Origin of the sequence: Ferranicluibacter rubi, assembly GCF_011603255.1 — a bacterium.
GTDB classification, from domain to species: domain Bacteria; phylum Pseudomonadota; class Alphaproteobacteria; order Rhizobiales; family Rhizobiaceae; genus Ferranicluibacter; species Ferranicluibacter rubi.
Window position 1 is genome coordinate 171841 of record NZ_JAANCM010000003.1, and the last position, 55460, is coordinate 227300.

Annotated in this window: 55 protein-coding genes and 7 pseudogenes (2 of these 62 only partly in view); 40 read left to right on the forward strand and 22 right to left on the reverse strand. The window is 62.8% G+C overall.

All coding sequences use genetic code 11. The features are described from left to right. The 3 genes in view from G8E10_RS07405 to G8E10_RS07415 are tightly spaced (at most 3 nt apart) and all read right to left on the reverse strand, a layout consistent with a single transcriptional unit that may run on beyond the window. Positions 1 to 143, reverse strand: partial view of an ABC transporter ATP-binding protein gene (locus G8E10_RS07405; protein WP_110802362.1) — the beginning only. The gene continues 859 nt to the left of window position 1, outside the view; only the first 143 of its 1002 coding nucleotides appear in the window; it begins with the start codon at positions 141 to 143; the stop codon falls past the left edge of the window. 3 nt (positions 144 to 146) lie between these two features. Beyond that, a complete protein-coding gene (locus G8E10_RS07410; protein ID WP_110802361.1) occupies positions 147 to 1151 on the reverse strand; it encodes an ABC transporter permease in 1005 nt (334 codons plus the stop codon). Next, the gene (locus G8E10_RS07415; protein WP_110802358.1) at positions 1151 to 2137 is read right to left on the reverse strand and encodes an ABC transporter permease; all 987 of its coding nucleotides are present in this window, start codon (positions 2135 to 2137) and stop codon (positions 1151 to 1153) included. Before G8E10_RS07415 ends, G8E10_RS07410 begins: the two co-directional genes overlap by 1 nt. Positions 2138 to 2451: 314 nt before the next feature. Between G8E10_RS07415 and G8E10_RS07420 the strand changes: the two genes are divergently transcribed. The 8 genes from G8E10_RS07420 (at position 2452) to G8E10_RS07455 (ending at position 9621) form a co-directional block, all read left to right on the forward strand. Beyond that, positions 2452 to 3492 carry an ABC transporter substrate-binding protein gene (locus G8E10_RS07420; RefSeq protein WP_110802356.1) on the forward strand — a complete coding sequence of 347 codons (1041 nt, stop codon included), beginning with the start codon at positions 2452 to 2454 and terminating at the stop codon, positions 3490 to 3492. A gap of 12 nt (positions 3493 to 3504) precedes the next feature. Further along, entirely contained in the window at positions 3505 to 4734 is a 1230-nt protein-coding gene (locus G8E10_RS07425; protein ID WP_110802355.1) for an acyl-CoA dehydrogenase family protein, read from the forward strand. Positions 4735 to 4777: 43 nt separating this feature from the next. Then, the gene (locus G8E10_RS07430) at positions 4778 to 5812 is read left to right on the forward strand and encodes an ABC transporter substrate-binding protein (RefSeq protein ID WP_110802353.1); all 1035 of its coding nucleotides are present in this window, start codon (positions 4778 to 4780) and stop codon (positions 5810 to 5812) included. After that, the gene (locus G8E10_RS07435) at positions 5809 to 6690 is read left to right on the forward strand and encodes an NmrA family NAD(P)-binding protein (RefSeq protein WP_110802351.1); all 882 of its coding nucleotides are present in this window, start codon (positions 5809 to 5811) and stop codon (positions 6688 to 6690) included. Before G8E10_RS07430 ends, G8E10_RS07435 begins: the two co-directional genes overlap by 4 nt. 35 nt (positions 6691 to 6725) lie before the next feature. Further along, complete coding sequence (locus G8E10_RS07440; RefSeq protein WP_110802349.1) at positions 6726 to 7376, forward strand: NAD(P)-dependent oxidoreductase; 651 nt, start codon at positions 6726 to 6728, stop codon at positions 7374 to 7376. A gap of 48 nt (positions 7377 to 7424) precedes the next feature. Further along, the gene (locus tag G8E10_RS07445; RefSeq protein ID WP_110802347.1) at positions 7425 to 8777 is read left to right on the forward strand and encodes an NtaA/DmoA family FMN-dependent monooxygenase; all 1353 of its coding nucleotides are present in this window, start codon (positions 7425 to 7427) and stop codon (positions 8775 to 8777) included. 194 nt (positions 8778 to 8971) lie between these two features. Next, positions 8972 to 9268, forward strand: a complete 297-nt coding sequence (locus G8E10_RS07450; protein WP_110802345.1) for a nucleotidyltransferase family protein — start codon at positions 8972 to 8974, stop codon at positions 9266 to 9268. Positions 9269 to 9282: 14 nt separating this feature from the next. Continuing rightward, complete coding sequence (locus G8E10_RS07455; RefSeq protein WP_281517462.1) at positions 9283 to 9621, forward strand: HepT-like ribonuclease domain-containing protein; 339 nt, start codon at positions 9283 to 9285, stop codon at positions 9619 to 9621. 188 nt (positions 9622 to 9809) lie between these two features. Here the strand turns inward: G8E10_RS07455 and G8E10_RS07460 are convergent, their stop codons facing one another. Next, a complete protein-coding gene (locus G8E10_RS07460) occupies positions 9810 to 10124 on the reverse strand; it encodes a hypothetical protein (RefSeq protein ID WP_110802341.1) in 315 nt (104 codons plus the stop codon). A gap of 430 nt (positions 10125 to 10554) precedes the next feature. On the opposite strand from G8E10_RS07460, the gene G8E10_RS07465 reads away from it, so the two are divergent. The 15 genes and pseudogenes from G8E10_RS07465 (at position 10555) to G8E10_RS07540 (ending at position 22982) form a co-directional block, all read left to right on the forward strand. Continuing rightward, positions 10555 to 10872 carry a PepSY domain-containing protein gene (locus G8E10_RS07465; RefSeq protein ID WP_110802338.1) on the forward strand — a complete coding sequence of 106 codons (318 nt, stop codon included), beginning with the start codon at positions 10555 to 10557 and terminating at the stop codon, positions 10870 to 10872. Positions 10873 to 10902: 30 nt separating this feature from the next. Next, positions 10903 to 11514, forward strand: a complete 612-nt coding sequence (locus G8E10_RS07470) for a general stress protein (RefSeq protein ID WP_110802549.1) — start codon at positions 10903 to 10905, stop codon at positions 11512 to 11514. A 236-nt stretch (positions 11515 to 11750) separates the two neighbouring features. Continuing rightward, a complete protein-coding gene (locus G8E10_RS07475; RefSeq protein WP_165910627.1) occupies positions 11751 to 11894 on the forward strand; it encodes a hypothetical protein in 144 nt (47 codons plus the stop codon). A gap of 264 nt (positions 11895 to 12158) precedes the next feature. Continuing rightward, positions 12159 to 12632: pseudogene (locus G8E10_RS07485) on the forward strand (oligopeptide/dipeptide ABC transporter ATP-binding protein); the annotation flags it as partial. Positions 12633 to 12656: 24 nt separating this feature from the next. Further along, positions 12657 to 13856, forward strand: coding sequence for an amidohydrolase family protein (locus tag G8E10_RS07490; protein ID WP_110802336.1), 1200 nt, complete (start codon positions 12657 to 12659; stop codon positions 13854 to 13856). A gap of 182 nt (positions 13857 to 14038) precedes the next feature. Further along, positions 14039 to 14539, forward strand: a complete 501-nt coding sequence (locus G8E10_RS07495) for an RNA polymerase sigma factor (RefSeq protein ID WP_110802335.1) — start codon at positions 14039 to 14041, stop codon at positions 14537 to 14539. 156 nt (positions 14540 to 14695) lie between these two features. Next, entirely contained in the window at positions 14696 to 15697 is a 1002-nt protein-coding gene (locus G8E10_RS07500; RefSeq protein ID WP_110802333.1) for a FecR family protein, read from the forward strand. Between the two features lie 139 nt (positions 15698 to 15836). Beyond that, a complete protein-coding gene (locus G8E10_RS07505) occupies positions 15837 to 18131 on the forward strand; it encodes a TonB-dependent receptor (protein WP_110802331.1) in 2295 nt (764 codons plus the stop codon). A 66-nt stretch (positions 18132 to 18197) separates the two neighbouring features. Next, positions 18198 to 18488 carry a DUF2218 domain-containing protein gene (locus G8E10_RS07510; protein ID WP_110802330.1) on the forward strand — a complete coding sequence of 97 codons (291 nt, stop codon included), beginning with the start codon at positions 18198 to 18200 and terminating at the stop codon, positions 18486 to 18488. 25 nt (positions 18489 to 18513) lie between these two features. After that, positions 18514 to 19431: a siderophore ABC transporter substrate-binding protein gene (locus G8E10_RS07515; protein ID WP_110802547.1), complete on the forward strand. Its 918-nt coding sequence runs from the start codon at positions 18514 to 18516 to the stop codon at positions 19429 to 19431. Next, positions 19428 to 20405 (forward strand): ABC transporter permease, encoded by a 978-nt coding sequence (locus G8E10_RS07520; RefSeq protein WP_110802328.1) that lies wholly within the window; start codon positions 19428 to 19430, stop codon positions 20403 to 20405. The genes G8E10_RS07515 and G8E10_RS07520 overlap by 4 nt, the downstream gene beginning before the upstream one ends. Then, a complete protein-coding gene (locus G8E10_RS07525; RefSeq protein ID WP_110802326.1) occupies positions 20398 to 21339 on the forward strand; it encodes an iron chelate uptake ABC transporter family permease subunit in 942 nt (313 codons plus the stop codon). The genes G8E10_RS07520 and G8E10_RS07525 overlap by 8 nt, the downstream gene beginning before the upstream one ends. Further along, on the forward strand, positions 21336 to 22094 hold the full coding sequence (locus tag G8E10_RS07530) for an iron ABC transporter ATP-binding protein (protein ID WP_110802324.1): 759 nt from the start codon (positions 21336 to 21338) through the stop codon (positions 22092 to 22094). The genes G8E10_RS07525 and G8E10_RS07530 overlap by 4 nt, the downstream gene beginning before the upstream one ends. 89 nt (positions 22095 to 22183) lie before the next feature. Further along, a complete protein-coding gene (locus tag G8E10_RS07535; protein WP_110802322.1) occupies positions 22184 to 22504 on the forward strand; it encodes a hypothetical protein in 321 nt (106 codons plus the stop codon). Positions 22505 to 22601: 97 nt separating this feature from the next. Further along, complete coding sequence (locus tag G8E10_RS07540) at positions 22602 to 22982, forward strand: DUF6180 family protein (RefSeq protein ID WP_110802320.1); 381 nt, start codon at positions 22602 to 22604, stop codon at positions 22980 to 22982. A 2-nt stretch (positions 22983 to 22984) separates the two neighbouring features. Here G8E10_RS07540 and G8E10_RS07545 read toward each other — a convergent pair whose 3' ends face one another. Then, a complete protein-coding gene (locus G8E10_RS07545; protein ID WP_110802545.1) occupies positions 22985 to 24151 on the reverse strand; it encodes an MFS transporter in 1167 nt (388 codons plus the stop codon). A gap of 66 nt (positions 24152 to 24217) precedes the next feature. Next, positions 24218 to 24565: a helix-turn-helix transcriptional regulator gene (locus tag G8E10_RS07550; protein WP_110802318.1), complete on the reverse strand. Its 348-nt coding sequence runs from the start codon at positions 24563 to 24565 to the stop codon at positions 24218 to 24220. A gap of 76 nt (positions 24566 to 24641) precedes the next feature. Here G8E10_RS07550 and G8E10_RS07555 point away from each other — a divergent pair, with 76 nt between their 5' ends. Beyond that, positions 24642 to 25838 (forward strand): MFS transporter, encoded by a 1197-nt coding sequence (locus G8E10_RS07555; protein ID WP_167128146.1) that lies wholly within the window; start codon positions 24642 to 24644, stop codon positions 25836 to 25838. A gap of 135 nt (positions 25839 to 25973) precedes the next feature. Further along, the gene (locus G8E10_RS07560) at positions 25974 to 26840 is read left to right on the forward strand and encodes a DMT family transporter (RefSeq protein WP_110802314.1); all 867 of its coding nucleotides are present in this window, start codon (positions 25974 to 25976) and stop codon (positions 26838 to 26840) included. Positions 26841 to 26854: 14 nt separating this feature from the next. On the opposite strand, the gene G8E10_RS07565 is transcribed toward G8E10_RS07560, so the two are convergent. Next, positions 26855 to 27448: a TetR/AcrR family transcriptional regulator gene (locus G8E10_RS07565; protein WP_110802312.1), complete on the reverse strand. Its 594-nt coding sequence runs from the start codon at positions 27446 to 27448 to the stop codon at positions 26855 to 26857. 137 nt (positions 27449 to 27585) lie between these two features. Here G8E10_RS07565 and G8E10_RS07570 point away from each other — a divergent pair, with 137 nt between their 5' ends. Beyond that, positions 27586 to 27975, forward strand: coding sequence for a RidA family protein (locus G8E10_RS07570; RefSeq protein WP_110802310.1), 390 nt, complete (start codon positions 27586 to 27588; stop codon positions 27973 to 27975). A 17-nt stretch (positions 27976 to 27992) separates the two neighbouring features. Here G8E10_RS07570 and G8E10_RS07575 read toward each other — a convergent pair whose 3' ends face one another. After that, positions 27993 to 28889: a LysR family transcriptional regulator gene (locus G8E10_RS07575; protein ID WP_110802308.1), complete on the reverse strand. Its 897-nt coding sequence runs from the start codon at positions 28887 to 28889 to the stop codon at positions 27993 to 27995. Positions 28890 to 29017: 128 nt separating this feature from the next. Here G8E10_RS07575 and G8E10_RS07580 point away from each other — a divergent pair, with 128 nt between their 5' ends. After that, entirely contained in the window at positions 29018 to 29890 is an 873-nt protein-coding gene (locus G8E10_RS07580; protein WP_110802543.1) for an aldo/keto reductase family oxidoreductase, read from the forward strand. A gap of 100 nt (positions 29891 to 29990) precedes the next feature. Here G8E10_RS07580 and G8E10_RS07585 read toward each other — a convergent pair whose 3' ends face one another. From G8E10_RS07585 to G8E10_RS07600, 4 genes are all read right to left on the reverse strand, one after another. After that, positions 29991 to 31091, reverse strand: a complete 1101-nt coding sequence (locus G8E10_RS07585; protein ID WP_422038917.1) for a quaternary amine ABC transporter ATP-binding protein — start codon at positions 31089 to 31091, stop codon at positions 29991 to 29993. After that, entirely contained in the window at positions 31084 to 31971 is an 888-nt protein-coding gene (locus G8E10_RS07590; protein ID WP_110802306.1) for an ABC transporter permease, read from the reverse strand. Before G8E10_RS07590 ends, G8E10_RS07585 begins: the two co-directional genes overlap by 8 nt. A gap of 132 nt (positions 31972 to 32103) precedes the next feature. Beyond that, positions 32104 to 33105: an ABC transporter substrate-binding protein gene (locus tag G8E10_RS07595; RefSeq protein WP_110802304.1), complete on the reverse strand. Its 1002-nt coding sequence runs from the start codon at positions 33103 to 33105 to the stop codon at positions 32104 to 32106. 353 nt (positions 33106 to 33458) lie between these two features. After that, positions 33459 to 34088, reverse strand: a complete 630-nt coding sequence (locus tag G8E10_RS07600; protein ID WP_110802302.1) for a TetR/AcrR family transcriptional regulator — start codon at positions 34086 to 34088, stop codon at positions 33459 to 33461. Positions 34089 to 34213: 125 nt separating this feature from the next. Here G8E10_RS07600 and G8E10_RS07605 point away from each other — a divergent pair, with 125 nt between their 5' ends. The 6 genes from G8E10_RS07605 (at position 34214) to G8E10_RS07630 (ending at position 40953) form a co-directional block, all read left to right on the forward strand. Further along, positions 34214 to 36265 carry an NADH:flavin oxidoreductase gene (locus G8E10_RS07605; RefSeq protein WP_110802300.1) on the forward strand — a complete coding sequence of 684 codons (2052 nt, stop codon included), beginning with the start codon at positions 34214 to 34216 and terminating at the stop codon, positions 36263 to 36265. Positions 36266 to 36434: 169 nt separating this feature from the next. Beyond that, the gene (locus tag G8E10_RS07610; RefSeq protein ID WP_110802539.1) at positions 36435 to 36635 is read left to right on the forward strand and encodes a hypothetical protein; all 201 of its coding nucleotides are present in this window, start codon (positions 36435 to 36437) and stop codon (positions 36633 to 36635) included. Between the two features lie 470 nt (positions 36636 to 37105). Beyond that, positions 37106 to 37921 carry an oxidoreductase gene (locus G8E10_RS07615; protein ID WP_110802298.1) on the forward strand — a complete coding sequence of 272 codons (816 nt, stop codon included), beginning with the start codon at positions 37106 to 37108 and terminating at the stop codon, positions 37919 to 37921. 155 nt (positions 37922 to 38076) lie between these two features. Further along, the gene (gene acuI / locus G8E10_RS07620; protein WP_110802296.1) at positions 38077 to 39063 is read left to right on the forward strand and encodes an acrylyl-CoA reductase (NADPH); all 987 of its coding nucleotides are present in this window, start codon (positions 38077 to 38079) and stop codon (positions 39061 to 39063) included. 172 nt (positions 39064 to 39235) lie between these two features. Then, positions 39236 to 39823, forward strand: coding sequence for a TetR/AcrR family transcriptional regulator (locus tag G8E10_RS07625; RefSeq protein ID WP_110802294.1), 588 nt, complete (start codon positions 39236 to 39238; stop codon positions 39821 to 39823). Positions 39824 to 39951: 128 nt separating this feature from the next. Continuing rightward, positions 39952 to 40953: an NADP-dependent oxidoreductase gene (locus tag G8E10_RS07630; RefSeq protein ID WP_110802292.1), complete on the forward strand. Its 1002-nt coding sequence runs from the start codon at positions 39952 to 39954 to the stop codon at positions 40951 to 40953. 194 nt (positions 40954 to 41147) lie between these two features. Here G8E10_RS07630 and G8E10_RS07635 read toward each other — a convergent pair. From G8E10_RS07635 to istA, 3 genes and pseudogenes are all read right to left on the reverse strand, one after another. Beyond that, positions 41148 to 41600: pseudogene (locus tag G8E10_RS07635) on the reverse strand (zinc-binding dehydrogenase); the annotation flags it as partial. A gap of 170 nt (positions 41601 to 41770) precedes the next feature. Further along, positions 41771 to 42529: an IS21-like element helper ATPase IstB gene (gene istB / locus G8E10_RS07640; RefSeq protein WP_110802288.1), complete on the reverse strand. Its 759-nt coding sequence runs from the start codon at positions 42527 to 42529 to the stop codon at positions 41771 to 41773. Next, positions 42526 to 44022: pseudogene (gene istA / locus G8E10_RS07645) on the reverse strand (IS21 family transposase). The gene istB and the pseudogene istA overlap by 4 nt, the downstream one beginning before the upstream one ends. A gap of 131 nt (positions 44023 to 44153) precedes the next feature. Between istA and G8E10_RS07650 the strand changes: the two are divergent. Continuing rightward, a pseudogene (locus tag G8E10_RS07650) lies at positions 44154 to 44401 on the forward strand (hypothetical protein). A 12-nt stretch (positions 44402 to 44413) separates the two neighbouring features. Here G8E10_RS07650 and traA read toward each other — a convergent pair. After that, positions 44414 to 47917 carry a Ti-type conjugative transfer relaxase TraA gene (traA, locus tag G8E10_RS07655; protein WP_167128149.1) on the reverse strand — a complete coding sequence of 1168 codons (3504 nt, stop codon included), beginning with the start codon at positions 47915 to 47917 and terminating at the stop codon, positions 44414 to 44416. Between the two features lie 208 nt (positions 47918 to 48125). Between traA and G8E10_RS07660 the strand changes: the two genes are divergently transcribed. From G8E10_RS07660 to G8E10_RS07670, 3 genes are read left to right on the forward strand one after another with little or no spacing between them, the layout of a single operon-like run. Continuing rightward, positions 48126 to 48497, forward strand: coding sequence for a mobilization protein (locus tag G8E10_RS07660; protein ID WP_245507307.1), 372 nt, complete (start codon positions 48126 to 48128; stop codon positions 48495 to 48497). Continuing rightward, entirely contained in the window at positions 48494 to 50167 is a 1674-nt protein-coding gene (locus tag G8E10_RS07665; RefSeq protein ID WP_167128152.1) for a type IV secretory system conjugative DNA transfer family protein, read from the forward strand. The genes G8E10_RS07660 and G8E10_RS07665 overlap by 4 nt, the downstream gene beginning before the upstream one ends. A 17-nt stretch (positions 50168 to 50184) precedes the next feature. Further along, positions 50185 to 50511 carry a hypothetical protein gene (locus G8E10_RS07670; protein ID WP_245420143.1) on the forward strand — a complete coding sequence of 109 codons (327 nt, stop codon included), beginning with the start codon at positions 50185 to 50187 and terminating at the stop codon, positions 50509 to 50511. Positions 50512 to 50664: 153 nt separating this feature from the next. Here G8E10_RS07670 and G8E10_RS07675 read toward each other — a convergent pair whose 3' ends face one another. Then, the gene (locus G8E10_RS07675) at positions 50665 to 50895 is read right to left on the reverse strand and encodes a helix-turn-helix domain-containing protein (protein WP_110734712.1); all 231 of its coding nucleotides are present in this window, start codon (positions 50893 to 50895) and stop codon (positions 50665 to 50667) included. Between the two features lie 148 nt (positions 50896 to 51043). Between G8E10_RS07675 and G8E10_RS07680 the strand changes: the two genes are divergently transcribed. Then, complete coding sequence (locus tag G8E10_RS07680; RefSeq protein ID WP_110801711.1) at positions 51044 to 51736, forward strand: hypothetical protein; 693 nt, start codon at positions 51044 to 51046, stop codon at positions 51734 to 51736. A 320-nt stretch (positions 51737 to 52056) separates the two neighbouring features. Here G8E10_RS07680 and G8E10_RS07685 read toward each other — a convergent pair whose 3' ends face one another. The 4 genes and pseudogenes from G8E10_RS07685 to G8E10_RS07700 all read right to left on the reverse strand — a co-directional run. Continuing rightward, positions 52057 to 52362: a helix-turn-helix domain-containing protein gene (locus G8E10_RS07685; protein WP_110801710.1), complete on the reverse strand. Its 306-nt coding sequence runs from the start codon at positions 52360 to 52362 to the stop codon at positions 52057 to 52059. Further along, the gene (locus tag G8E10_RS07690) at positions 52359 to 52697 is read right to left on the reverse strand and encodes a type II toxin-antitoxin system RelE/ParE family toxin (protein WP_110801709.1); all 339 of its coding nucleotides are present in this window, start codon (positions 52695 to 52697) and stop codon (positions 52359 to 52361) included. Before G8E10_RS07690 ends, G8E10_RS07685 begins: the two co-directional genes overlap by 4 nt. 60 nt (positions 52698 to 52757) lie before the next feature. Continuing rightward, positions 52758 to 53168: pseudogene (gene repC, locus G8E10_RS07695) on the reverse strand (plasmid replication protein RepC); the annotation flags it as partial. Between the two features lie 2 nt (positions 53169 to 53170). Then, a pseudogene (locus G8E10_RS07700) lies at positions 53171 to 53911 on the reverse strand (MDR family oxidoreductase); the annotation flags it as partial. A gap of 361 nt (positions 53912 to 54272) precedes the next feature. Between G8E10_RS07700 and G8E10_RS25865 the strand changes: the two are divergent. Together G8E10_RS25865 and G8E10_RS07710 are read left to right on the forward strand one after the other, a co-directional pair. Next, entirely contained in the window at positions 54273 to 54398 is a 126-nt protein-coding gene (locus tag G8E10_RS25865; RefSeq protein ID WP_280953142.1) for a hypothetical protein, read from the forward strand. A gap of 197 nt (positions 54399 to 54595) precedes the next feature. Further along, a pseudogene (locus G8E10_RS07710) lies at positions 54596 to 54709 on the forward strand (DinB family protein); the annotation flags it as partial. 235 nt (positions 54710 to 54944) lie between these two features. Here the strand turns inward: G8E10_RS07710 and G8E10_RS07715 are convergent. Next, a protein-coding gene (locus G8E10_RS07715; protein ID WP_110801706.1) for a winged helix-turn-helix domain-containing protein crosses the window boundary here: on the reverse strand, positions 54945 to 55460 show its final stretch. The gene runs 2049 nt beyond the window's last position; only the last 516 of its 2565 coding nucleotides appear in the window; its start codon lies off the right edge, out of view; its stop codon occupies positions 54945 to 54947.

Sequence of the window (55460 nt, forward strand, 5' to 3'; positions counted from 1 at the left end):
AGGGCCGTCAGCGATTTCCCGGAGCCGGATTCCCCGACGATCGCCAGGGTCTCGCTGTGTCCGATCTCGAAGGACAGGTTGCGCACGGGTTCGGCGCGGGTAAAGCGGATGGTGAGGTTATCAACCTGAAGCAAAGAGGTCATCGCTCAGCGATCCTGCGAGAAGCGGGGATTGAGGGCATCGTTCAACCCGTCGCCGATGAGATTGAGAGCGAGCACGGTGAAGACGATGGCGAGCCCCGGCAAAGCGGTCAGATACCAGGCGGTTCGCACGAGCTCGCGGCCGGTGCCGATCATCGAACCCCAGCTGACGACGTTGGGATCGCCCAGGCCCATGAAGGACAGAGCAGACTCCATCAGAATGGCTGTCGCCACCATGACCGACGACGTGACGATGATAGGCGGCAGCGCATTCGGCAGGATCTCGTGGAAGATGATGCGGCCATGGCCGTAGCCGAGGCTGCGGGCCGCCACGACGAAATCCTTCTCTCGGATCGCGCGGAACTCGGCCCGCGTCAGCCGCGCCACCGTCGGCCAGGAAATGATGGCGATCGCCAGCGTCACGGTCGTTGCAGAGGGCTGGGCGATCGCGACCAAGACGACGAGCAGCACGAAACTCGGCAATGTCTGGAAGATCTCGATCAGCCGCACGAGGACATCATCGACCCAGCCGCCGAAGTAGCCTGCCGTTGCTCCGACCAGCACGCCGAATGTCAGGCCGAGCACCGTCGCGAACAGACCGACGAACAGCGAGATGCGCGCGCCGTGCAGGATGCCGGCCAGCACGTCCCGGCCGAGCCCGTCCGTCCCGAGGGGATAGGCCGGGTCCTGTCCCGGCCAGAGAAACGGACGGGCGACCATGGACAGGGGGTCTTCGGGATAGAGGATCGGCGCGGCGAGAGCGACGAGGATGACGAAGGCGAGAAAACCGGCCCCGAACAGAGCGTTCGGGTTCGTCAGGAACACCGTCAGCGCCCGCCGGCCATTCGTGATTGCGACCGTCGCACTCTGCTGGGAGCGAGCGTCCGGCGCCTTCATGTTGGACCATGCCGGGCCGTCGGCCGCAGCGCCGGTTGCCGCAGCCTCCTGCGCGGCTGCGGCCTGCCGCTCGGCGGCACGATCGCGTATGTTTACGGCATCGGCGATGGACATCAGCGTGCTCCGATACGAGGGTCGACCCAGGCGTGGAGGAGATCCACGGCGGCGTTGGCGGCGATCACGAGAAGCGAGGAGAGAAGCAGGATGCCGAGCAGGACGGTGAAGTCGCGCGCCATGACGGCTTCGAAGGCGAGCCGGCCGAGGCCCGGCCAGCTGTAGACGGTTTCCACCACCACCGCGCCGCCCAGCATGCCGCCGACATGCATGCCGGCCATGGTCGTGATGGGAATCAGCGCGTTGCGCAGGATGTGACGGGACGTCACGCGAAACGGCGTCAGGCCTTTTGCATAGGCGGTGCGAACGAAATCCTGGTTCTTCACCTCGAGCATCGAAGCCCGCGTCAGCCGCGCGTAGATCGCCACGTAGAACAAGGCGAGCGAGGTTGCCGGCAGCACCATGTAGCGCGCCGTGTCGAGCAGTGCCGGAAGACCGGTCAATCGAGACCCGATCGTGCCGGCGCCGCCGCTCGGCAGCCAGCCGAGCTTGACCGAGAAGAGGACGATCAGCATCAGGCCGATCCAGAAGCTGGGGATGGAATAGAACAGCAGCGAGACGATCGACAGCAGGCGGTCCGGGATACGGCCCGCGAACGCCGCCATCAGCGCGCCGAGGACGATGCCGAGCAGGATGGCGATCGCCAGCGCCGAGACCATCAGCGTCAGCGTACCGGGAAGCCGCTGGCCGATCAGCTCGGCGACCGGCATGCCGTAGCGCGGCGAAAATCCTAAGCTGAAATGCGCCAGATTGTTGAGATAGTCCCCGAGCTGCACGAGAACGGGATTGTCGAGGCCGAAGCGTGAGCGGAGCGCCGCGACGCTTTCCGTCGTCGCCGACCCCGCCTCGCCGGCCATCACATCGGCCGCATCGCCGGGTGCAAGCTGGAGCAGGAAGAAGTTCAGGACGATGATTCCGAGCAGCGTCGGGATCGCGTGCAGCAGCGTGCGTCGCAATGTTCGCACGGTTCTCAGCAGCGCTGCCATCGTCCTCCACCTTTCAGGTTCGAGCCTTCCGCTTGTGCGGACCAATCCATCCGGAAGCGAGGGAACGCGCCATCCGTCCAATTAGTAGTTGACCAAATCTGTAGTCTTTGTCAAACGTAGCGACGGAAAATTGCCCCCGATATCGGCGGTTTTTAATAATGACGTTTTCAGTATCGGCCGGATATAGGTCTGAAATAGAATATTCGTCTATTTATTGCGCTATACGGGAGATGAATATCTGCGGTTCGGGCGGACGAGAGAAAAGCCATTGCCTGTTTTGAGCAGGCGGAAAACGGACGCCACAGGAGGGCAGCATGACCATTCAGAACGCCATTTCCCAGATCTGGTATACACGCTGCCCTGTCCCGACCCCGGTCGGGCTCGCCTCGCAACTCGGTCTGCTGGAGGAAACCTTCGCCCGGGAGGGGATCGCGCTTCGCTCCATCATCGACAGCAAGGATCGGGACGTCCGATCCAGCCATTTCACGCATCACCTCGACTATTCCTTCCGCCACGGCGGGAACGTACCTCCGATCCGGGCGCGCTCGGAAGGCAATCCGACCCGGCTCGTCGGCATCACCTGGACGGACGAGTTTCAGGCGATCATCACCCTGTCCGGCTCCGGCATCGAGACGACCCGGGACCTCGTCGGTCGTCGGTTCGGCGTCCCCCGCCGGCCGCCGGGCATCGTCGATTTCATGGCGACGACGGCGCTGAAGGGCCTCGTCTCGGCGCTCTCGCTGGAGGGACTCGGTCCCCACGAGGTCGATATCGTCGATATCGCCATTCAAGGCTCGGTGCTCGACGATCGCGAAGGCCCGCAGCTCTACGGCCTTCGCAACCGGCAGGCCTACGGGCCGGAAATCGCCGCCCTGCTGCGCGGCGAGGTCGATGCCATCTATGTCAAGGGAACGCCCGGCATCAGCGTCGCCAATCTCTTTGCGACCCGCACGGTGACCGAGTTCGGCTTTCACCCCGATCCCAAAATCCGCATCAATTCCGGCTCACCGCGCATCCTGACCGTCGATGAAAGGCTGGCCGAGGACCGGCCGGATCTCGTCGCCCGCCTCCTTGAGACCCTGCAGCGCGCCGGCGCCTGGGCGGAAAGCCATCCGGACGAGGTGCGCCGCTTCGTTGCCCGCGAGGTCGGGGCTTCCGAAGAGGTCGTCGCGTCCGCCAACGGGCCGGACCTGCACCGGCATCTCGGCATCGGGCTCGAGCCGGAGCTGGTCGATGCCATCGGCCACTACAAGGATTTCCTGTACGCATGGGGGTTCCTCGCCGCTGACTTCGATATCGGCGACTGGGTCGATCGCCGGCCCTGGGCCCTGCTCGAAACGCGTGCCGTCGCCTGATCGGAGAGCTTCATGACCACGTCCGGAGATTTTGCGGCGGTGATCGCCACGGCCGAAGCGCTCGGACAGCGCTTTGCACTGACCGCGCGGCATTATGACGAAACCGGCGAATTTCCCTTCGCCAATTTCGACGCGCTGCACGAGGCCGGGCTTCTGGGTCTCGTGACCGCGGTCGAGCACGGTGGCCTCGGCGGTGGATTGACGGAAGCGCTGGCGGTCATATCCGCCATCGCCCGCGGCGAGCCGTCCACCGCACTGGTCCTCTCGATGCACTACAACCAGCACTATTCGCTCCGCGTTTCCGGCCAATGGCCGAAGCATCTGGTCGAGCGGGTAACGAAGGCCAACCGGGACGGTGTCGCCCTCATCAACGCCGCGCAGGTGGAGCCCCGCGTCGGGTCTCCCTCGCATGGCGCGCTGCCCGAGACCATTGCGCGGCGCGTGGGTGACGCGTGGCGGATCACCGGACACAAGACCTATGCGACCGGCATTCCGCTTCTGCGATGGGTCTCGGTTCTCGCCGTGACCGACGAGCCGGAACCACGCCTCGGCTCCTTCCTGGTGCCGACGGATGCCGATGGCATCCGCGTGGAGAAGACTTGGAACGCCACCGGCATGCGCGCGACCAACAGCGACGATCTGATCCTCGATGATGTGGCGATTCCTCTGGACGATGCGCTGGATCTTGCGCCGGCCGGAGAAGGCCTGAAGCGCGACGAACGCGTGGGCGCTTGGTATTTCACGCTCGTACCGGCCATCTATGACGGTGCTGCGCGCGGTGCACGCGACTGGTTGATCGACTTTGCAACGAGCAGGGCTCCCGCGAGCCTTGGCGCTCCGCTTTCGACGGTTCCACGCATTCAGGATGGCATCGGCCAGATCGAGGCCTGGCTGACGGTCAATCGCCGCCTGCTCCGCTCGATCGCGGAGGATTTCGATGCCGGGCGGCCGTTCGGGCCGGATGCGGCGGCCGTAAAACACACGGTCATCGAAAACGCCGTTGCCGCAACCACGCTGGCACTGGAACTCGGCGGCAATCCCGGCATCAACCGTGACAACCCGCTGGAGCGACATCACCGCGACGCGCTTTCCGGCAGGGCGCACGCCCCGCAGAACAACCTGATTCGCACCATGCTCGCCAAGGCCGCACTCGGCCGGCATGCCGCTGCCCCGGCCGTTCCCATCGAGCCGGTGCCGGTCCGCCCCCGGCTCCAGCCCCGTCTCGCCATCGTCAGCCGCTAGCCCCAACCACGAGCCCGCGCCGCTCGCCAAAAGGAGCCTGCCCATGTCCTCCCTCGCCTCCGTCTGGTACACGCGCTGCCCGGCGCCGACGCCCCTCTCGATCGCCCACCAGCTTGGCTGGATCGACCGGTCTTTCCAGGCCGCCGGCGTTGCCGTGCGCTCGATCCGCGACAGCAAGGACCCGGCTGTTCGGCAGAGCCATTTCACCCATGCGCTCGATTACGCGTTCCGCCAGGGCGGCAATATCCCGCCGATCTCCGCGCGTTCCGGTGGGCGCGAGACCCGTGTCGTCGGCATCACCACGACCGACGAATTCCAGGCGATCATCGCCCTCCCCGCGTCAGGCATCAGAACCGGCGCCGACCTCAAGGGCCGCCGTATCGGCGTGCCGCGCAAGTTGGATCAGACGATCATCGATTTCCAGCGCGCGACCGCGTTGAAGGGCATCGTCTCCGCCTTGTCGCTGGAAGGAATCGGTCACGGGGATGTCGAACTCGTCCACCTCGACAGTGCGGAGCCCACCCTGATCGAGCGGGGCAACGACGCGTTTCTCGGCTTAAAACGCCGCTATCCCTATGGCGACGAGCTTTTGGCGCTCGCGCGCGGCGATATCGACGCCTTCTTCGTCAAAGGGGCAGAAGGCCTCGTGCTTGCCAACCAAATCAGCGCCATCGTCGTCTCCGAATTCGGCTTCCACACGGACGCCAAAATCCGCATCAACAACGGCACGCCGCGTCCGCTGACGGTCGACAAGCGTTTCCTTGACGACCATTTCGACCTGGTCACGGATCTCGTCCAGACGGTTCACGGCGTGGCCGCTTGGGCGCAAAGCAACCCGGATCAGGCCGTTCGTTTCATCGCCAACGAGATCGGCGTCGGCGAAGATGCGATCCGGGCGGCCAACGGCCCCGACGTGCACAAGCACCTGACGCTCTCGCTCGATGACGAGCAGGTCGACGCATTCGGCCATTTCAAGGATTTTCTGCTCGAATGGGGCTTCATCCCGGCAGATTTCGATGTGATCGAATGGATCGATAGCCGGCCTCTCGAAGCGGCACACCGCCGCCTTGCTGCATGAGCCCGATTCTCGTCACCGGTGCGACCGGCAGGCTGGGTCAGTTGATCGTCGAGCGGCTTCTCGCGCAGCAGCGGCCCGTCCGTGTCCTGACGCGCCGGCCGGATACGGCACGCAAGCTGTTCGGGGCCGCGGTCGAGGTGGCGAGCGGCGCGTTTGCCGACCGGAGATCGCTTGAGACCGCCCTTCGCGGCATTGCCACCGTGCTTCTTCTTTCACCGATCGGTGAACGGCTGGTCTCAGACCAGACTGCGGTTGTGGATGCCGCGCTGGCAGCCGGCGTCCGGCGCATCGTCAAGATTTCCGGATCGGACTGGACGATCGAACCTCCCGGACGATCGATCTCCGGTGATGCTCACGCTGCCGTCGAGCGGCATCTCGGCCGCCTGCCGCTGGAGCATGTGTCCCTGAGGCCGAACGCGTGGATGCAGGTGTCGCTTGCCAACACCCTTCGGCAAGTGCTTGCCGGCGGTCCGGTAACGGCGGTGAATCTCGACGCCGGCGTCGGCTACATCGATGCGCGCGATATCGCCGACGTCGCGGTGCACCTCCTTCTGGCCGATCGGATAGCCGGGGGGCCGTTGAACCTGACGGGACCGGCCGCCAAGACACCTCGGCAGATCGCGGATCTCCTCGCCACCGCGCTCGGGCGCCAAGTGGAAGCGGTGGAACACCAGCCTCCACCCCTGCTCCCGGGTGCCGGTTTCGAACAGCGCGCCGTGGCGCAATTCGCAACGCTGATTGCCGCCGGCCATGCGGCGGTGGCGACGGATGTGGTCCGGTCGCTTCTTGCCCGACCGCCGCGCAGCGTCGAAGCCTTCCTCTCGGACCAGCTAAGCGCAGAAGCGGTCCTCGCCCCGACCGCCGATATCGCGCCATGAGCCTCAAACACAGCAACCCTTGAGGAACCAAGGCTATGTACCTCGTCATCTTCGGTGCCTCCGGCAACATCGGCAGCCATCTTCGCAAGGAGGCCTTGGCGCGCGGGCACCACGTCACGGCCGTCACGCACGTATCCGACATCGAACCGGCGGAGCGGCTGACGGTCGTCAAGGCCGATATCGCGGACGCCGCTGCGGTGGCGAAGATTGTGGCCGGTCATGACGCCGTGATCAGCGCCTACAGCCCCGGCCTGCGCCGCATCTCCGCGGAAGAGGCCGCCGAACGGATCGGTGAGGCGCATGAGGCGCTTTTTGAGGGCGTCAAACGAGCCGGCGTGCGCCGCCTCATCCTCGTCGGTGGCGTCGGCAGCCTGGAGGCGAGCCCCGGCGTCGACGTCGTGGACAGCGAGTTCTATCCCGCAGACCACAAGGCGCACACGCTGCGCAACCGTGACATCCTGAAAAGCCTGAAGCGCGGCGATCACGATCTCGACTGGACCTATGTGTCGCCGCCGCTCGCCATTCAGGCGGGCGAACGCACCGGCACGTTCCGGCTGGGGGAAGACCGTCTGCTGCGCGACGGCAACGGCGACAGCCGCATCTCGGAAGCCGATTTCGCCATCGCCATTCTCGACGAACTCGAAAACGGCCAGTTCATCCGCCGGCGCTTCACGGCCGCTTACTAGGCCCGGCCGCCTGCCGACCGGCCCGTCGTTCCCAAGGATACAAGACTCATGACCATCACGCAGCGCAAGCTCAACCTCAATGTCGGCATCAATACGACCGGCTACCTCGGCCATGCCTGGCCGTACCGCACCGGTACCCGGCACGATATCAACGATCCCGCATATTACCGGCGCCTGACCGAGCTTGCCCACAAGGGCCTGTTCGATGCTGTGTTCTTCTCCGACCATCCGGCCCTGATGACGGATCCCGAGGGGCGGCCCTTCCATACGATCGATCCGTTGATCCTCTGTACGGCGCTTGCCGCCCAGGTGCCGGATATCGGTTTCGTGGCCACCATGTCCTCGACCTATAATTCGCCCTACAATCTTGCCCGGCGCACCCAGTCGACCGACATCGTTTCGGGTGGCCGGCTGATCATCAACATCGTCTCCTCGTTCAACCCCAACGTTGCCGCCAATTTCGGCTCCGAGCCTCTGCCGCAGCGCCACGAACGCTATGCCAAGGCCTCCGAGTTTCTCGACGTCGCCAAGAAGCTCTGGGCGAGCTGGGATCCCGCCCGGGAGGGCGACGTGCCGGAAGGCCGGTTCTGGGATGCGACGAGCGCCCACACGATCGATCATGACGGCACCTATTTCACCGTCAAAGGGCCGCTCAACGTGCCGGTCGGGCCGCAAGGCCACCCCGTGATCGCTCAGGCGGGTGCTTCGGAAGGGGGTATCGACCTTGCGGCACGGCATGGCGAGATCATCTACTGCAACATCCTGTCCCGTCCGGCTGGCCGCGCCTTCGGCGAGAAGGTCAGGGACAGGGCAAGGGCGTTCGGACGCGATCCCGCCAGCATCCGCATCGTTCCCGGTCTCGTGGCGATCGTCGGCGAGACACGTGCCGAAGCGCTCCGCAAGCACGAGCTTTTCAGCGGTGCCGGCTCGGAGGACGGGCTGATCGCCCGCTTTATCCGAGAGAACGGCATCGATCCCGCCGGCTTCGATCCGGATGCCATTCTCGATGCAGAGCGGTTCATTCCGGATCCCAACCGCCTGCTGGCGGTCGGCATGGGGCTGGGCCTGCTCGATCTCCTGACCCACGAAAAGCTGACGGCGCGACAGGTCGTCCGACGCTCGGAAGGCCACCACCGACTGGTGATCGGCACGCCGGACGAGGTGGCCGATCAGATCATCGATCTCTGGGCCGACGGTACCGTCGACGGTTACACGCTGCAGCCGCCCCGGGCGCCGGATGATATCGAGGAGTTCGTCGCGAAGGTCGTGCCTATCCTGCAGGATCGAGGTGTCTATCGAACGCGGTATGAGGAATCGACGATCCGCGAGCGGTACGGCCTGCCGTTTCCAGAGGGCACAACACGTCCCGCCGATCGTCCGGCGCTATCCCGGTTGGCTTGAGGCTCTGCGCTTCCGTGTCTGAGGCACAACCTGTCGGCCTATCCGGCGTCGAGGCGTCCCCGTGCGCGATCTTCAAGGGTGCTTTACGTCAGTCCAACGTGTCGCTTTGGCGCCTGCATGGCCCGCATCGCCACTGAACGAGCCGTTTGACAAAGAGAGTGGCTGATTTCAGTAGATTGCTGTAAGCTTTCGCCATGAACAGAGCGGACGCCATTGCGAAGCTTCAGCGACATGCAGATGCCGTGAAAGGCATGGGGGCAACCGCTTTGTATCTTTTCGGCTCTACGCTACGCAACGAGGCGCACATATCAAGCGATCTCGACGTGTTTATCGATTACGATTCGACTAAACGTTTCTCTCTGCTTGATCTGGTCGGCATCAAACAGTTCCTAGAGGAAGAGCTTGCGATGGAGGTGGATGTCACCACGCGCAACAGTCTTCACCCCATGCTGCGGACAGATATCGAACGCTCGGCCGTCAAGGTTTTCTGATGGGCAGAAGCAGGATGGGGCCAGTTCTGGCGGAAATGCTCGAGGCTATTGAAGGCATCGAACGTCACACCGTTCGCAAATCTCTCATCGAGTTTGAACGCGACTGGCTGCTGCGTCTTGGCGTTCAGCGGGCGTTGGAAATCATATCGGAAGCCTCACGTCACATTCCCGATGACGTATTGACTGCCGAGCCGGAGGTGCCATGGAAAAACATCCGCGGCATCGGCAACATCCTACGTCACGAGTATCACAAAATCGCCGACGATGTGATTTGGGTGGTTGTGACTGAGAATATCCTTCCATTGAAGGCGGCTGTCAAAGCTATTCAACAGCGGATTGGCGAAGAAGGTTAGTTACCTCGGGCGATATGTCGCCTCGAATTTTTCACCATTCTTTAGCCAGATCCCCTTTCAATACCGCCACTCGTGATTGCCCGCGCATGTCTCGGAAGAATGCATACGGCAATGACTCCGGGCATCGCCCATGCCGCCGCCCCAATCACCGGTATGTTCCGGACGTTATCGGACAACACAAGGGCCGCCTAGCGGCTTGAAACATCCCGGGCACCCGCGTCCCGGAATGCGGCCTGCGCTTTGTCGACATCCTCAAGCGCCAGATCGACGGACACCTGAAGCTGACCTTCGAGCGCTGCATCCGTTCGAACGCCGTCCCCTTCCCGGTTCTCGACGTCGCCACCCGATGGCTGCGTCCCGGCGGTATTGTCCGACCCGGTTGCTTCGACGAAGACGTCGCTCCGGTCGATGCCATATTGCTGGACGAGATGTTCGATGGCGCGATCGGCAGCCTCGCGCGTGTCGAAGGTCGCGATGAGGGTTTTCACATTGTCGTTTGACATGCATCGTCTCCTGTTGCGTCACGAGCAACGAAGGGCGACCCCTATGGTTCCGTCGGATCGGCGAGGCCTCCCTGCGCCTGCCGTTCGTCCTGGAAGCGATCCTGTAAGAGTGATGCCGTCTCTCCCGGTGCTCCTCCGTCGAAATCATGCAGCCGAGACCCGGAAAGATGTTGCAGGTCTGTACCATCATCAGGACAGTCTTCTGCGCGCCTTCTACTCTTTCTGCGTGTCAATCCGAAGCAGTACAATAGCCGCAGCTATCCAACGCAGGACATGCCGCAATCTGCATTGGCGCAATCCGAGGGATAAATTCATGAGGTCTTAAGTAAACGTCACAGTACACAATCGCACGAACAAGGCGGAACATTCGGTATGGGAACGTGTTTCCAATCCGAGACCTGAAACATGGTCTGGAATAGAGGACCCACACATGAAGAAGCTTTTTCTCGCTACGGCTATTCTTGCCGTTTCTGCGTTCGGCGTAAATGCCCAGACCACACCGGCACCGTCGGCAAATGGCGACACACCGGCCGTCGCAACACCGGACTCGGGCAATTCGACGGCGCCTGTCGAAGGCGCGAACTCGTTCACCGAGGCTCAGGCCAAGGAGCGCATCGAGGCAGCAGGCTATACGGAACTCGATGGCCTGATGCTCGACGACAAGGGTATCTGGCAGGCGAAGGCCATGAAGGACGGGAAATCGGCAGCGGTTTCCATGGACTATCAGGGCAACATCGTCTCGAAATAACAAGCGCGCTTGCGCTGGAAGGCAATGATCATGAAGACTGTAACAGGACTGTTCGACGACTATAGCGATGCAAGCGCCGCCGTGAGCGCGCTGGAAGCCCGTGGCATCCATTCCGACAACATCAGCATCGTATCCAACAATGCAGACGGCCGCTACAAGGATGGCGACCACGACAGCAACGCTGCCGAAGGTGCCGGAACCGGCGCCGGCATCGGTGCCGTGGTCGGCGGTGCAGGCGGGCTCCTGACGGGCCTCGGCATCATGGCCATCCCAGGCGTCGGACCGGTCGTCGCGGCCGGCTGGCTCGCCGCAACGGCGCTTGGCGCGGTTGCCGGTGCCGCAGCCGGTGGTGCGACGGGCGGCCTGATCGGTGCTCTCACATCCTCAGGTGTCGACGAAGATCATGCGCATGTCTACGCCGAAGGCGTTCGTCGCGGCGGCACGCTCGTCACGGCCAAGGTCGAGGACGACCTTCACGCCGAAGCCGAAGCGATCCTCAAGAAGTCGAACTGGGTCGATCCCGTCGAGCGGCGTAACGCCTATTCGCAGCAGGGCTGGACGAAGTTCGACGATACGGCTGCTCCCTATGGCGCGACCGAAGTCGAAGAAGAGCGCGCACGCTATCCGCGTCGCACGCTGTAACGAACCGCCGCAGATCATATGCAAAGGGCCGGAGCAATCCGGCCCTTTCGCTGTGCGAACCAAAGATAATCCGTCCGTGGAAGAGCGACAGGCCTGTGCGGCGTTGGGTATTGTCGTCAGAACGCCTTGCGTTCGACGAGATCGCTCTCTATTTCATCCCTATACCAAAAAGCTCAAGGCTTATGCTCGCTTTGCGAGGCAATGGCCCTGTGCGCATCGTTCCCAAAGGATATTTCATGACCAATATCGAAAAGCCGTACGAGCCCGTTTCGTTTGCCAAGAAGCACCGGATTTCCGTGGAAGACGCCACCGCCATCCTGAAGCAGGCTGAAGGCAACAAGAAGCTCGCCGACAAAGAGGGCCGCCGGGTCGCCGTTTGAGCGGATCCTGGCGCATTGTTCTGCCGGCCCTATAATTCCGGCGATGGGTCGCATTTCCGATAACGGCCTACGACGCGTTCAGTGACAAGCGCAAGCGCGCTTTCTACTGCGATACCGACATGTAGCGGCTGAGAATTTCCGAAATGTCGGTATCTTCCTCGCGGTCATCGACCTTCGCCCGGTCTTCAACGGCGTGAAGATGATGGTCCATGATCCTGCAGGCAGCGGCCTGGTTTTGATTCTTCAGTGCATATCGATTGCCGCGAGCCCGAATTCCTCGTCTGCGACGAGCCGACGTCGGCGCTCGACGTCTCGGTACAGGCCCAGATCCTCAATCTGATGCGCGGGCTGCAAGACAGGCTCGGCCTTACCTACCTCTTCATCAGCCACAACCTCGCCGTCGTGCGCCATATGGCGGATAGGATCGCCGTGATGTATCTTGGCCGGATCATCGAGGAGGCCGATACGGAAGCGCTGTTTGCCAACCCGCAGCATACCTATACGCGGCTGCTGTTGCAGACGATCCCGGATGTCCGCGCGCCAAACCGCGACCGGGCCCTGATGGGCGGCGAGCCGCCGAGCCCGCTTGATCCGCCGAAGGGCTGCACCTTCCATCCGCGGTGTCCGATCGCGACCGAGCTTTGTAGCCGGGAAGCGCCGGAGCCTGTCAAACGTGCCGATGGCGGTCGCGTCGCATGCCACTTTCCGCAGCTGAGCCCCGAACAGCACGCCCTCTGACCGTATCCGGAACCGGGAGACCCCATGACACGCTCCGAAACACTCTTTACCCATGCCAGGCTGATGGATGGCACGCTGTGCGACATCGCCGTCGCCGACGGGCGCATCACCGCGATTTCCGCTGTCGGCACGCTTTCGCGCGTTGCCGACAGCATCGATATCGCCGGTGCGCTGCTGGTGCCGGCCTTCGTCGAGGGGCATATCCACCTCGATACCAGCCTCTACGGCGACCGGTGGATTCCGCATCGTCCGTGCACGGATGGATTCGATGTGCATGAGCGGGTCGCATTCCAGGCAGAGAACATGGCCTCGGCCGCGCCGATGGACAAACGTGCCCGCGATCAGCTCGACCTCTGCATCGCGAGCGGCTCTTTGCAGATGCGCAGTCATGTGATGGTCGATGGTTCGGTCGGGCTGAAATCGCTCGAGACGATCCTCGCCGTGCGCGAGGATTACAAGGATCTCATCGACATCCAGCTCGTCGCCTTCCCACAGTCCGGCATTCTTAAAAGCCCCGGCACGCCGGAGCTGCTGGACGCAGCACTCGGCCTCGGCGCGGACCTTATCGGCGGGCTCGACCCTGCGAGCTTCGACCGGGATGTGAATGGCCATCTCGACGTCGTCTTCGGTCTTGCCGAAAAGCACGGTGTCGATATCGACATTCACCTGCATGATGCAGGCTCGATGGGTGCCTTCACCATCGAGGAGATCTGCGCGCGCACGGCAGCGCTCGGCATGCAGGGGCACGTCACCGTCAGCCACGCCTACGGTCTCGGCGATCTCGCGCCCGATCCGGCGCGCCGGCTGGCGGCGAAAATCGCGAAGGCTGGGGTGGCCATCATGACCAACGCGCCCGGCAATCATGTCTTCCCACCCGTGGCGCTCCTGCGCGGCGAAGGCGTCACGGTCTTCAGCGGCAGCGACAATATCCGCGATTCCTGGTGGCCCTATGGCGATGGGGACATGCTGCGCCGTGCCGAAATCATCGGCTACCGCTCCGGCTTCTACACGGACGCGGAGCTTGCCGCCGCCTTCGACGTGGTCACAACGGCTGGTGCAAAGGCGCTGCGTCTGGAGGGCTACGGCGTCGAGATCGGCGCCAAGGCCGATTTCGTCACGCTGGACGCCGCCCACATCCCCCTTGCCGTCGTTTCTGTGCCGAAGGGGCGTCGCGTGTTCAAGGCCGGACGGCTCGTCGCGCAGGATGGGACGGTGCTGCGGTAGGCTCGCCGGTTTCGATGTCGCGATTTGCCCCGACGAGCGTCATCTTCCGCAAGAATCGAGGGTGACAGCCGGAGATATCATGAGTAAAGGAGTTAGGTATGAGAAAGCCTGGAATGCGATGACGACATCGGCTTGATGGCCGATGAAACGGTGCGTTCGCAGAACCGAGGTCGCAAGAGCGAATGACGAACATCGAAGTCCGCCATCAGGTCTATGTCGCCCAACGTCCGGCACTCGTTGCGTATGCATCGCGCATTCTCGGCTCCCGCGACACCGCCGAAGACATCGTTCAGGATGCCTTCCTCAGGTTCATGCCGGCGAATGCGCAGGAGACCTCGTCGGGACAGCTGGTCTCCTATCTCTACCGGATCGTCCGCAATCTCGCCTTCGATGTCATGAAACGGCAGAAGCTCGAAGCAAGGGAAAGCGTCGATCCACCCTACTGGACGGTGCCGTCCCGTCATCCGACGCCGGAGGATATCGTTGCCGCATCGGACGAATTGCGGCTGATCGAAAGGTTGCTCGAGGACTTGCCTCTGGAAACCCGGATCGCGCTCGAAATGCACCGGTTCGGCGGCTATACGCTGAGCGACATCGCGGCACATCTGGGCATATCCGTTGCGACGGTGCATCGGCACGTCCGAACTGGGATGGTTCGTCTCGCCTCCGGCCTCGCCTCGTGAGCGTGTGATTCAACCGTAAGCCATGAAAAATTATTGCCTCCTGCTCGTCTTTGCTAGACGACGTGCATCCTGCACGAGGCAACAGCCAGCGACGAGACGCTTCGATGGGCGCTCCTCTGTCGATCGGGATGCTGCGGTCATAGGAACTTCGCAACGGTGAAAACGAACCCACCTTTTCCGGAAGCAACGCTCGGCGAAGCCACGGACTGGTTCCTGGAGATGCGGAACCGTCCTGATTGTCTTGAGACGCAGGCCGCCTTCCAGCAGTGGCTGTCGGCGTCCGAGGAGAACGCGGCTGCGTGGCGCCAGGTGGAGAAGACCTGGGCGCTGCTCGGCGAAACCCGCCCAGTTCACGCCGCGGACTGGGAAACGGCTGCAACGGGCACAGCGGCGGTCGTGCCTTTCACTGCGAAACGGTCCGAACCGCGTCGAAACCGGCTGGCCGGCGCCGCCCTGCTGGCGGTGGCGGCTTGCGCTGTGGCATTTCTGGCGGGCCCCACTCTTCTCCTGCACCTGCGCGCGGACGAAGTGACGGCGTCGGGAGAAAGCCGGCGCGTCGTGCTTGCCGATGGAACGACGGTGGATATGAGCGGTGGAACCGCCTTTACAGTGACGATCGACAAGCAGGAGCGCCATGTCGAACTGCTGAAGGGCGAAGCCTTCTTCGACGTCGCGCATGATGCGGGCCGGCCTTTCACCGTCGATACCGACGGCGTCACCGTGACGGTTCTCGGCACCGCCTTCGACCTGCAGACCGGGGAGCAGGATACGACCGTGGAGCTTGCGCGCGGATCGGTCGCCATCTCCTATGACGGGGAGAGCCAGCGCAGCACGTTCGAACTCTCCCCCGGCGAGACCGCAGCAATCGACCGGGAGACCGGAACGGCGATCCGGGGAAAGGCCGATATCGAGGAGATGGGCGCCTGGCGAAGCGGCAAGCTCTCCGTCGACAACGTCACCATCGCCAGCGCCATCGAGCGCATCCAGCGCTATCACCCGGCCTGGATCACGATCGCTGACGGCACGCTCGGCTCTCTCCGCGTGACCGGCCTCTACGATCTGCGCGATCCCGATCGTGCGCTGAATGCGCTGGTCCGCCCCTTCGGCGGCAAGGTGCGGGCCGTCACGCCCTATGCCCGCATCGTCTCGCGCTACTGAGTGATTTTCGCAGAAAAGATCGGTTCTCGGCACGATTGTCCGAAAAACGTCGATCGGGGTGAGAAAAAACGCAACGTCGATCGTCTTAGAAAGGATGCGCGTGCCGTGGCCATGCTCTGACAGAGAGACGAGAGTAAGAATGCGTTCGCCGAGATGCCGACAGAAAGTCGCAGATCTGAAGATCAGCAGCCGCAGGCTTTTCAGCCTGCTTGCCACGACTGCGACGGTGGGGCTGGTTACCCTTGCAGCGGCAGAGGGATCGCCGGTCGCGGCGCAGACGGTCGAGGCGAAGCATGCGTTTTCCATTGCCGCGCAGCCGCTTTCTCAAGCTTTGAAGACCTTCGGCCGGCAATCCGGCCTGCAGATCACGCTGGCGGCGGAAACGACGCGCGGCGTGCAGGCCCGCCCCGTCAGCGGACAGCTGACCGCGCGGCAGGCACTGGCCGAGCTGCTTGCCGGCACCGGGATTTCCTACGACATCGCTGAGGGTACCGCGACCGTGGGTGGGCTTGGCGGTGCAAACACCGATGGCGGCATCGTCGCGGGCAACGGTGCGACGGTCCTTGCGCCGATCACCGTCTTTGGCGTCGGCACGACCGGGCCCGGCCAGATCACCATTTCGAGCAAGGAGCTGGAACAGAAGAACCCGGCCAGCATTGCCGATGTCTTCGAGGGCGAGCCGGGCGTCTCGGTCGGCAGCTCGCTTCCCATGTCGCAGAAGGTTTATGTCCACGGCATCGAGGAGACCAATCTGGCCGTAACCATCGATGGCAGCCGGCAGAACAACAAGGTCTTTCACCACTCGGCCACCAACCTCATCGATCCCAGCCTCCTCAAGACCGTCAACGTCGATGCGGGCGTTGCGCCGGCTGATGCCGGGCCGGGGGCGCTTGGCGGCGCCATCGCCTATGTGACGAAGGATGCGCGCGACCTTCTCGACGGGGATGGCTATGGCGGCTTCGTCAGCTCCAGCTACAATTTCAACAGCGATACGGTGGTCACGGGGCTCTCGGGCTATACCATGAAGGACGGGCTGGAGGCGCTCGGCACTTTTACCTTCGGCAAGGGCAACGAATTCCATGCCGGCAATGGCGACGAAGTGCTCGGCACCGGCACGGACCTGATCAGCGGCATCGGCAAGCTCGCCTACACGTTCGACAGCGGCGACCGGATCTCGATCAGCCATGATCGCCTGCGCGATGATGCCGAACGACCCTTCCGCGCCAATGCAGGTTTTATCGAAGGCCGCCCGCCGTGGGAGCCGCGGGTTCGCGACTACGCCCTGGAGCGGCAGAACACGGTCTTCACCTATTTCGACAGCACGCCGGAAGGCTGGTGGGACCCGAAGGTCATTCTGGCCTATAGCCGCACGAGCGTGGAAACGAAGATTTATCTCCGGCCCACACTCAATATTCCGCCCTATGACGGGGTCGGCGAGACCGGCAGCCTCAACGGTAAGGTCCAGAACACCTTCGCGCTCGCCAACGGCACTATCGTCGCCGGCATCGACGTCTACGACGACAAGGCGGAGCTCGACGATCTCTTCGATTCCGCGACGGAGAAAGCGCGCGACATCGGCATCTATGCCCAAGCGCGCATCGAGCCGTGGGAGAAAACCCGCCTTTCGCTGGGCGCACGCGGCGACCAGCAGTGGTTTACCGGCACGACGGGCGAGACATGGGATCATTCCGGCCTCAGCGGCAATATGTCCGGCGAATACGACCTGATCGAGGACACGCTGACGGCCAAGGCCGGCTATTCCCGCGTCTGGGCTGGCATTCCGCTGGCCGAGAACTTCATCATGAATCCCAACTGGGATTATGGCGACGGTCCCGATCCGGTTCGCTCGAACAATGCCAATCTCGGCCTTGCGGCGACATTCAACGATGTCACCATCGAAGGCAGCATCTTCCGCACGAATATCGATAAAGCCAGAGCCTCTCGCTACGCCGTGCCGCTCGGCGTGCAACAGCGTGACGTGACATCGAAGGGCTTCGAGATCGGCGCCGGGTACAGCTGGGATGCAAGCTCGGTGAAGGTCAAATATGCCGATATCGACGTCGAGATCGACGGCCAGCCGGCGGATTCCGAGCTTGGCAGCTACCTTGCGGCACCCGCCGGGCAGATCTTCACCCTCACGGCCATCCACACCTTCGTGGACCTGGGCGTGACCCTCGGTGCCGATGCGGAATTGGCGCTCGACTACGACGATGTCGCGCCCGGCAGTAGGCCCTATGAGGGATATCAGGTGTTCAACGCCTTCCTCGAATACAAGCCACCGACCAAGCCGAACCTGACCTTGCGTGCTGACATCAAGAACGTCTTCGACGAGACCTACGCCGACCGCGCCACCTACGGGCAGGAATTCGGCACCGTAACCCCCCTCTACGAACAGGGGCGGACCTTCATTCTCACCGCAAAGGCCACGTTCTAGGCCCGCACGACGACACTGGCGGCGGGCATGCTCCGCCGCTGCATCCGCCAAAACAGGAGTCCGCCAATGCTCGAAGCGACAAGCCGGTTTGAAACGAACGAGGGGCAGAAGTACCTCGTGCAGTTGTGCAAGCATTTCGCCCACAAGATCGACGTCGATCAAGTGGGCGACCGGGGCGAGCTGCGGTTCTCCTGCGGCACGGGTTTTCTCGCAGCGAGCACCGAGGGCCTCGACATCCGCGTTCGCTCTCCCGACGATCGGAGTCTGGGCGAGACGAAGGCCGTGATCGAAAGCCACCTCCTGCGTTTCGCCTTTCGCGAGCCGTTCGGGGCCCTCCTATGGACACCGGCAGCGTGAGAACCGGACAAAGAGGATGAACGGCATGAACGTTTCCCGACATCGCAGAGCCTGGTGGCTCATCGCCATCGCCCTGACCCTGCTGCCAGCCGGGCTCGCCCGGGCGACCGATATGCAGACGGCAGCGGGCATCGTGCCGGTTGCCGAGCGTCCCGGCAAAATCGCCGTGTTCGACATTGCGGCCGTCGATACGCTCGACAGCATTGGCGTCGAGATCGCCGGACTTCCGAGCAATCTCTATCTGCCGGAACTGCAGGCGCTCGCACGAAAGGCCGTTTCCGTCGGCACGATCTTCGAGCCCGATCTCGAGGCCCTGAGCGCGCTGCAACCGGATCTCATCATTCTCGGCGGCCGCTCGTCACCGAAGCGGGCAGCGACCGAGCAGGTCGCGCCGAGCATCGACATGACGATGGATGGCGACGATCTTCTCGATCAGGCGAAGGGTCGGCTGGCCGCCTATGGCGCTCTCTTCGGCAAGCAGGCGGAGGCTGGCAAGGTCGAGGCGGAGCTGGATGCGGCCGTGGCGCGGGCGAAAGCGGCCGTCGCAGGCAAGGGCCGTGCCCTGATCATCATGACCAACGGCCCCAAGGTCACCGCCTATGGCATGGGCTCGCGGTTCGGCTGGCTCCACAGGTCGCTCGACCTCACCCCGGCGGTGAGCGACGTCGATGCGGCCATTCACGGGGAAGCCGTCTCCTTCGAATTCATCCGCGCCGCCAATCCGGACTGGCTCCTCGTGATCGACCGGGCAGCGGCCATCGGCTCGCAGGACCAGAACGCGCGGGCGACGCTCGACAATGCACTCGTCGCCAAGACGACGGCATGGGCGAAGGGCCAGGTCATCTACCTACCGGCCGGGGATTTCTACATTGCAGCCGGCGGTACGCGATCGATGATCCGGGTTTTCGACGCGATCACCCAGGGCTTCACGAAGAGCCCATGAAAGCAGAATGGCGCAAACGCATCACCTTGCCCAGGGTGGCCGCGGCCGCGGCCCTCGTCGTGCTGGTCTGTCTCAGCCTCCTCATCGGTGCCGATACCCTGTCGCCGACGCAGCTTGCGAGCGATCCTGAAGCGCTGGAACTGCTGCTGGCCAGCCGCCTGCCGCGCACGCTTGCAGCCCTTCTTACAGGTTCGGCGCTCGCCATTGCCGGGTTGATCATGCAGGCGCTGGTGCGAAATCGTTTCGTCGAGCCCTCCACGGCTGGGACGGCGCAGAGCGCCGCGCTCGGTATCCTCCTGATGACGCTCGTCTTTCCCGCGGCCTCCCTCGGCGTCAAGATGATCGGCGCAACCGCGCTCGCTCTTCTCGGCACCTCCGTCTTCATGGCCACGGCCGACCGGCTGCCGGTCACGCAGCCGCATCTCGTACCACTGTTCGGCCTCGTCTACGGCGGCGTCATCGGCGCCGTCGTCACCTTCGTCGGTTGGCAGACGGATCTCCTGCAGTTCATCGACATCTGGACGAATGGTGAGTTCTCCGGCGTCGTTCGCGGCCGCTACGAGTTTCTCTGGGGCGCCGGTATCATGGTCGTCCTCTCCTGGTGGATCGCCGACAGGCTCACCGTTCTGTCGCTCGGCCGGGAGGCCAGCATCGGCCTCGGGCTCGATTACGCCTGGACCCTGCGTCTCGGCCTTCTCGTCGTCTCCGTCATCGCCGCGCTCACGGTGTCCGTCGTCGGCATCATCCCCTTCGTCGGGCTCGTGGTGCCCAATATCGTCTCACGGGTCATCGGCGACAATCTGCGCGCGTCCATTCCCTGGACGGCGCTTTCCGGAGCCCTGCTGGTGCTGGGTTGCGACATCGTCGGCCGGCTGATCCGCTACCCCTACGAGATCCCGGTCGCGACCGTCATGGGCGTCGTCGGCGCGCTGCTGTTCCTGAAGCTGATGCGCCTGCGTCCGTCCCATGCATAAGCGCCGCCTCGTCCTTCTGGCCGTCCTTGCGGTTGTCTCAGTCGCGGCCTTCCTGACCCTCGGCCTGCGGGGAAACCTTGCCTTCGTGCTGCAGATCCGTGCGGTGAAGCTGCTCGCGCTCGTGCAGGTGGCCGTGTCCGTGGCATTGTCCACCGTCCTGTTCCAGACCGTTACCGCCAACCGAATTCTCACGCCCTCCATCATGGGCCTCGATGCGCTCTATCTTTTCGGACAGGCGCTTCTCGTCTTTCTCCTCGGTGGCCTCGGCTACGCGGCGATCGGGGGCGGCTGGAAGTTTGCGGCCGAAGTCCTCATCATGATTGCTCTTGCCGCCGTCCTGTTGCGCCCCCTGCTCACCGCGCGTCTCGACATGAGCCTCCTGCTTCTGACAGGCGTCACCATCGGCCTTCTGTTCCGCAGCCTGTCGCAACTCCTGTTCCGCCTGCTCGATCCCAACGCCTTCGCCGTGGTGCAGGCGGCCAGCTTTGCCAATTTCAATGCCCTGCGCGCCGACCTCACCATCATCGGCAGCGTCGTGACTTTTGCCGCCGCGGCTCTTTGCTGGCACCTGCGGCACAGGCTCGATGTCGTGGCGCTCGGCCGCGAAGCCGCCATCGGGCTCGGTATCGACTGGTCGCGGACAGCGGCGCTCCTGCTCCTCGTCGTCGCGCTTCTGGTCGCGGTGTCCACGGCCCTCGTCGGGCCGGTCGCCTTCTTCGGCCTGCTGGTGGCGGCCCTTGCCGAGCGTATCCTCGGCACAAGGCGGCATGCCGTCCTCTTGCCCGCCGCCGCTCTCGTCGCGATCATCCTTCTGGTCGGCGGCCAGGCGATCTTCCAGCATCTGCTGGGCAGCGCCTCGACGCTCGGCGTCGTCATCGAATTTGCCGGCGGCATTGCCTTCCTTCTTCTGCTCTATCTGGGAAGCCGGACGTGATCCTCATCGAAGACCTATCCCTCGCCCATGGCGGCACGCCGATCCTCAGGGACATCAACCTGACGATCGATCGCGGCGGCATCGTTGCGCTCGTCGGGCCGAACGGCGCGGGAAAGTCGAGCCTCCTGTCGCTGATCGCGCGCCTGCGCCCTCTGCAGACCGGCCGCGTCGTCATCGACGATCTGCCGGTGACAACGACGCCCGGCCGGGAGCTTGCCCGACGGATGGCGATCCTGCGCCAGGACGGGGTATTCGCCGGCCGCCTGACCGTGCGCGAACTCGTGAGCCTCGGCCGCTTTCCCCACAGTCAGGGCCGCTCGACGCCGCAGGACAGGGCGCGCGTCGAGGAGGCGCTGGCGCAGTTCGGCGTGGCGGATCTCGCCGAACGTTTTCTCGAGACGCTGTCAGGCGGTCAACGCCAGCGCGCCCTTGTCGCCATGACCTTCTGCCAGGGCACGGACTACCTGCTGCTCGACGAGCCGCTCAACAACCTCGACATGTTCCATGCGCGCCACCTGATGCAGAGCCTGCGGCGCATGGCGGACGAGGAAGATCGCACGGCCATCATCGTCCTCCACGACATCAATCAGGCCGCCGCCTATGCAGACCGGATCATCGCGATGCGGGACGGCCGTGTCGTCGCGGACGGCACGCCGCAGGACGTGCTGACGCCCGATACGCTTGCCGAGATCTTCGGCTACCGCATGCAGGTGACGCAGATCGGAGGGAAACCCCTCGTGCTGCACCACTTGTGACGCGAGGACCGGGAGAACCCACGCGTCACAGGTGGTGCCACAAAAGCGACCATTCCCCACGCTACGGGTCGCCCCGCAACGAGGAACCCATGATGCGCTTGTCTCTGCTGACCCTTGCCATCCTGATGACGGCGACCGCCGTTCATGCGTCGTCCGACGACGCCTGGGCGAAGCTCAACCTCAAGATCGCGGAGACCTGTGCGGCGGCGAGCGGGCTGAAGCATGCGCATGTCTCGGAGATCATCCAGTTCGACGATACGCTCGGCAAAGTGGCGACGCTGGTCAGCGGCGTCTTTCCACAAAAGGCGCTGAAGGGCGCGCATGGCAAGATGCTCTGCATCTTCGACAAAACCTCGGGCAAGGCCTGGATCGACGAGGCCAAGGGCTGGAGCGCCCCCGACCTGCGCTGATGCCTCGCCGATCCCCTGATCTCACCCCAACGATGCGGACGCAAGCCTCTCCGAAAGTCCGTGTCGTAAGACTCGACCAACAGAAGGACTATCCCCCATGAAAGCTGTCACCCTGTCGCTCGCCGCTCTCGGATTCATCGGTCTGCCCGCAGCGTCGCAGGCTGCCGACCAGGATTTTACGCTGACCTACCATGTCGAGCGCATTCCAGCGGCGAAGCTCAGTATCGACACCTGCGGTAGCGTCGTCTCGGAGGTTGCGGAAAAGGCGGGCCTCGGCGCCGCTCTCCAGAGCTTCCCGGGCCAACTCGTAACCGTTCAGGGTGGCACATCCGGCAGCGGCGCCTTCGTCGTGCAGTGCATCGCGGTCGATGCGACGACGGTGGCCGTGGTGCAGGGGTTCGATTACCAGAGCACAAAGGGTCCTCTGGGCGATGCCGCCGACCAGATGATTGCGGCTTTGAAAGCAGAGGCGGAGTAGGCTTAAGGCCGCCTCTCCCGGGTGAAGAGCTCGTAAAGCACGAGCAGCAGCACTGTGGCTGCGAACACCACGATGCCGATGACCTCAAGGCCGAGGGAGCGGGTCATCAGGCCTGTGAGGGCCGTAACCACGGCGCCGCCGAGGCCTGCGGCGGCGATCTGGAAGCCGATCGCGCTGTTGGCGTGCTCGCGCCCGACGCGCCCGGGCGTCAGGCTGATCAGCGAGGCGAAGATGGGCGCGAAGAAGAAGCCGATCATCATCAGGCCGAGCACGCCGAGCGCCGGCACCGGGGCGAGCCAGAACAGGAGCGCGCCGAGCGCTGCGGCGAGAATGCAGATTCGCAGCGTCTTGAGGAGGGGCACCCGGTTGGCGATGAAGCCGAAACCGATGCGCCCTATGGTGAGGCTGCCCCAGAAGAGGCCCACCACGAGGCCGGCATTGGTTTCCGAAAAGCCGCGCCCGAGCGTCAGCAGCGTGTAGCTCCACTGTGCCGCCGTCACCTCGATGCCGCAATAGACAAAGAAGACGAGCATGCCGAACCAGACGACCGGCTTGCGCAGGGTCTCCGATACCGGCGCTGCGGGCAGCTCCTCCGCGACGTCGTGTCCGATCTCCGCCACCTCCTCCCAGCGCGACCGGGTGAGGAAGAACGTGGCGGCCAGGACCAGCTGCGCGCTGCCGACAATCGCGTAGCTTACCTGCCAGACGAGCCCTGACCCGAGCACGCCGGAGACGAGCAGCGGTCCGATGGTAGTGCCGAGGCCGAAGAAGGCATGCAGCCAGTTGAGGATCTGTGGGCTGAAATGGCGCGCGCCATAAGCGTTTAGCCCCGCATCGACCGCGCCACCACCGAGCCCGGCGAGGAAACCGAGCGCAATCATCAGCGGCCACGCCGGCGTGAGCGCGAAGCCGAGCAGGCCGATGGCGGCGGCGAGCGTCGACAGCGCCAGCACCATGCCGATTGGTACGCGCCGCAGCACCGCGCCGCTCATGAAACTCGCCGCTAGATAGCCGGCCGTGGTGACCGCAACCAAAAGCCCGAGCCGGTCGAGCGGCAACGTGAAATCCGCGCGGATCGACGGCCAGGACACGCCGAGAAGACCATCGGGAAGCCCGAGGCTGATGAAGGCGAGAAAGGCCAGCGTCGTGAGAAAACTGCGTTTCGACATTTCGGAGATCATGCCTTCATCTGGGGAAGCGGTCGGGTGTTGTCGGTTGAAGGCGAACGACCCGCCTCACGGTGCCCCGTCGGGTGTGTCGGCCAGCACACAGGCCAGCAGGCCGGGAAAGCGTGCATCGAGATCCTGCCGCCGCAGCGTTAGGCGCCTTCCCCGGCCGGATGCCTCGTTGCGGATGATGCCAGCCTCGCGCAGCACCTTCATGAGATGCGACTTGGTCGATTTCGGCGTCGAGGCATCGGAAAGATGGCATTGCGCCATATCGAGCGGGCCAGAGGCAAGCTGCCGCACGATCGCGAGCCGCTCCGGATCGCTGAACGCGAAGAGCACCTGCGTCAGCTTCAGGTCGCCCGGTTCGGGATGGGGGAGATCCAAATGCGGGATGGGAGCGATATCGGGTGTCATGGTTCGAATTTAGTTGAACGGACACGCCTTTGCCAGTAAAGAAAAGTTCGAAAAATCTCGAACTGTCGGGGGACACATGACCGACGTGCTGCTCAAGATACCGGTAAACATGAACGCCGGTTTCCGCCTGACCCTCGCCGCCATGGCGGTGATGATGGCCGGCGCCAGCGCGCCCTCGCCCTTCTACCCTACGCTCCAGCAGGAGCTCGGCTTCACGTCGATGACGCTCACTGCGGTCTTCGCCGTGTACACCGTCACCCTGCTCGCCTCGCTGCTCGTCATGGGGTCGCTGTCCGACCATGTCGGCCGACGCCCGGTCATCTCGGCGGGCTTCGCGCTGATGGCGTTCAGCCTCACGCTCTTCTGGCAGGCGCAGGACGTGGGCAGCCTCGTCATCTCGCGCATCCTGCAGGGCGTCGCCGCCGGCCTGCTCCTGTCGACGCTGTCGGCCGCCGTCGTCGATTTCGAGCCAAAGGACAGGCCCGGCAGCGCCTCCATCTGGAATTCCGTCGTTCCGCTCAGCGGGCTTGCCGTGGGGGCCCTGGTCGCAGGCCTGCTGATGGACGCGACATTGACGGCGAAGGCGAGCGTCTTCGGCGCGCTGGTTGCAGGATCCGCCCTCTTTGCCGGCCTCATCTGGTGCGTGCCGGAAACCGCACCGCGCCATGAAGGCGTCTGGGCGTCGCTCCGGCCGCGCATCGGCGTGCCCGCAGCCGCGGTGACCGCCTTCTGGCGCAGCGCGCCGGCCGTCATCGCCGGCTGGGCCACCGGCGGCCTCTATCTTGCGCTCGGCGCGCCGTTGGTGCGCAGCGTGTTCGGCGTGGAAGACCATACGAGGCAGGCGATCGTCATCGTCATTCTCTGCGGCGCGGGTGCGGCCGCCTGCTATGTGGCGCGCGGCCGCTCGTCACGCAGCGTCACCCTCTTCGGCACCGCGGCGCTCGCGCTCGGCACGACGCTCACGCTCGCCGCAATGGTCTGGACGTCCCTCCCCGCCTATCTTCTGGCGCTCACCATCGCCGGGACAGGGTTCGGCACCTGCTTCTATGGCGTCCTGCGCTCCATCGTGCCGGTCGTGCGCCCGCACGAGCGTGGCGAGCTCTTCGCCGCCCTCTTCACCTTGAGCTACCTCGCCTTCGGCCTGCCGACGCTTCTGGCAGGCCTCGCCATCGGCACGTTCGGCCTTGCCCCTACCGTCCTCGTCTATGGCGCGCTCATCGTGCTCTTCTCGACCATGGCGGGGCTGCTGCGCCTGTTCGGCACGCGGGACTGAACCTGTCATGGTTCCTGTCGCGCTTACCGGCGCGGATGTCGTGCCCGCACTGGCTTTCGCCGTCCCCGGCGCGTAGACAGGGTGATCCCAAGCCGATCCGTCACATCGCGTCGCAGGCGCGACAGTCGGAACATCATGACAGCCAAGACACGCGGTTACCTCTATGTCCTCCTCGCCATCACCATCTTTGCGGGACAGGATGCGTTCTCCAAGCTGCTCGGGGAAAAGTACCCGCCCATCATGGTCGTCATGGTGCGCTTCTGGGCCTTTGCCGTGTTCGTCATGGTCATGGCGGCGTTTGCACCGGGCGGGCTGAGACGGGCCTTCGTGACGCGGCGGCCGGTTCTACAGGTGTTTCGCGGCGTGCTGCTGGTCGGCGAGGTCGTCATCGTCGTCTTCGCCTTCATCACCGCCGGTCTCGCCATGAGCCAGTCCATCCTGCAAGCGACGCCGCTGATCGTGACCGTGCTGTCCGTGCCGCTCCTGGGCGAGAAAGTCGGCTGGCGGCGCGGCCTTGCGGTGGTCGCAGGCCTCTTGGGCGTGCTCGTCATTCTTAATCCGCTGTCGGTTGTGTTCGATCTTCGCCTGCTCGTGCCGCTCGTCGCCGCCTTCATATACGGCTTCTACAGCATCGCGACCCGGGCAGTGAGCCGGGACGATTCCGCTGTGACGAGCGTTCTCTATGCCGGCGTGTTCGGCGCACTGGCGGCAACGCTCGTCGGCCCGTTCTACTGGACGCCGATCGCGCCGGCCGACTGGCCCGCCATGATCGCGCTCTGCATCTGCGGCGCCACCAGCCACTATTTCCTGATCAAAGCCTACGGCCTGCTGACGGCCGTCGAGGTGCAGCCCCTGACCTACCTGCAGCTCGTGCTGAGCGGCGGCATCGCGGTCCTGTTCTTCGGCGAGACCGTGACGATCAACATGATCATCGGCGCCCTCATCGTCGTCGGCGCCGGGCTCTTCACCGTCTGGCGCGAACACCGCGTCGGTCTGCGGTAGGCACCCGGTGCGCGTTATCGCGGCTCAGCCAGAAGCCCGGTTGCCAGCGCCTGAAACGCCTCGATCGCCTTTGGCAACACACGCGCCGCATCGCCGCTGGCGGCAACCCAAAGGGCAGCGTTCAGGGCGGCGCCGCTGAGAAGCCGGGCGGCGGCCTCCGGATCGACGGGCTTGACGATGCCGTCCCCGATCAGCCGCTCGATCGCGCGCTGCGTTACCTGCAGGCAGCTGTCCTGGCTCGGCCATTTCGAGGGGTCGCCCAGCACGGCAGGCCCGTCGAGAAGCACGATGCGCTGCACGTCCGGGTCGAGCGACATCTCGATATAGGCCGTCCCTTCCGCCAGAAGGCCGGCCCACGCATCGTCCATGCCAGCGCCGATCGCTTGCGCGCGTGCGGCCATCTCGCCGTCGATCTGATCGACGACGGCAGCCAGCAGCCCCTTCTTGTCGCCGAAATTGTGGTAAAGCGCGCCCCGCGTCAGCCCCACTTCCGCCGTCAACTCATCCATGGAGGCGGCCGCATAGCCCTTGTCGGCAAAGGCGCGGCGCCCGGCCGCGATCAGCCTCGCCCGGTTTTCCTCCATCGTTTCCGCCCGTGTTCTCGCCATCTCAATCCTTCATTTCACATACGAGACGTATCTTTATTTGACATACGCCTCGTATGCGACTACCTCTCTGCATACGCACCGTATCTGAAACCTAGCGCGACCGGAAGCCGGACACCGCTAACCTTGAGGATCACACCATGACCGACCGCCAAGCCATCTTCCCCGCAGACCGCCACGCACTTTACGAAAAGCACCACTATTCCGCCGCCATCCGCTCGGGCGACCTCCTGTTCGTCTCCGGTCAGGTCGGCAGCCGCATAGATGGCTCGCCCGAGCCAGATTTCGCCGCCCAGGTGGAACGCGCCTTTGAAAACCTGAAGGAAACGCTGGCCGCAGCCGGCTGTACGTTCGAGGACGTGCTGGACGTGACGACATTCCACACCGATCCGGAGCGCCAGTTCGAAACCATTCTACCGATCAAGGACCGCTATTTCGGCACAAAGCCCTACCCGGCATGGACCGCCCTCGGCGTTACCTGGCTTTCTGGCTTCGATTTTGAAATCAAGGTTATCGCCCGCATTCCCTGAACGGGGACAGGGGACCCTTACCCACCCTCCCGCCGCGCCTTGATGAAGTCGATGAAGGCGCGCAGGGGTGAGGGGACGAGGCGGCGGCCAGAGTAGTAGAGGAAGGGACCGGGGAAGCTCGGCCACCAGTCCTGCAGCACCGGCTCCAGCGCGCCTGAGTCGAAGTGCGGCTGCAGCCAGGTTTCAAACAGCGAGACGATGCCGAGGCCTTCGATGGCGACGGCGACACCGAGATCCGACCCGCCGCCGGCCTGCACGATGAGTTGCGGTGTGGGATCGACCCGCAAAGTCTCGTCCCCCCGCTCGAACTCCCAGGGCGTGACGGACCGCCCGGCAAAACGGCTGCGGATGCAGGTATGGGACAAGAGGTCGCTGGGATGCGTCGGCCGGCCCCGGGCCGTGAGATAGGCTGGCGATGCGGCGCTGGCAAAACGCTGGAGGCGCGGGCCGATGGGCACGGCGATCATGTCCTGCTCCAGCCGCTCGTCGTAGCGGATGCCGGCATCGCAGCCGGCAGCGTTGATGTCGACGAAGGTCTCGTCCGTCATGATTTCGAGCCGGATATCCGGATAGGCCTTGAGGAAGGCCGGGACGATCTGCGGCAGGATAAGCCGCGCCGCGCTGATCGGCACGTTCAATTTCAGGCTTCCCGCGGGCCGGTCGCCGAGGCCGACGACATGGCGGAGCGCCGCGTCGATTTCCCGCATCGCCGGGTTCACGCGCGCCATCAGCGCCCGCCCGGCCTCCGTCGGCACCACGCTGCGCGTCGTCCGGTTGAAAAGCCGGATGCCGAGCTGCGCTTCGAGCCGGCGAACGGCATCGCTCAGCGCCGAGGCGCTGCTGCCCGACGCCCGTGCCGCCTCGCGAAATCCGCCAGCGGAGGCCACAGCGAGAAACGCCTTCACGTCGCCCATCTCAAAAGCGCTGTCCTGCACGACCCCTCCCTCATTGTCCGCCAGTCCGCACAACCTGTTCGCATTACCACGGATTATCAAGCGACGGATACAGTTCTATCTTGGGCTTCATCAACAAGGAGGGTCCCATGACCGATATCCGGAACGCCGGCACATTTCAGCTTGGAAGCTTTACCGTCAAACGCCTCGGTTACGGCGCCATGCAGCTCGCGGGAAAGGGCGTCTTCGGCCCGCCGCGCGATCGCGCGGAGGCGATCGCCGTGCTGCGTGAGGTCGTGGAAAGCGGCGTCGATCACATCGACACCAGCGATTTCTACGGCCCGCATGTCACCAACCAGATCATCCGCGAGGCGCTGCATCCCTATCCGGATCATCTCGTCATCGTCACCAAGGTTGGCGCCGTGCGCGGCGCGGATGCCTCCTGGAAACCGGCATTCTCCAAAGACGATCTGACCAAAGCGGTGCATGAGAATCTTGAGAACCTTGGGCTGGAGACGCTCCCCGTCGTCAACCTGCGTGCCATGTTCGATGTACACGGCCCGGCCGAGGGGTCGATCGAAGCGCCGCTGACAGTGCTGGCAGAACTGCAGGCTAAGGGCCTCATCCGCCATATCGGCCTGTCGAACGTCACCCCGGCGCAGATCGCGCAAGGCCGCGGGATCACCGAGATCGTCTGCGTGCAGAACCAGTACAATCTCGCTCATCGCGGCGACGACGCCCTGATCGACAATCTCGCCGCCGTCGGCACGGCCTATGTGCCCTTCTTCCCCCTCGGCGGCTTCTCGCCCTTGCAGTCGGCAGCGCTCACCACTGCCGCGGCGGACCTTGGCGCCACGCCCATGCAGGTGGCACTCGCCTGGCTCCTGGCGCGGTCGCCCAACATCCTCCTCATCCCCGGTACATCCTCGCGCCCGCACCTGCGCGAAAACCTCGCTGCCGCCGGTCTAAAGCTTCCGGCCGACGTCCTCACCCGCCTCGATGCCATTGGGAGGGCCGGGTGATCAGGCTTATCCCAAGGATCTGCAACAGCCTGACGTCGTTGATTTCATGAGGCCGTCGGCACAAGGCCGACGATGACGTTTCGCAAACGGGATACAGGCGTCAGGCGACGTTCGCCCGGCTTCCCCCCGCTTGCTGGCCGATGTCGTGCGCATTGACCATGGCGCCTGCAAGCTGGCGGAAGCTGACGGTGCCCACGGGCTTGGCCGTTGCGTCTACCACAATGGCCTCGTCATCCGGCGTGCCGACGAGCATGCGGAGTGCCTCCTCGATCGTCACGTCGGCGGCGATCGTGCGGCCGGCGGGTACATGGCTAGGGGCAAGTGTCCGCAGCGGCGTCATCACCGCCTCCACATGCACAACGCGGCCGCGGTTCACCTCGCGCACGAAGCTCGCCACATAGTCGTCGGCGGGCCGCAGCACGATGTCCTGGCTCGTGCCCTGCTGGATCACCTCGCCATCGCGCAGGATGGCGATCCGGTCGCCAAGGCGCAGGGCCTCGTCGAGGTCGTGCGTGATGAAGACAATGGTCTTGCGGATCTCGGCTTGGATGTCGAGAAGCACCGACTGCATGTCCATGCGGATCAGCGGGTCGAGCGCGGAATAAGCCTCGTCCATCAGAAGCACGGGCGCGTCGTTGGACAGCGCGCGCGCCAGCCCCACGCGCTGCTGCATGCCGCCCGAGAGCTGGTTGGGATACTTGCTCTCGAAGCCCTTCAGCCCCACCCGCTCCAGCCAGCGCATGGCGATGTCGCGCGATTTCGTGCGCTCGATGCCCTGGATCTCCAGGCCGAACATGGTGTTGTCGAGCACACTGCGGTGCGGCAGCAGCGCGAACTTCTGGAACACCATGGCCGTCTGGTGGCGGCGGAAATTGCGCAGTTCCGCGGGGTCCATCTTCACCACGTCGACACCATCGACCAGCACCTCGCCGGCCGTCGGGTCGATCAGCCGGTTGATGTGGCGGATCAGCGTGGACTTGCCGGAGCCCGAAAGGCCCATGATCACCTGGATCGAGCCCGAGGCGATCTCGATATTGATGTCGCGCAGGCCGAGTACGTGGCCGTGCACGGCGTTGAGCTCCGTCTTGGTCATGCCGTTGCGCACGGCATCGACATGGGCGCCAGCATTGGGGCCGAAGATCTTGTAGAGATTGCGGACGGCGATGCCGCCGAAAGCCATGCGGGGGGCCGGATCAACCATGGACGATCTCCCGATGCTTCTGCAGGCGTTTGCCATAGGCCTGGCTGACGCGGTCGAAGATGATGGCGATGCCGACGATGGCGAGCCCGTTGAACATGCCGAGCGTGAAGTACTGGTTGGCGATGGCTTTCAGCACCGGCTGCCCCAGCCCCTGCACGCCGATCATCGAGGCGACCACGACCATGGCGAGCGCCATCATGATCGTCTGGTTGATGCCGGCCATGATGGTGGGCAGAGCGAGCGGCAGCTGCACCTTGAACAGCTTCTGCCGCTCCGACGTGCCGAACGCATCGGCTGCCTCCAGCACGTCCTTGTCCACCAGCCGGATACCGAGATCGGTGAGCCGGATCATCGGGGGAATGGCGTAGATGACGACGGCGATGAGGCCGGGCACGCGGCCGATGCCGAGCAGCATGACGACCGGGATGAGATAGACGAAGCTCGGCATGGTCTGCATCACGTCGAGGATCGGGTTGACGATCCGCCGGAACGTGTCGGAGCGCGCCATGAGAATGCCGATCGGCAAGCCCACCGCGATGGACAACACCGTGCACACGAAGATCATCGCGACCGTGCGCATCGTATCGGTCCACATGTCGAAATAGCCGATGAGCAGCAGCGTCACGAGACAGCCGAGCACGATCTTCACGCTGCGGCTGGCAAACCAGGCGATCGTGAGGATGATCGCGGTAATGATCGGCCAGGGCGTTTGCGTCATGAAGCGATCGGTGGCGAGCAGGAAGCTTTGCAGCGGCGAGAACAGGCTCTCGATCGCGTCGCCATAGGTGCGGGTGAAGCCCCGGAATCCCTCGTCGATGGCTTTCTTCAGGTTGCGAAGCGCGTCGTCATCCATGTGTGGAAATGTGTAAAACCATTCCATGCGGGTCCCTTTCTCTGGAAGGAGCCGTGCGACGTCTTTTTCTTCTTCTGACGGCAAGCGGAAGGCGGCACGCGCCGGCACGATACCCGGAAGAGGTAAAGTGCCGGCGGGCGCCGCTTCAAAGGACGGGGCTCAGAGCGCCGCTTCGATCTTCGCGGCCGCGTCGGCCGAAACCCACTTGGTCCAGATCTCCTTATTTTCCTTCAGGAAGTGCTTGGCACCGTCTTCGCCGCTCGCCTGGTTGTCGGTCATCCAGGCCATCAGCTTGCCGATCGTCTCGTTGCTCCAAGAGCGCTTTTCGAGATAGGCCATGACCTCGGGACCGGCCTTCTCCGAGAAGGGCTTGGCGACCAGCGTGACGATAGTGTCCACCGGCCACGCGTTTGGCTTGGGGTCCGGGCAGTCGGCAACAGTGTTGCAACGCTTCCATTCGGCCGCATCCGCACCCACACCGGCTTCCAGCTTTACCATCGGATACTTACCGAGGAGGGCCGTCGGCGCCCAGTAGTAGGCGGCGAAGCCCTTTTCACGCTCGTAGGCCTTGGCGATTGCACCATCGAGGCCGGCGGCCGAGCCGGTATCGACCAGCGTGAAGTTCGCCTTCTCGCCATCATAAGCCTTGAAGAGCTGCGTCGTCACAACCGTGCCGCCCCAGCCCTGCGGACCGTTGAGCACCGCGCCCTTGCTCGTGTCTTCCTCGTTGGGGAAAAGCTCGGGATGCTTCAGGAGGTCGGGAATGGTCTTGATGTCAGGATGCTTGTCGGCAAGGTATTTCGGGATCCACCAGCCCTGGTTTCCGCCATCCGGCAGAGGCGAGCCGACCTTGACGATGCGGCCCTCTTCCACGCCCTTGGCAACGACGTCCGGTAGCAGGTCCACCCAGGCCTCCGGCGCGATGTCCGGCTGGCCCTTCTCGGCCATGGAGGTGATGGTCGGAACCGTATCGCCGACAGTGATCTCGGCCTGACAGCCATAGCCCTCGTTCAGGATCAGCTTGTCGAGATTGGAGATGACCTCCGCGCTCTGCCAGTTCATGCTGGCGATGGTGACTGTGCCGCACTCGGCAGCACCGGCGGCCGATATGCCTGCGAAAAGGCCCATCGTCAGGCAGCTCGAAGCGAGTAGTTTCTTCATTGTCGTTCCCCTTTGTTTTTTAGCGGCAAGGCATGAAAAGCGGGGCGCCGCGGATACCCGCTTCATGGGCTCTGAAGGACAGTCTCCTCATCCTCGATGATGGCTGCAGGCCGCGTTTGCGGTGCGAAAATCTTGCCCTCCGCATAGGCTGAGCCTTACGGAGGTTGTGTGATTGTGGCGGATGGGTTGGACGATCGACATCCCTGTCGCGCCATTCCAAGGCGCGATTAGACGGGCCGAGGTGCGATCGGACAGGCTGTCGGTTTTGTTCGGGAGAGGTGTGGCGATAGGAAAGGGCTGCGGTGTGGTCGCCATCCGGCCTATATTCGATGTCGCCACGGCCGCCATTTCCGCTATTCCTGCCTGTAGCCGTGGCGGGCATAGAAGCGGTCGAGCTCCCGCTGCTGCGCGTCTTGTCCCGTAAAGATCGAGATGTAATGCGGTATCCGCTTCATCCGCAGCGCCACATCCTCGCGGGCCTGCATGGAGATATAGCCGATCTGCACGAGATAGGTCGTGCGCGCCCTGACATCCGCGGTGACCGCGTCATGGCCGAAGCGCATGAACATGCGGGCGAGCGCGTCCATCCGCGCCGCATCCGCGCGCTGCACCTCTGCCTCGATCTCCGGTGATTGCAGCGCCCAGCTGCGCACGGCGAACTCGAACCGGGCATCGAAAAGGACAGTGTCGATCCAGCAATCGAACACGTTCAGCATGGCTTCCACCAGCGTCTCCGCGTAAGCCTCGGACTGCCGGACGATGTTGCCGGTGTTCGTGTCGCGCCAGCGCGCGATCAGCGCATCCAGCAGCGCCTCGCGGTCCTTGAAGAACCAGTAGAAGCTGGTGCGCGACAGGCCGAGCCGCTTGGCAAGCGGCAGGATCTTCACCGAGTCCACGCCCGATTCCAGCAGCGAGGCGTAAGCGGCATCGAACCACCCCTCGTAAGACCCCCGCCAGCCGCTGTCGTTCACCGCCTGCTCCATACCGTTAGTCCTACCAAACACCACCGCAGCAGACAAGCAGAATGTACACCCCTGTTTTTAATGTTGACACTTCTGTACATTCCTCGTTAGCCTCGCGCACATCCCCACCTATCGGAGCTTAAGGCATGTCCAGCGATCCCCTCCTGCAGCCCTATAGGCTGAAGCACCTGACCCTTCGCAACCGCATCATCGTGACGTCCCACGAGCCGGCCTATCCCGAAGACGGCATGCCGAAAGCGCGGTATCGCGCCTACACGGTCGAGCGGGCGAAGGGCGGCGTCGCGCTGACCATGACGGCGGGCTCTGCGGCCGTATCGAAGGACAGCCCGCCGGTGTTCAACAACCTGCTCGCCTACAAGGACGAGATCGTGCCCTACATCCGCGAAATGACGGATGCCGTGCACGAGGAAGGTGCGGCGATCATGATTCAGCTCACCCATCTTGGCCGTCGGACCCGCTGGGACAAGGGCGACTGGCTGCCCGTCATCGCCCCTTCGCACCAGCGGGAGGCCGCCCACCGCGCCTTTCCAAAGAAGCTCGAGGACTGGGACATCGCCCGGGTGATCGCCGACTTCGCCGATGCGGCCGAGCGCATGAAGGCGGGCGGCATGGACGGTGTCGAGCTGGAAGCCTATGGCCACCTCATCGACCAGTTCACCTCGCCCGTGACCAACGAACTCGACGGGCCCTATGGCGGCGCCTCGCTCGACAATCGGCTGCGCTTCTGTCTCGACGTGTTCAGGGCCATGCGCGCCCGGGTGGGCGACGATTTCATTCTTGGCGTACGTTATACGGCCGACGAGTGTCTTCCCGGCGGCACGGGACAGGCCGAGGGGCTGGAGATCTCGCGCCGCCTGCGCGACAGCGGTCTTATCGATTACCTCAATGTCATTCGCGGCCATATCGACACCGATCCGGGCCTCACCGACGTCATCCCCATCCAGGGCATGGCCAATTCCCCGCACCTCGATTTCGCCGGGCAGATCCGCGCAGCGACCAACTTTCCGACCTTCCACGCCGCCAAAATCCCCGATGTCGCCACCGCCCGCCACGCGATTGCCAGCGGCAAGGTGGACATGGTCGGCATGACGCGGGCGCACATGACCGACCCGCATATCGTGCGCAAGATCATCGAGAAGCGTGAGGAGGACATCCGCCCCTGCGTCGGCGCCAATTACTGTCTCGACAGGATCTACCAGGGCGGCATGGCCTTCTGCATCCACAATGCCGCGACGGGACGCGAGGAAACCATGCCGCATGCGATCCCGAAGGCCGAAACCAAGCGCCGGATCGTCATCGTCGGCGCCGGCCCTGCGGGACTGGAGGCCGCCCGTGTCTCGGCCGAGCGCGGCCATTCGGTCGTCGTCTTCGAGGCGGCGAACCATGCCGGCGGGCAGATCCGCCTGACCGCGCAGAGCGAGCGCCGCCGCGAGATGATGAGCATCATCGACTGGCGCATGGGCCAGTGCGAAAAGCGCGGCGTCACCTTTCATTTCAACAGCTGGGCGGATGCCGACACGATCGCGGCGGAAAACCCCGACGTCGTCATCATCGCCACCGGCGGACTGCCGCACACGGATGTGCTCTCCGCCGGCAACGATCTCGTGGTCTCCTCCTGGGACATCATCTCCGGCGATGTGAAGCCGGGCACCAACGTTCTCCTCTTCGACGACGCCGGCGACCATGCCGGCCTCCAGGCCGCCGAGATCATCGCGAAATCGGGCGCCAAGGTCGAGATCATGACGCCGGATCGCGCCTTTGCGCCGGAGGTCATGGCGATGAACCTCGTGCCCTACATGCGCTCTCTTCAGGCGCTCGATGCCACCTTCACGGTCACCTACAGGCTCCAATCCGCCGAGCGGCGCGGCAACGAAATCGTCGCTCATGTCGGCAGCGATTACGGCGGCGATCTAAGCTGCGGGGCCAAAGAGCGCACCGTCGACCAGATCGTCGTCAACCACGGCACCATCCCCCTCGACGACCTCTATTTCGACCTCCGCCCCGCCTCCACCAACCTCGGCGAAGTCGCCTACGACGCCCTCATCGCCGGCATTCCGCAAACCGTCACCCGAAACCCCTCAGGCACCTACCAGCTCTTCCGCATCGGCGACGCCGTGGCGGCGCGCAATACGCATGCGGCGATTTATGATGCGCTGCGGCTGGCGAAGGATTTGTGAAGGGGTATCTGGCAGGGGTGAAAGCGAGCGGCTTTGAGATAGACGACGGCATCTTTCTGTTTGCCCTCGATGCGAGCTTTGCGCGAAAATACGGTCATTGCAGCGGCATGAACGAAAAGCTATGCGTGGCGACGTACATGAGCCAAGGACAAACAAGATGATCAAGATCATGGTCTTGCTACACAGCGCCGAAGGTCTGGATTGGCAGGCTCCCCCAAAAGGGACAAGCCTGAAGACGTTGAGCGAAGCCGAGGAGCAAGGCTTTATCCAAATTCGCGGGGAGTATCAGAAACGACAGTTCCGCCTGTCCGAGCTGGGATACAAACACGTCGAACACGACAAAAAGCGCCTTCAAGCCCGCAAACTCTGAGCCGAACGGACCACACTGAAGCGTGGACGAAGTGGCAGGAGAAGGCTGCCTTATCACTTGATATGATCATGCGCCCAGAGAGATCGGCGATGGCATGAAAAGCCTTATCCAGCAGCTCGCCAGCCAGCGCCGACGTTCGGCGCACTGGATCATGCTTGAGGCCATCCAGCAATAGGTATCGCGACACTCTGCCCTAACAGCGCGTCTTTCGACGTGAAGCGAAGATGAGAGCCGCTCGTCAGGCTGGTGTCGCTGATAACGCGGACGGGTTCCGCAACAGCGATGCGGTCGGCTCGGAATTTTCACACGACAATCTCCACAATGCTGCATTCGAAGCCATCCCTTCGACCGTTTTCGCACCTCGCACGACCGTCTTGAAATTTTCCTCATTGCATTACGATCATAATTTATATAAGCATTCGTAATGCAACAGTATGCCACTGGGAAAACTCAGCGGTTTGGAGACAGCGATGACATCACATTCCCAAAAGACCGCTCTCGTCACGGGAGCATCATCCGGTATCGGTCTGGCGAGTGCCGAGGCCCTGGCAAGAGCTGGCTTTACGGTTTTCGGAACCAGCCGCAAGCCGAGCAAAGGCAGCTCGAGCGGGGTCTCCATGCTGGCTTGCGACGTGACCGACGAGACTTCTGTGGCGTCGCTGGTTTCGACGGTCCTCGAAAGCACCGGACGGATCGACGTTCTGGTCAACAATGCCGGCCTCGGCATGTTTGGTGGCGCCGAGGAATCCTCGGTCGCTCAGGTTCAGAGCCTGTTCGATGTCAACCTCTTCGGTGTCATGCGGATGACCAACGCCGTGCTGCCGTCGATGCGGCGTCGCGGAGAAGGCCGCATCGTCAACATGAGTTCGGCGCTGGGTTTCGTGCCGGCACCCTACTCGGCCTATTACGCAGCGAGCAAATATGCCCTCGAAGGCTATTCGGAATCGCTCGACCACGAAATCCGCGGCTTCAACGTCCGCGTTTCGTTGATCGAGCCGGGCACCGTCCAGGGCAGTTTCGACCACAGCTCGCTGGAACCGGATACCAAGATGGCGGAGTACGACGCGGGGCGTGCCTGGGTGCATGACTTCTACGAGAAGGCGAAGCTCACGGCGGATACGCCCGAGGACGTGGCGAGAGCAGTCGTTCTGGCGGCCACGGCCAAGCGCCATCGGCAACGTTACACGGTCGGCAAGGTCGCAGGACAGGTCAGCCTGCTGCGACGCCTCCTGCCCGCATCGATCTTCGACAAGGCCTTGCGCCAGCAGTTCGGCATGCCGACGTGACGATCCCGTCGCTTGCCGACGCAACAGAACGGGAAGCGTATCAGGCAGCCCGGCAGGCCATGCCTCGCAACCACCGCTGGCAGCATGCCGCCGGACGCTATCGCATCGCCAGATAATCTGCATCGCCACCCCTTTGATTCAACAGGAAGAAGACAATGACGTTCAAAGCTTTGCTCACCTCCAAGGATGGCGATACGCTCTCCACGAAGCTCGTAGATCTGACCGAGTCCGATCTGATGGACGGCGACGTGACGGTCGCCGTGGATTACTCGACCGTGAACTACAAGGACGGGATGGCCGTGACCGGGCGGCTGCCGGTGATCCAGACCTTTCCGCTCGTTCCCGGCATCGACCTCGCCGGAACGGTGGAAGTGTCTTCCCATCCCGATTTCAAGGTTGGCGACCGGGTGGTGGCCAACGGCTGGGGGCTCAGCCAGACCCATCACGGCGGATATGCGCAGAAGGCAAGGTTGAGCGGAGACTGGCTCGTCAAGCTCTCCGAATCGCTCTCCACAAAGGATGCGATGGCCATCGGCACTGCCGGCTACACGGCCATGCTGTCGGTGCTGGCTCTCGAACATGGCGGGATCACGCCCGATAAAGGCGATATCCTCGTGACAGGCGCCAATGGCGGCGTCGGATCAGTTGCCATCGCACTGCTCTCGGGTCTCGGATACCGCGTCATCGCCTCCACGGGCAGACTTGAGGAAACAGCCTATCTGCGGGAACTCGGCGCGGCAGAGGTCATCGATCGGAACACATTGTCGGAACCGGGCGCGCCCGTTGCGGCCGAACGCTGGGCCGGTGCGATCGACAGCGTCGGCAGTCATACGCTGGCAAACGTCCTGGCACAGACCAAATATCGCGGCGTCGTCACCAGCTGCGGCCTTGCCCAGGGCCGTGACCTTCCCGCTACTGTGCTCCCGTTCATCCTGCGCAACATCACCCTTGCCGGCATCGACTCGGTCAATGCGCCGCAGACGGTGCGTCTGGAAGCCTGGTCCCGTCTTGCCCGCGATCTGGATCTCGCAAAGCTTGCGCGCACGACGACCGTCATCGGTCTGGCGCAGGTCCCCGGCGTCGCCGAGAGCATTCTGGGCGGGCATGTTCAGGGCCGCACGGTCGTCGATGTCAATCTTTAGGGCTGTCAGGGGAAAGCGAAGTTTCGCTTCCTGAATGACACCCTACCACTCGACAAGCAGATGCCTGCCCAGGCCAGCGCGAACCGGGCAGGCACCAAGCGGTTTCATACCAGCTGCATTATGTTCACCTTTAATATTGCGATCGTAAGAAAAGCGATCTGAAAGGCGTCTCATGCGATATGAAAAGGGCCGAAAAGACACGTCACGCCGCAGAATCATGGATGTCGCTATTGAGCGGTTTCGCGCAGACGGAATTGCCGGCTCGGGTCTCGCGACAATCATGAAGGATGCCGGCCTGACGAACGGTGCGTTCTATCCCCACTTCCCTTCGAAGGCCGATCTGGTGCGGGAGACCGTGTCGGATGCGCTGGGCAAACAGGCCGTCTGGCTGCGCGGGATGCTGGACGAAGGGGGGCTCGACAGCGTGATCGACTTCTACCTTTCGCCGGAACACAGGGACAATCAAGGACGGGGATGCGCATCCTCAGCCCTGCTGCCGGAGCTTGCACGACAGCCGGAGGAGACACGCGGCATGTATGGCGAACAGTCCCGCACGCTCGTGCTTCTGCTTGCCGACGCGCTTCCGGCGGACGTGGAAGCGAAATATGACATGGCAAGCGCGATTTTTGCCACCTTGATCGGGACGCTCCAATTGGCGCGCGCGGTCAATGGTGAGACGTCGGACCGCATCTTGCAGGCCGGAAAGAACGCGATACACGCCTTGGCCGGTCTTACGCACGCACCGGCGTCCTCATCTTGAAACACACCCGGGCGGTTGCCGTGCCTTCGAATGACGGCATGATCGCCCTAGACCCATTGTGAACCTTTGCAGCTGGCATGACGACATCGAAACCTTGCCAGCAGTGAACCAACAACCGGAGATATCCAGTGAAAGCCTTTGTCGTCGAGAAGTACAAGAAGAATGGCCCGTTGCGCCTTGCAGAACGGCCGGAACCCCAGGTTGAAAACGGCGACGTCCTCGTGCGCATCCATGCCACATCCGTCAACCCGCTCGATTCCAAGCTCAGGGACGGCGCCTTCAAGATCTTCCTGCCGTATCGTCCGCCCTTCGTGCTTGGGCATGACGTCGCCGGGACGGTCGTCAAGGTCGGCTCTGACGTCAGCCGCTTCAAGGTCGGTGACGAGATCTATGCCCGGCCGCGCGATCACCGCATCGGCACGTTCGCCGAATTCATCGCCATTCATCAGGACGATGTCGCGCTCAAACCCAGCACACTGACGATGGAAGACGCCTCGTCCATCCCGCTGGTCGCGCTAACGGCGTGGCAGGCTCTGGTTGATGTCGCCAAGGTGAAGCCCGGCCAGAAGGTCTTCATTCAGGCGGGTTCGGGCGGCGTCGGCACGATCGCGATCCAGCTTGCCAAGCATCTTGGCGCGACGGTCGCCACGACCACAAGCGCTGCAAACGCCGCTCTCGTCAAAAGCCTCGGCGCCGACGTGGTCATCGACTACAAGAGCCAGGACTTCGAAAAGGTCCTCTCCGGCTACGACGTCGTGCTGAACAGCCAGGATGCAAAGACGCTCGCGAAATCCCTGAACGTCCTGAAGCCGGGCGGCCACCTCATCTCCATTTCCGGCCCGCCGGACCCCGCCTTTGCAGACGCTCTTGGAGTGAACCCGCTTCTCAAGCTCGTCATTCGCCTGCTTAGCCGCAGCGCGCGCAAAAAGGCAAAGAGCCTCGGCCTGCGTTACTCCTTCCTGTTCATGCGGGCCGATGGCCGGCAACTGGAACAGATCGCCGGATTGATCGACAGCGGCGCTATTCGCCCCGTCGTCGATAGGGTATTCCCCTTCAACCAGACGCCCGAGGCGCTCGCCTATGTCGAGACGGGGCGTTCTAAGGGTAAGGTCGTTATCAAGGTGGAATAAGAGCAGAGGGTGGCATTCTGCAGGACGCCGCGGAGGAATACGGCTTCCGGTCGATCAGGCCGAGAGCCGTATAACGATGACGCGGCTTCCAACGCCACGAGCCTCGATTGGCCAAACGGCCTTACCGAAGGTCAATCTCAAGCAGAGACTTCCGCAAGGGAAGAGGCCGCGATCTGGCCTCAGGCTCTGCGAATTCAAGCCGTCACGTCAATGACGATATTGCCGACGACCTCTCCCGATTCCTGTGTGTCGTGCGCGACAGCGAGTTCGGACAAAGCGAAGCGGCCGCCGATGAAAGGTCGCAACGCGCCGGCTTCGATAGCAGCGTTGATGTCATGGATGGCTGCCGCGCGGGCCTCGTCGGACAGGACGTAGACAAAGACGAAATTCACGGTGATGTTGAGAAATGCGAGCTGGTAAAACGGGATTTTCGGCGCGGCATCCGCACCGCCCGTCGCGTAGGTAGAGATCACACCACCCACCTTGAGCACTATAAGGTTGGCCTCGAGATTCGCCTCGAAGGCGACCTCGACGATGCGGTCGACCCCGCGCCCGGATGTCGCTTCCTGGATGCGGCCCACCACATCCTCCTCCTTGCGGTCGATCACAAGGTGCGCACCAGCATCTCTTGCGGCTTGCGGCTTGCGCCTGAGCGGGTCGGCTGACGGTCGCGATCACATATGCGTGTCAACGGCGGAGTAAAAACCGGCCACGCGGCGGCGCAAAAGTCGGCCACCTTGGCCCGGGCATGAGACCCGCGGGAGGGCGTAGCCCGAGCGGGGGGTCTCATGCGCGAGCGGCGATTTTTGAGAGGGCTTCAGCCGGCCTTTTTAGCGCGGCTTTGGGCGAGACGATAGCTGTCGCCATTCATCTCAAGGATACTAACGTGGTGAGTGATGCGATCAAGCAGTGCTCCGGTGAGACGCTCCAATCCCAAGGTTTTCGTCCATTCGTCAAATGGAAGATTGCTGGTGATGAGGGTAGCGCCCCGTTCGTAACGTTGCGATATCAGCTCGAAGAGTAATTCTGCGCCGGTCTTGGAGAGCGGCACGAAGCCCAGCTCGTCGATGATCAGCAGGTTATAGGCGGCCATCTGCTTCTGGAAACGGAGAAGACGCCGCTCGTCGCGCGCCTCCATCATCTCGCTGACCAGGGCGGCGGCAGTGGTGAACCAGACGGACAGGCCCTTCTGGCATGCTGCAAGGCCGAGGCCGAGAGCAACATGGGTCTTTCCTGTACCACTCGGGCCGAGAGCGATGACGTTCTCCCGGCGCTCGATCCATTCGCATCGCGCCAGTTCCAGCACCTGCATCTTGTTGAGTTTGGGAATGGCTGCGAAGTCGAAGCTGTCGAGGCTTTTGACGACGGGGAATTTGGCCGCCTTGATACGGCGTTCGACCTTGCGGCGATCCCGCTCGATCATCTCCCGCTCGGCAAGCCGGGTGAGGTATCCGACATGATCAACGCCTTCGGTGGCGCATAGCCTTGCCAGTTTCTGATACTCACGCTGGAACGTCGGCAGCTTCAGGGTCTTGAGATAATGCGAGAGCAGGATCTCTGGGACTTCGGTGCTCATGCCGCTTCTCCCGCATCCGACGACAGGAGGCGCATGTAGGCCTTCGCCGACGTCGTCTCGACCGTCGCCCTCGGCAGGTAGGGGTAGATGGACAGGTCCAGGCGAGGCGGCCGGCGTTCCACCCGGCACAGGATCAGATGCTTGACGGCGTCAAAGCCGATGGCTCCGAGCTGGAGGGCCTGCTTCACCGCCGCGTTAAGGTCGGCAAGCTCAAAGCTCTCCAGCAGGCGCAGGACTTGCACCTACTCACGCCGGCCGTGCTTGGCCATGCGGCCCTCCATCAGACGGCGCAGCGTGGCGAACTCTTCGGGCAAGTCCCAGCCCTGGAGAGGCGCTGCCTGATCCAGCGAATTGATCTTCTGCTCGATCAGCGGCAGGTAGTGCACAGGATCGAAGACGACGTCTTCCCGGTCCCAGTTCCGCGGATGGCGGGCGATAATCTCGCCACGGCAGCCAATCACCACTTCGTCGACATAGCCCCGGACCCAAACATCCTGATGGCCGTAGGCGACCGGGACGGAATAGTCGTTGGTCTTGTAGCGAACGAGCGACTAGGCCGTGACTTTCGCACTCGCCTGGTCGCAGGCATCGAATGGAGATGCCGGCAACGCACGCATAGCAGCCAGATCACGCTGCAGTCGCTCTCCGATCGTCTCGCTCTCGCCGCGCAGCCTGTCGTGCTGACGCTTGCGGCATTGCTCCTCGAGCCAGATATTGAATGCACCCCATGTCGGAAACTGCGGGATCGGAACCATGAAGTTGCGCCTGCTATAGCCAACAATCCCCTCGACGTTTCCCTTTTCGTTGCCCTTGCCTGGCCGCCCGTAACGATCCCGGATCAGGTAGTGGGACAGGAAGCCGCTGAACAGTGTTGCCCGCTTGCGTGTGCCATCGGGCAGGATCTTCGCTACATGGCAGCGGTCGTTGTCGTAGACGATCGAGTGCGGCACGGCCCCGAACAAAGCAACCGCATGGATGTGGCCATCGACCCAAGCTTCCCACACTGCCGCCGGATGGGCCCGCACATAGCAACGGTCGCTATGCGGCAGATCCAGTACGAAGAAGTGCGCCTTCCGCTCTACGCCACCGATCACCACCATCGCCTCGCCGAAATCGGCCTGCCCATGGCCTGGCGGATGAGCCAGCGGCACGAACACCTCTTGGCGACGCTGATCTCGCTCGCGCATGTAATCCTTGATGATCGTGTAGCCGCCGGTGAACCCGCGCTCGTCTCGAAGACGGTCGAACACCCGCTTGGCCGTATGGCGCTGCTTGCGCGGAACCTTCAGGTCTTCTTCCAGCCAATCCTCGATCGTTGAAACGAAAGCATCCAGCTTAGGTCGCCGGATCGGCAACTGACGCTGATAGCCGGGCGGTGTCGAATACGACACCATCTTGGCAACGCTGTCGCGAGATATGTTGAAATGCTTCGCAGCCTGACGCCGGCTCATCCCTTCAGAACAAGCAAGTCGAACCTTCAGATATAATTCCACGGTGTAGATCCCCAAGCCCTCCTGCATTCGTCGCAGAAGGGAAATAGGTGGCCGGATTTTACTCCGCCCGAAGCGGGACAATCCCGCCGCTACCGTGGACTAATTTTGCACCGCCGCTCTCAGAAGGAGCGATGCTGAAGACCGACACCCGTCAGGCAAACTGGCGCCGGGCCAATCCGGCAAAGTACGATGCGCACCTGGCTGTGCAGTCAAAGCGGGCGATCTTTCCAAGCAACCCTGCGAGGTCTGCGGCATCGACACGGTCGACGCGCATCACGACCAGTACGACGACCCTCTCGACGTGCGCTGGCTGTGCCGCCGTCATCACACCCGCCTGCATCACTATGGCGAGGACATGTTCCCTATCCGAACCGCATGACCGCTCACCATCCTATCGGCTCAACCCAAGCCCCTTCGTTCGGCTGAGCTGCTGCTTCAACGTGTGATCCCGCGTGAGCTCCGCCATGCGGGCGCGCTCCACGATACGGGCAACGCTTTTGATCGTCTCGGCCTGTTTTGCGAGCTCAGGCCGCTTCTCAAGCTCGGGGGCAAAGTTCCGCGGATCGGAATGCCCGAACCGAAGCGTGAGCGCATCGGCCACCCGCTTCGCTTCTTCCAGCGCGATCCTGCCCTCCGGCGTTGACCGCAACTGATCGATGAGCGGACCCTGTTTGTCGATCGCTGCCTTTTCCACCTGGGCAATGAGCTCGAAGCTGCGAGGTGTCAGCCCGGGCACCTCGACGCCATCGCGTTTCTCCCGCTGCCAGGTTTCCGATGCCCGCTCCGCATCCAGGCGCCGTTCCCAGGCTTTCGAGACATGGCCGATATGGGCGGCCACCGCCTTTGCGATCTCCGTTGCCTGTTTGCGCTCCTTGTTGTCGCCAAGCAGCCCCGACCTGCCACGCAGCTCCCCGAACCGCTCCGGCTGTTTGGCCATGATCGTCGCGAGTTCTTTCCCCCTCCCCGTCTTCTCGGTGATGCCTGTGCGCAGCTGACGTGTGACGGCCTCCGGATCCTGGAACACCTGCTGCGCGAGCGACGCGACCGTCCCGAACCTGTGCTCGACCACCGATGCGGCCTTCTCGCGCGCGACCTCCTCGATACCGCGGTCGTAGCGGGTGACGGCTGGCACAAGCGGTTCTGGACGCTGAGACCCGCCCGGACCCTTGCGCTCTGCGTTCACACGGTCCAAGGCGATCTCGCTGCGAATGCCGGCCTTTTCCGCAATCCCCCGGCGATGGGCGAAGTCCTCGGTGTAGTCGAGCGTCGTTTCCTTGACGCCCGAGCGGCTGAGCCGCTCCTCGAGCTGCCGGAATGCCAGATCCTCCCCGGTGAGCACGCTCCAGCGGTTGCGTGTCACGGCGCTTCCATCGGGAAGCCGAACCGGATCCGAGCCGACGCGCTCAAGCCGTATCGCTGCACCAACCTCTGGCGCTGCTGCCTCCATCGCGCGTTTGAGATCCGTGCCCCAGACCGTCTGCGTCTCGCCTTTGTCCGTCTTGATCGTGACGAAGGTGCTGTCGCGGTTTTTGGGATCGTGGGCATAGGGTGCGGTACCGAACGCCACCAGCCGACCGGCGCTCGCGTCTGTGAACGCGTCCTGGCTCGCATAGAGCTGGACGCTGTCACGATGCCGCGTCATGGCGACATAGGTCAGGTGACGGTCCATCGTCTTCGACGCCATCACAAACGCACGATCGACGGTGGCGCCTTGCGTCTTGTGGATGGTGGTCGCATAGCCGTGATCAAAGGACTGGTAACTTTTGGTGGGTATGGTGACGATGCGGTCATTGTTCTGACCGCGACCAGCACCATCGTCGAGCTGAACCTGTATTGCGTCCGGCTCGACGGTCCGCACGGTCCCGAGCATCCCGTTCTTCACGCCGAGATCCCGATCGTTTTCCAGAAACACCAGCCGGTCACTGGGTGCAAAGGCGCGCGCACCGTTGCTCGTCTGGAACGACAGCTCACCATTCTCCCCGCCGCGTGCCAGACGGCCGGTGTCCTGAAGCGCTGAACGGATATCGGCGTTGATGGCGGAGACGTCGGCTCGGCGATGCGCCATGGCAACCCGGCTGCCCTGCGGGCGGGCCTCCAGATCCGCAACGGTGTCGCGCACGATGGCGGACCGCGCATCATCCACCGTCTGGCTGAACCGGATGTCGCCATGCCGCCGATACGCCGCCAGGCCCTCCGCCGTCTTGTGCGTGGCAAACGACACGGATGCTGCGCGCTGCCAGTCCACGCGCTGACGACGGATGTCGGAGAGCGCACTGTGCCCGATCTGCTCGGCGATCGCCCGGAACGGCGCGCCGGCTCCGATCGCCTGCAGCTGTTCGTGGTCGCCAACCAGGACGATCTTTGCACCGCGCTTCTCGACCTCGCGCAGAACCCGAGCAAGCTGGCGACTGCCGACCATGCCCGCCTCGTCAATCACGAACACGTCACGCCGGCCAGGCAGCTGACGATCGTTCTGCCACCGCATCTCCCAGGAGGCGAGCGTGCGGGAGGCAATGCCAGACGACTCTTCCAGCCCTTCCGCCGCCTTCCCCGACAGTGCTGCACCCTGCACCTGATAGCCCTGGCGCTGCCAGGCTTCCCGCGCGGCCGTCAGCATGGTCGACTTGCCCGCACCGGCATAGCCGACGACAACCGCAATACGCTCAGGTCCCGTGACATGTTCGATCGCCGCCTGCTGCTCTGCGGACAACCGCGCCGCGGAAAGGCGCCGATCGCGCTCTGCGGTGTCCAGCTCGCCACGCTCGACCTTTGCTACCGTATCGCTGGCAATGCCTGCTCGAAGCGCCGCATTCTGGCGGCGGATCGCATGATCGATATGCTGACGAGCGACCCCATGTGTGCGCGCTGCCTGCAGCCTTTCAGCGCTCTTCGCCATCCCGTTTTCTATCTCGACCATCTCGCGCGTCGAATAGCGCGCGAGCGCAATCCTGCCGGTCGCGTCATGCGTTCGTTCCGGCTGCAACGCGACCAGTGCCGGCGAGGCCATGACGGTTGCGAACGCGTTCTGGAACGCTTGGGCATCGTCGTTGATGTATCGATGCAAAGCACGCGCGACATCGTGGCGGTCAAAGACGCTCTTCTCGCCTGTGATGATCGCCAGCACCTCCTCCGGTTTCTTGCGAATGAGATCGGCGTTGCGCCTGGCGGCATCCTCATCCAGTCGCGCGCGAGTGATATCCTGGCCGCGGCGTTGCATCTGTGTCGCGTGAACGCCGGCATGTTCCGTCGGCTCAATCTCCAGTCCGCGCTCGGCATGACTACGATGATCGACGCGAATATCGAGACCTGCACGGGCAAGATGCGCATTGGTCATCTGTTCGAACGATTGGCGGATATCGCGAAGCTGCATCTGCGATGTCGGAAGGTCGTTCGACAGCAGCCATTTGTTCTCACGCTCGATGTAGGTTTTGTCCGCAAGCCCCTCCCCTGTCACCTGCCGCGTGGTCATCATGATGTGCGCGTGGTGATTTCGAACGTCGCTGGCGGAATGCGGACGATGCACGGCAAAATCCACCGCCGCGCCATGACGGTTTGCCAGCTCCTGGGCGAACTCCCGCGTCAGATCAATACGCTGTTCCGCAGTCAGCTCATGCGGTAGCGCCACCTCGAATTCGCGGGCAACACGGGCGTCCTTCCGGTTCTCGGCTTTCTCCGCCGCATTCCACAAGGCCGATCGATCCCGCGCCCACTCAGTATCCACGCCTTCGGGAAACACGATCTCCGCATGCTCAACACCCTGCTTGGCGCGAAAATCATGCGTTAGGCCATCGCGCTCGTTGGTGAGCTTTTCTGCAGCACGATAGGCAGCGGATGCGACCGCGCTGCGGCCACCGCTCCTTGCAATCGGCTTCATGCTGCAATGGTAGATCGCCATGTCCGTGGTCGCCTTTCCCGATGCGCCATCGGCCACTTGAGTTGCGCAGCAACTCGTAAGTGCGCCCTTGTGCCTCATTCGCTTCGCTCTCTTCGTACGGGATCTCACAGGGTGCCGCTATTTGTAGGATTCACCAAATTGCCGATGCGACAGCCGCTCCGTAGCCTCGCCCCTGATGTGGATGACTCGGATCAGGAAGGATCACAACATGGCGCGAAAGAGCATTGGGGAACGGCTGGCCCAGATCGAGGCCCAGCGCAAAACGCTCAAAGCCCGGTTGGGAAAGCAGGAGCGATCGGAAGAGACAAGGCGCAAGATCCTGCTGGGCGCACTGGTGCTTCACCGGCTTCAGACGAACGGCAACAGCACGTTCACACGGCAGCTCGATGACTGGCTGAGACGCGAGCTGCCAGGCTTCCTGACACGCGAGGCCGATCACGCGCTCTTTGCCGATCTGCTGCAACCGGATCCGCTTCCATCAAGCCCGCTTCCATCAGATCAAGTGACGACACCCTCTGCGACAACGGGCAGCAATGGCGCGGACAGGCACGGTGAGACCGAAGGCGAGGTGGCGCCATGAACCGGATGACCCGCACCTTTGACGCCTTCAGCACCATGTTGCGGCAGGTGGCCCGTGATCCGCTCTGGGCGATCGTCGCCCTGATCGCGGCACCCTTCCGCTATTCAAAGATGGTCGCAAGGGCCGCCGTCTATTTGATGATCGTTCTCTTCGCTGCGGTTGTCGCACGTGACTATCTGCTACGGCTTGCCGGCAGTGTGACGCATGACGCGCTCTGGTATCTCGGCAACATCGTTCTGACCCTCGTTGCGATCGCCTTCGTATTCCGCGTGATCAGCGAACCGTTGATCCTGCACTTCGGCTCGAGCGACGATGCCACGCATGGCTCGGCCCGGCTTGCGACCACCAGAGAGATCGCGCCACTCATCAACGCGCCCTCGGGCTTGCTGATCGGTCGCGATCCGAGAACGGGCAAACTTCTGCGCTATGACGGACCGGCCCATCTCCTCACCATGGCGCCGACGAGGTCTGGCAAAGGTGTCGGCACCATCATCCCGAACCTGCTGACGGCGGATCGCTCGGTGATCTGCATTGATCCGAAAGGCGAGAACGCGATGGTGACAGGGCGTGCGCGCGAACGCTTCGGCCCGGTTCATGTTCTCGATCCTTTCGGTGTCACCGGTCGACCGTCCTCGACCTTCAATCCGCTCGACCAGATCGATCCCGACAGCGTCGATGTCGCCGAGGACGCAAGCACACTTGCCGATGCATTGGTGTTTGACGAGCCGGGTCTGTCCGGCGAGGCGCACTGGAACGAAGAGGCAAAAGCGCTGATCACCGGTCTGATCCTTCACATCGTTATCAACGAGCCGCCAGCCCGGCGAACGCTTGCCACCCTGCGCGACAATCTGACCCTTGATCCCGGTGCCTTTGCAGCGCTTTTGAAGACCATGCAGGTGTCCCTAGGCGCCAGTTCTGCCGGCAACCTTGTTGCGCGTGCCGCCAACCGTCATCTTGCCAAATCCGACCGCGAGGCGGCCGGTGTTCTGTCATCCGCCCAACGTCACACGCACTTCCTCGACAGTCCGCGCATGACGGCTGTTCTCGCACGATCCGATGTCCGGTTTGCCGATCTGAAAGCGCGTCACGCCACGGTGTTCCTCGTGCTGCCGCCGGATCGGCTTTCGGCCTATTCCCGCTGGCTGCGCCTGCTCGTCACCCAGAGCCTCACGGACATGGCGCGCGATCGGCAAAAGCCGGATGTCCCCGTGCTCTATCTTCTCGACGAGTTCGCAAGCCTTGGGTATCTCGCGCCCGTCAGCCAGGCCATGGGATTGATGGCCGGCTACGGCGTCCAGCTCTGGCCGATCCTGCAGGACATCCATCAACTACGCGCCACATACGAGAAACGCGCCGGCACGTTCCTGTCGAATGCCGGCGTCCTTCAGGTGTTCGGCGTCAACGATCACGAGAGTGCCCGGTTGATCTCCGATCTCCTTGGACAGGAGACGGTCGTCTTCCAGACAATGGGACGCAATCTCGATGCGAGCGATCCTGGCATCTCGCTCAGCCAGCAGCACACCGGCCGTGCCCTCATGACACCTGACGAGGTGCGCAATCTGCCAAAGGAGGTCGAGCTTCTGTTCCTTGCCGGGCAACGTCCAATCGTTGCGCGCAAGCTCGCTTACTATTCCGACCCAGAGTTCGCAGGCGCGTTTGATCCGGCATGAGAAACGAGTTCGACGACATGGCGAGAACGCTGATCTGGGCGGCGGGTATGGTCCTGCAGAGCGGCCCGGCGGATCGACGCCGGATCGCCAGAGCATATCGGAAAGCACAGGAGCGGGTCGCGGCCATTCCGGCCGCCAATGGCGATGCGCGGCCGCGGATCGTGGCCTGCTTTGAAGCGTTCGACGATTACAAATCCAGGGAGGATGTTGCCGGCGTTGGCTGGCTGCTCACCGCGATCCAGGAGCGGGTGAACGAGCATGATCTACCTGACTGGCAGGCGCTCAACCTTCTCGTCGATGATGTCTTGGAAATGTTGGGACTGGTGGAGATGACCGGCCATTGAAGCGTGAGCAATCGCGAAAAACTCAGCTGCTTTGGGGAAAGCACTCCACAAACTTATGCTTCATAAAAGATCTGTCGGATCATCTCCGGCAGGATGGCGCCATGGCTAGCGACGCGCTCGAGGCTCCCGCAGCAAAAGAGTCTGCTAGCAGTATCACGAGCGCGATTTTTGCAAGCGAACGCCCGGCCCCTCGCCGTTCTCAGGAATAAAGATGATTCCTGCTTCTTCCAGCACAGCACGAAGCTCATCGACCGTCGACTGCTTCAATTCATAACCCGTTTCAAATCGGACGACTGTGTTGGTCGACATACCGGCCCGCTCTGCAAGATCCGCGATCTTCAACCCCAAGGCCGCGCGCGCCATCCTACATTGAATCGGTAACATGTAAATTCGCCTAATATAGGCGAATTCTCTTTGATCCGCCCTGTGTCTGTTGTAAAGTAGGTCGCCTGCGGCACGCAGACGGTCGAACAGAGTGTTGCAACCACCCTGCTCGACCTGACCAAAAACCTAGCTATCAGGAGCTTGGATCATGGCTGATTCCGAGAGTAGCAGAACTCTGCCTGGAATTTCGATTGAAAAGAACACCACGACAGGCGGCAAGGCTGACGAAGCGCCAACCATCATCTCGCGGCGAAACCTTCTTTCACACACAGCGCGGGTTTTGCAGCACTGCTTCACCGACATGCCGCCTCGGACGGAAAGGGGGCCTGCTTCAGTACGGGAAATCTGGCTACGTTGGTGGATCCTCCAGCAACAGCATTTGCGGCAGAGTCGCAGAGTGCGGAAGCTGAGCGACAGGCTGTTGGATGAGCTCGATGGCTATCCGTCTGTAGCGATCGACGGACTTGAAGGTGAGCCGCCCTACGTTGCGACGACGTACGCAGAGATCCGACACCTGTCCTCCAGGATCGACGCAGGTCGGCTCGACGCCGCACGATCGACGCTACGCCAAAGACGGCAAGCCTGGAAAAAGGCCGACGCTCGCATAGGGTACAGCGCTGCCGTCAGGCGGGAAAGGGACCTCGATCGCTCTGCGGGTATTTCCGCCAACGTGGTACTACTGATGCCGCCGTTCTCCCTCATGGAGGTCGCTGCCAAGCTTCACTGCCTTCTTGAGCTGCACGATCCTCGGCTCAGACATGAGCATGAGCCTTGGCTGCAACTGCGAAGGATGCTGAAGGAACTTGTAGACCTTCGTCAACGACCGGATTGTGAGCACTGATACCTCAGACGGAACCTGGCAGACTCCAGTTTCGCTGAAGTACTCGATTATCGGGTCATGTTCCAGAACGGAACCTTGATGCTGCTATAGTGGCGTCTCCAGCGACGTAGGAGGCTAGTTGCCGTCCCATGCGTCGGTGGAATCCCGGCCGCCATGAAGCAGGATGAGGATGAGCACTGTATCACCTTAGACGCAGAACGCGATCGAGGTACGGCGCTCAAGTCCGATGCGAATCCCCTCGTCCAGTTCGCTGCGGGGGGAACCCGCGATGAGAAAACGGCATAATTTAAGCTGAAACTCCAAGTAAGCAGCCCAACAAATCAGTTCGACAACGCTCGCAGCACTGCTTCGGGTTCTTTTTCCATCACACGAAGAAGCGTTCGAGCAGCGCCTGACGGCTGCCGAGCCCCCTGCTCCCACTTTTTATATCCTGAAGCACTCGTGCCGAGAAATGCAGCCATTTCGTCTTGCGTCAGGTGTAGCTTTCGGCGGATTGCTTTTGCGTCCACGGTTTCCAAATCAACGGCAGTGATGCGAAGTCCAACCACGTCCTTACCCTGGGCATGTCCCAGAGCTTCGGTCATAGCTTGAATCAAATCCTCGCCGAATTTTGTTGTCTCGCTCATGGTTTACTCCTGTACGTCGCTTTGATCGCCTTTGCGAACGCCGCAACCGCCTTGGCCTCTTCCGGCTTCAAATCGGTCTTTTCATTCTTTCCGTAGACGAGAAGCGCATAAATGGGCGCGTCGTCGCCGTACCAGTAATAGATAACGCGGGCACCACCCCGTTTGCCTTTACCCTTGGCACCAAATCTTAGCTTTCGGACACCACCCGCACCCGGTATTTCATCACCGACCTGAGGATGGGTCGCCAGAAAGTCGATAAGATCCTTGCGCTCGTCGTCCGTAAATAGGGCCGCGGCCTGTTTGACGAAAAGCGGTGTTTCAGCAACTGTCTGCATAGTGTTTTATAACCCATTGGGGTAGTTATGGCAATTGAAATCTCTTATGTCAATGATCAGTCACGCCAACCGCTTTCCAGCCTCCCCGTTCAACCGTAGCAGTGCCATCATCATCGGCCCGAGTGAAAACTCCCCGCGCGCCGCCCGGCTGGTGAGATCACGTAGATAGCCGCCCGCGGAGTTGATATGCGCCGCCCTCTCAAGGATACAGGCAATCGCAACCGCTGCGTTTTCAGGCCCCATGGTTTCGCACGCCTCCTGATAGGCCGACGGGCTCACACCCAGCATCGATCTCACCACAACCGCGGCCGACATGAGATCACGCCAATCACCCACAGATCCTGCCGGACCATAGTCGATAATCTGTGGGCATGCCTTCAGCACGACACCCAGAGGAAAGGCCTTCAGCGTCTCTCTGTCAGGCCCGCGGTTCTTCGTCGGCTTTCCGCCCTGGTCTTTTTCAAAGCTAGGTGTCCCTGAGCGATGCCGCAAGCGGTTACCACACCGCGATATCTGGTTTGTGCCAATACGTTCGCCAGCGTGTGGCTGCCAACCGAGTCCACCGCGCCTGCCCAACGCTCGGCCGCGACAGGCTCTCCCGGTTCGGAGAGCGTGCGGCGGTCGATGATTTCGGCAGCGCCGAGTTCGCGCAGATAATCGGCCTCTTCGGGACGCCCGGTCGAGGCGACAACCCGGTAGCCCAGATTGGAAAGAAGCGCGATCGCAAGCGATCCAACACCGCCATTCGCTCCGGTCACGAGGATGTCGCCCCGCTCCGGAGTGATTCCACCATGTTCAAGAGCCAGTACGGACAGCATGGCGGTGTAGCCTGCGGTGCCGATCGCCATGGCATCCTTGGTCGAGAACGGCTCCGGGATCTTGACGAGCCAGTCGCCGTTCAGCCGCGCTTTCTGCGCGTAGCCGCCATGATGCGTCTGGCCCAGCCCCCAGCCATTGGCGACGACCCGATCGCCGATCGTGATGCCGGGATAGGAAGAGGCTTCCACCGTTCCTGCGAAATCGATGCCCGGGATCAACGGAAACTGCTTGATGACGTCATAATCGCCCAGTGCCCCAGCGTCCTTGTAGTTCACGGTCGAATAGTCGACCGTAACCGTGACGTTCCCCGGCATGAGGTCCTTGTCTTCAAGTTCGACCACGTTGGTCGAAAGTTTATCGCCATCTTTGGTAGCCAAAAGCGCTTTGAAGGTCATTCTTCTGTCCTTTGTCGGGTAGTGAAGATGAATATGGCCCACCTGATATTCCTTGTCGGTGCACGACCGGAAATCAGGCGGCCAAGTCGAGGCTGCGATCAGACCGGCATGCCGAACTGCTGGCGCAAAGCCTTGTCGAACACCGATGCGGGCAAGAGACGTCGCAGCAAGCTGACCTGGCCAGGGCCTCGGCACTCGCCAAACCGATGCCAAAGGATGCCCCAGTCACGATTGCAGTTCTTACGGCGTCCATGTTTTTTCCCGCAGATGAAGGTCCCGGATTTAAGGTTCGGCGACAATTGCATTATGATGACTTACTAATATTACAATCGTAATGCAATAGAAACTTGGAAGAAGTGTCATGCGACACAAAAAGGGCCGAAGAGACACGTCGCGCCGCAGGATCATGGACGTCGCCGTCGAGCGGTTCCGCTCGGATGGAATTGCAGGCTCGGGCCTTGCTACGATCATGAAGGAGCTGGCCTGACGAACGGCGCCGCTATCCCCACGTTCCCTGGAAGGCCGATCTCATCAGGGAAACCGTGTCGGACGCCGTGAGCAAGCAGACCGAATCGCTGCGCGACGTACTCGATGAAGGCAGCCTCGACCGGATCGTCGACATCCCCCTGCCGCCCGAACACCGGGACAATCCAGGACTGGGTCGTGTCTCAGCATCACTGCTGCCGTTTTCTCAGGCAACTTTCCATCACGCCGCCGTGGGACACGTTCGCTGTCTATCTTCACCAGACCGCACCAGCGCGGCGGAAGCAGGGCGACAGGAATCTCACTCTGGCCTGAAGAATAGGCCCCACCTTGCAATTGCTACGCAATTCCTTATATCCGCGAAGTTAGACCGCTTTCCGATTTTTAAATGCTGACGCATGTCTTCTGTGTGCACACTTCGGCCCGCAAAAATAGGTCGTCCCGGTGTGGTCAGAATAAAACGGCTCGAGTTTGGTGGATTTGAAACCGTCATTTACGGAAAGCGAACGGGAAGCAACTTGGCGATGTGATACGCATAACGACCCTCTAATCATCGCTCTAATGTTTTTAGAACCGCCTGGGTGCGCGTTTTGACGTCGAGTTTCTCGAAAATATTCTTGATGTGCGATTTCACAGTGTTGAGATTGATACCAAGCTTCGTTGCGATGTCCTGATTGGACAATCCCCATTGCAGAAGCTCCAGAACGGCATTTTCGCGGACAGTCAATCCGCCGGCTTGAGACGGGTTTCCAGACAGCCCCTGCTTTACGCGTGCGACGTATTTTTGCTGCTGTGAAACGGGCAAGAGAAACTGCTCTGAAAGCGTTCCCATCCCCATCTGCCCCGCCTCGTCCATTGCTGCGTTCATAGCTTCGGCCGGATTATCGTCTTCGCACCGATACGTCACCGCCAGGGCTTCGCACTGGATCGCATAGACTAGGCGGCCCTGAAGGCGGGCGACGCGGCTGATGCCCTCCAGCCGAGCGCGTGCACCATCCATCCGTCCGCTGGTAGCCAGAATACGCGCTTCGACCACGTCGAAAGCATCCCAGATCTGCCACACTAC

Excerpts from the sequence above, each read along its gene's own strand:
- G8E10_RS07565 (WP_110802312.1), bottom strand. The coding sequence starts at position 27,448 with ATGGCGAGAACACGGGCGGAAACGATGGAGGAAAACCGGGCGAGGCTG.
- G8E10_RS07510 (WP_110802330.1), top strand. The coding sequence starts at position 18,198 with ATGCTCGAAGCGACAAGCCGGTTTGAAACGAACGAGGGGCAGAAGTAC.
- acuI (WP_110802296.1), top strand. The coding sequence starts at position 38,077 with ATGACGTTCAAAGCTTTGCTCACCTCCAAGGATGGCGATACGCTCTCC.
- G8E10_RS07460 (WP_110802341.1), bottom strand. The coding sequence starts at position 10,124 with ATGTCAAACGACAATGTGAAAACCCTCATCGCGACCTTCGACACGCGC.
- G8E10_RS07590 (WP_110802306.1), bottom strand. The coding sequence starts at position 31,971 with ATGGAATGGTTTTACACATTTCCACACATGGATGACGACGCGCTTCGC.
- G8E10_RS07425 (WP_110802355.1), top strand. The coding sequence starts at position 3,505 with ATGACCACGTCCGGAGATTTTGCGGCGGTGATCGCCACGGCCGAAGCG.
- G8E10_RS07535 (WP_110802322.1), top strand. The coding sequence starts at position 22,184 with ATGATGCGCTTGTCTCTGCTGACCCTTGCCATCCTGATGACGGCGACC.
- G8E10_RS25865 (WP_280953142.1), top strand. The coding sequence starts at position 54,273 with ATGCGACACAAAAAGGGCCGAAGAGACACGTCGCGCCGCAGGATCATG.
- G8E10_RS07410 (WP_110802361.1), bottom strand. The coding sequence starts at position 1,151 with ATGTCCATCGCCGATGCCGTAAACATACGCGATCGTGCCGCCGAGCGG.
- G8E10_RS07605 (WP_110802300.1), top strand. The coding sequence starts at position 34,214 with ATGTCCAGCGATCCCCTCCTGCAGCCCTATAGGCTGAAGCACCTGACC.
- G8E10_RS07525 (WP_110802326.1), top strand. The coding sequence starts at position 20,398 with ATGCATAAGCGCCGCCTCGTCCTTCTGGCCGTCCTTGCGGTTGTCTCA.
- G8E10_RS07610 (WP_110802539.1), top strand. The coding sequence starts at position 36,435 with ATGGTCTTGCTACACAGCGCCGAAGGTCTGGATTGGCAGGCTCCCCCA.
- G8E10_RS07450 (WP_110802345.1), top strand. The coding sequence starts at position 8,972 with ATGAACAGAGCGGACGCCATTGCGAAGCTTCAGCGACATGCAGATGCC.
- G8E10_RS07515 (WP_110802547.1), top strand. The coding sequence starts at position 18,514 with ATGAACGTTTCCCGACATCGCAGAGCCTGGTGGCTCATCGCCATCGCC.
- G8E10_RS07570 (WP_110802310.1), top strand. The coding sequence starts at position 27,586 with ATGACCGACCGCCAAGCCATCTTCCCCGCAGACCGCCACGCACTTTAC.
- G8E10_RS07490 (WP_110802336.1), top strand. The coding sequence starts at position 12,657 with ATGACACGCTCCGAAACACTCTTTACCCATGCCAGGCTGATGGATGGC.
- G8E10_RS07495 (WP_110802335.1), top strand. The coding sequence starts at position 14,039 with ATGACGAACATCGAAGTCCGCCATCAGGTCTATGTCGCCCAACGTCCG.
- G8E10_RS07550 (WP_110802318.1), bottom strand. The coding sequence starts at position 24,565 with ATGACACCCGATATCGCTCCCATCCCGCATTTGGATCTCCCCCATCCC.
- G8E10_RS07455 (WP_281517462.1), top strand. The coding sequence starts at position 9,283 with ATGGGGCCAGTTCTGGCGGAAATGCTCGAGGCTATTGAAGGCATCGAA.
- G8E10_RS07555 (WP_167128146.1), top strand. The coding sequence starts at position 24,642 with ATGACCGACGTGCTGCTCAAGATACCGGTAAACATGAACGCCGGTTTC.
- G8E10_RS07690 (WP_110801709.1), bottom strand. The coding sequence starts at position 52,697 with ATGCAGACAGTTGCTGAAACACCGCTTTTCGTCAAACAGGCCGCGGCC.
- G8E10_RS07625 (WP_110802294.1), top strand. The coding sequence starts at position 39,236 with ATGCGATATGAAAAGGGCCGAAAAGACACGTCACGCCGCAGAATCATG.
- G8E10_RS07545 (WP_110802545.1), bottom strand. The coding sequence starts at position 24,151 with ATGTCGAAACGCAGTTTTCTCACGACGCTGGCCTTTCTCGCCTTCATC.
- G8E10_RS07585 (WP_422038917.1), bottom strand. The coding sequence starts at position 31,091 with ATGGTTGATCCGGCCCCCCGCATGGCTTTCGGCGGCATCGCCGTCCGC.
- G8E10_RS07420 (WP_110802356.1), top strand. The coding sequence starts at position 2,452 with ATGACCATTCAGAACGCCATTTCCCAGATCTGGTATACACGCTGCCCT.
- G8E10_RS07435 (WP_110802351.1), top strand. The coding sequence starts at position 5,809 with ATGAGCCCGATTCTCGTCACCGGTGCGACCGGCAGGCTGGGTCAGTTG.
- G8E10_RS07600 (WP_110802302.1), bottom strand. The coding sequence starts at position 34,088 with ATGGAGCAGGCGGTGAACGACAGCGGCTGGCGGGGGTCTTACGAGGGG.
- G8E10_RS07665 (WP_167128152.1), top strand. The coding sequence starts at position 48,494 with ATGAACCGGATGACCCGCACCTTTGACGCCTTCAGCACCATGTTGCGG.
- G8E10_RS07580 (WP_110802543.1), top strand. The coding sequence starts at position 29,018 with ATGACCGATATCCGGAACGCCGGCACATTTCAGCTTGGAAGCTTTACC.
- G8E10_RS07615 (WP_110802298.1), top strand. The coding sequence starts at position 37,106 with ATGACATCACATTCCCAAAAGACCGCTCTCGTCACGGGAGCATCATCC.
- G8E10_RS07595 (WP_110802304.1), bottom strand. The coding sequence starts at position 33,105 with ATGAAGAAACTACTCGCTTCGAGCTGCCTGACGATGGGCCTTTTCGCA.
- G8E10_RS07475 (WP_165910627.1), top strand. The coding sequence starts at position 11,751 with ATGACCAATATCGAAAAGCCGTACGAGCCCGTTTCGTTTGCCAAGAAG.
- G8E10_RS07575 (WP_110802308.1), bottom strand. The coding sequence starts at position 28,889 with ATGGGCGACGTGAAGGCGTTTCTCGCTGTGGCCTCCGCTGGCGGATTT.
- G8E10_RS07440 (WP_110802349.1), top strand. The coding sequence starts at position 6,726 with ATGTACCTCGTCATCTTCGGTGCCTCCGGCAACATCGGCAGCCATCTT.
- traA (WP_167128149.1), bottom strand. The coding sequence starts at position 47,917 with ATGGCGATCTACCATTGCAGCATGAAGCCGATTGCAAGGAGCGGTGGC.
- G8E10_RS07540 (WP_110802320.1), top strand. The coding sequence starts at position 22,602 with ATGAAAGCTGTCACCCTGTCGCTCGCCGCTCTCGGATTCATCGGTCTG.
- G8E10_RS07430 (WP_110802353.1), top strand. The coding sequence starts at position 4,778 with ATGTCCTCCCTCGCCTCCGTCTGGTACACGCGCTGCCCGGCGCCGACG.
- G8E10_RS07520 (WP_110802328.1), top strand. The coding sequence starts at position 19,428 with ATGAAAGCAGAATGGCGCAAACGCATCACCTTGCCCAGGGTGGCCGCG.
- G8E10_RS07465 (WP_110802338.1), top strand. The coding sequence starts at position 10,555 with ATGAAGAAGCTTTTTCTCGCTACGGCTATTCTTGCCGTTTCTGCGTTC.
- istB (WP_110802288.1), bottom strand. The coding sequence starts at position 42,529 with ATGAGCACCGAAGTCCCAGAGATCCTGCTCTCGCATTATCTCAAGACC.
- G8E10_RS07675 (WP_110734712.1), bottom strand. The coding sequence starts at position 50,895 with ATGTTACCGATTCAATGTAGGATGGCGCGCGCGGCCTTGGGGTTGAAG.
- G8E10_RS07680 (WP_110801711.1), top strand. The coding sequence starts at position 51,044 with ATGGCTGATTCCGAGAGTAGCAGAACTCTGCCTGGAATTTCGATTGAA.
- G8E10_RS07660 (WP_245507307.1), top strand. The coding sequence starts at position 48,126 with ATGGCGCGAAAGAGCATTGGGGAACGGCTGGCCCAGATCGAGGCCCAG.
- G8E10_RS07445 (WP_110802347.1), top strand. The coding sequence starts at position 7,425 with ATGACCATCACGCAGCGCAAGCTCAACCTCAATGTCGGCATCAATACG.
- G8E10_RS07505 (WP_110802331.1), top strand. The coding sequence starts at position 15,837 with ATGCGTTCGCCGAGATGCCGACAGAAAGTCGCAGATCTGAAGATCAGC.
- G8E10_RS07685 (WP_110801710.1), bottom strand. The coding sequence starts at position 52,362 with ATGAGCGAGACAACAAAATTCGGCGAGGATTTGATTCAAGCTATGACC.
- G8E10_RS07470 (WP_110802549.1), top strand. The coding sequence starts at position 10,903 with ATGAAGACTGTAACAGGACTGTTCGACGACTATAGCGATGCAAGCGCC.
- G8E10_RS07415 (WP_110802358.1), bottom strand. The coding sequence starts at position 2,137 with ATGGCAGCGCTGCTGAGAACCGTGCGAACATTGCGACGCACGCTGCTG.
- G8E10_RS07560 (WP_110802314.1), top strand. The coding sequence starts at position 25,974 with ATGACAGCCAAGACACGCGGTTACCTCTATGTCCTCCTCGCCATCACC.
- G8E10_RS07670 (WP_245420143.1), top strand. The coding sequence starts at position 50,185 with ATGGCGAGAACGCTGATCTGGGCGGCGGGTATGGTCCTGCAGAGCGGC.